We start from the raw sequence: 57,671 nt of genomic DNA, 5'->3' as shown, positions 1-57,671 counted from the left end.
AAGTACCTAGCTTTGCGCCAGCAATTACCAAAGGAGGCTCTATTGCTGCCGCAACCACAATGATCAGGCTACCATGCAATAAAAGCTGCGCCTCGGCTGGGCCAGCGCCCTCGACGATAAATTGTGGTAGGAAAGCCAGAAAGAATACGGCCACTTTGGGGTTTAGCGCTGACACCAGCATGCCTTGCCAATAAACAGAGGATAGACTCTTGGGACTCTGCTTTTCTGCTGCAATAAATTGATCGCCTCGTGACAGCAACATCTTAATACCGAGCCATATCAAATAAGCCGCCCCTACCCATTTCACAATCGAAAAAGCTAACGCAGATGTAGCTAGAATGGCCGAAAGGCCAACGACGGCCATCACCACATGTAGTGCGGCCCCCGTCCAAATGCCCAGCATCGCGGCAACACCATGTCGCCGCCCACTGCGTAATGTTTGCCCCAATATGTAGGCAATATCGGGTCCTGGCGAAAGATTCAGAAGCACCGCCGCGGAAAGAAATGTCATCCAATGTAATAGCGAGTAGTCAAACACTGTTATTTTCCTTAATTATTTAACACGTCGGCAATAAAATTCCCCTTCGCAGCCGTATAGGCTTCTCGGTCTAACGGAAATTCTGTCGCCCACAGGTGCTTCTTTTGCTCATACCGTTGCGCCAGTTTAGTATCAGCACGCAGTTTATTGCGAAAAGCCAACCGACGATGCCACTCTTCGCTGCCATACACCATAAGATGAAGATGATGCGTCCTACGCCCCTCTGCCCATCGCATTAACCAGCGTCGCCCCACCAAAGAAGCGTTGTACTCCATTGATGTGGCATATTTTGCACGGCACAACGGCTCCAATAACTCATCGGCCCGGGATATTGAGTCAACGCCTGCCAAGATATCGATGATCGGCTTGGCCGATAGATCAGGAACAGCGGTACTTCCGATATGTTCAATGGCTAGAAACTGATCTGGAAATAAAGTCAGCAGCCTGTCTCGCTCCTTTTCAAATAGCGTTGGCCAAGCCGTATCATATGGAAATAGCGCAACCTCCTCATGGATTGCTCGATTTAAAGATTCTGTTTCATCCATGACTAAGGCTTTCCTGTATCGCGAGTTGTTGCCTATGCCTCATCTGATAACAGTGGCGGCATTGGGCAATCGAGAATATCTGCCATGGCACGCAACAGCTCGGCTTCGGCAGGCAGAATACGGTCGCTGTGCTCAATACAGCGCGCCATTGCCTGCAACAGGGCAGGCTTATGCAAAGGCTTTAAGCGCCGCAAACGCTCAACTGCCAGGCTAAGCGCACGCATATCACCTATATCGTCAGTGGCAGTGAGTGCGAACGGCAGCTCACTTTCAGCGGCGCTGAGCGCTGCGTTAATCTCATCAGGGTTATCCTGACCGGCAGTGGCAAGCACCGTCAGCAATAGCTGGCACTCCCGCTGCAGGTCATTCAATTTAAGGTTGGCAGGCCTATTATCTTGCGCGCTCAGATTATTCAACAACAGCTGATATAGCGTCCACTCCCACAAGCTAACCTGGCCGTCTGAAATCATCAGCCGTTCCAGACACAGGCGAAAGTGCTGCCCCTGCTCCACCGAAAGCGACTTCAGCGCTGGCAGCGCCAACTCAACCAGTGGCAAGCGCAGTTGAATATCCAGTCTCATCAAATCCGGGGCATGCTTGCTCAATTCAGCATAAACATCCGGCAAGGCAGTTTTCTGCAACGCTGCTAGCTGATGCTCTCGCAGTGCCTGATCTTCACTGAGAAGTAGCGCATACATTAAAGCGCGCGCCGCATAAGGCTCATGGGCAGCAACTTTGATGCTATCAGGCAAGGTTTTTAGAGCTGATCGCGCTTGGGAAAGGTGGCGTTGGTCGGGCTGGCCCATGGAGTTGATAGCCGTCTGGGCAGAGGCACCGGTTAAGACAACCGCTAGCGTAGCCGACCTTAACCCTGGATTTTGGCGTGACGCATCCTCTTCTGAATTGACAGTATCGCGCTCGGCCTGCTGGGTGTGCGCAGTGGTCTCAAAGTTGCCATCCCAGCTGGGCATCACACGTTTAATACGGTCTTTTAACGGCGGATGAGTTGCCATCATCTGACTAAACCCTAGCCACACCCCCTGACCGAAGAACAAGTGGCTAAACTCCGACGCCTGGGCGGCTTGCAGGCTAGAGCCTTGCGTGTGCGCGCCGATCTTCACCAGCGCATTGCCGATCCCCTGAGGATTGCGGGTAAACTGCACCGCAGAGGCATCCGCCAGATATTCACGCTGCCGACTGACCGCCGATTTGATCAAATTGCCAAAAAAGGTACCCGCGTAGCCAATCAGCATTAGTACCGCCCCCAGCGCTAAAACAACGGCGCCTGAGTTGTCGCGCTTTCCACCGCCGACCCGCCGAAAGCGCATACTACGCAGCAGTGTTCCGCCCAATAAGCCAATGATGAGAATGCCATGGAGTATGCTGATCAGCCGCATATTCAACCGCGTGTCACCATGCAAAATGTGACTAAACTCGTGAGCTACAACACCCTGAAGTTCATCCCGCGTCAGGTGACGGATCGTGCCACGGGTAATCCCGATCACTGCATCATTGGTTTGATAACCGGCTGCGAAGGCATTGATACTCTCCTCCTCCAACACATAAACGGAGGGCACTGGCGTTCCAGAGGCAATCGCCATCTCTTCAACGACATTGAGAATGCGTCGCTCATCAGCATCGCGGGTATTCAGATTGATTTCGCGTCCACCCAGGGCTTCTGCCACTACCCGGCCACCACGCTTTAGCTGGCTTCGTTTGAATAAACCGCCCAGTACCACCACGGCCAACACCGCAATCGCAACGCCAATGACCAGTTCAATCGAGAGAGCCGACCACAACCCCGGAGTAGGAAGGTTGGTTTGTGTCGCAGATTGCTCACCCATCAGATGAAGCGCGATGGCAATCGCTAGTGTGGTAACAACAATCAGGGCAAGTACTGCCAGTACCATCAAGACAACCAGACGCCCGGTTTTACGCCGAGCGTTATCCTGCGCGGTAAAAAAATCCATGTCGCGTTTTCCCTGAGTTTAAAACGACACCTTCGGCGCCACTTGAATCTGGGCGCTGTCTTCAAACTCTAACAAAGAAGCATTCTGACCGTGGCCGAACATGCCAGCCACTGCTACCGGGGGGAAACTCTGCCGATAGGTGTTGTAGTGCATCACTGCATCATTGAATGACTGCCGTGCAAAGGCCACCTTGTTTTCAGTGCTGGTTAGCTCTTCTGACAACTGCTGCATGTTCTGCGAGGCTTTTAAATCCGGGTAGGCTTCCATGACCACATTGAGCCGCCCCATCGCCTGTGTCAGCGCACCCTCTGCGCCGCCCAGGTCTGCCATCGCTTTGGCACTGCCGGGGTTTGCCGCAGCCGCTTTTAGCCCAGCGGCGGCGGTATTACGCGCCTCGATGACCGACTGCAGCGTCTCCCGCTCATGACTGAGATAACCTTTAGCAGTTTCGACCAGGTTAGGAATCAGGTCATGCCGACGCTTAAGCTGCACCTCAATTTGTGCAAAGGCGTTCTCAAAGCGATTTTTCAACGACACAAGTCGGTTGTAGACACCGATCACGTAAAAGGCAATAACGGCGATGATCGCCACGATAATGATAAGAGTGAGCAGCATGGTTCTTCCTCATTTGCAGCTAATGTACGCGATTCCGCGTTGCCAAAAACTGCCCATTCCCAACAGGTACTATGCACGTAGCGACATCAGCATCTGCAGATACCAACGCCATAAAAGCTGCCATTTCGTCTGCATGAGACGTGGCATTATCGACCACAAGAAGACCACCTCTTCTCAATATACGCTTAATGGTGGGCCACCAGTGCACATACTCGGAGCGTTTAGAGTCTAGGAAAATCAAGTCAGCATTAGCGTCCGGCATGCTTTCAATCAAACCGCTCGCTTCCCCGCAAAGTTGAGTAATGACTTCAGAAAGACCTGAGCGTTCAAAGTTCTTGGCGGCGAGTTCAAGCTTGAACTCGGCTTGCTCAATGGTCATAACGTGCCCACCGATCTTTTGCGCCGCTTGAGCCAACCACAAGGTGGAATACCCGTTGGAGGTGCCAATCTCCAACACACGTTGCGCATTCGTTGCCTGGGTAAGCACCGCAAGGAATTCCCCGGTATCGCGGGTGATATTCAACATTCGCCGTGGGCGATCAACAATCGCAGCGTCGTTTTCCTGACCAAATTGCTCTAACTCAACTAGCAGCTCTCGTAGTGACTCGCTCAAACCCACCCCCTTTCACCAGCTCTTGAGTTATCGTCAACTAGCTTACCAGGTCTCATCCGCACCCGGCGGTCCCACATCAACCTGCATATCAGGGGCAATATCTAAAACGCCTTCGATATGTTTCAGTCGCTCAGCCGTGTCATCATCTGCCGATCCGGTAATACAGCTAATCTCCTCGAGGATCTCCTTGATGGCTAGCCCCTCCGCGCTAAGGCGCGTGGCTACATCATTGATCGGTCGATCGTCGGAAATCGTCACTATCCAAAGCACTATCTTTGGCATTGATCATCCCCTTTAGGGTGCCTGTACCAACCCGGCCCCGACTTGGGAGTCAGAAGAGGGCAGCTGTTTCGCAGAATCCAGCAGTCGTTGCCAAAGCTTCATTCCACGCAGTGAGGCGTCGGACTCTGCCCAGAGAGCCGCGCACCCTGCCACATGTGGCGCTGCCATGCTGGTGCCGCTAATCGATTTATGGCGAGTCGGCCGAGGCCAGGACGAAAAGATATCGCGCCCAGGTGCTGCAATCTCGATCTTGCCATAGTTTGAAAAGCTGGAAGGTTTCAGGTTCGGGTCGAGAGACGCCACGGACATCACGGTCGGCGAGTTAGCCGGAGCCCCGGTGTTGGCAGAGGCATTGCCTGCAGCGGCGATAATTAGGCACCCTTTACGCAGTGCCGCCGCACCCGCGTGCGTGTAGGCGGCTTGAACAGGGCTCTGGCTGCCCAGCGACATCGAGATCACCTCACAGCGATTGGCGATAGCCCAGTTCAAGCCTGCGAGTACGCCCGCGCCGGTGCTGCTGCCAGAGTTGGTCAGCACCTTGCCGACGAGTACCTGAGAAGCGAAAGCGATACCGTAGCGCGAAGTGCCTTCGGAAGGCATTTTTGGGCCACAAGCCGTGCCGATACAGTGCGTGCCGTGGCCATTGATGTCTTGAACCGGCTCCCCAACGAATGACCGGGTAATAAATTCTCGACTTACTAAATCCGGATGTCCCAGATCCATGCCCGTATCCAGCACGGCCACCTTAATGCCCGCACCGCTCCAACTGCTTTGCGGAACATTGCATTGATTCAGCCCCCAAGTCGCTTCCAGCTCATCCGCCTGACGCTCCTCATCGGCTGCATCCCTATCAAGGTCAACGCCAAGATCATGGGCTATCGTGCTCGCTGCCCGTAAAAAGCCTCGCAGGTACTCGGCGTTTCTAGCATCAGAGTTTTTACAATCAGAACTTTTAAAACCAGAACTTTTAAAACCAGAGCTTTCAGAAAACGCGAAATACTCCGGCTCAATAATTTCTATTGGGCTGTCAGCGGCAATGGTGTCGTTAATGCTCATTCCATGCAGTTGCAGAGCATCACCGCCAACCAGCGCGACACCCAGCTCTGGAAACACCATCGCCTCAGCATCCCCGGCATCTTCCAGGCTGACCGCCTGATCCGCAAAATCCCGCGCATCGGCCACCCTGAAGTCCTGAGCCTTTAGTGCTTTGATACCCTCTTCTACCCTTCCCTCACGGTAACTGATCAGAAAGCGTCCCGTTTCGAGACAGCTACCGCCACGCTTCAGTGCTGCCAATAGGAGCTTTTCGGTTCCGCAAGAAATAGAGTTAAGTGACTCGCTTGGGCCAGAAGACTTGCTACCGCTGCCATTACCTTTTGGTGTTTTAGCCATCGTAGATCCCTTTTCGTTTGGCTGTCCTGAAATACTGATCCTTTCAGCTTAACGCACCTAATGATCTTAGCCAGTGATTCAGTGAGCGCGCTTGTTGGGCCGAACGACAAACCAACTGGCCGCCACCAAGCTGCCGAATACGCTATAGACAACGACGAACACCCACTCGGGTGCACTGTAGTAAAGCAGGCTATGCAGCCAATACTGAATAAAAGAGCCCGAATAGGTGGCTGCGCCCGCCTCTGCCCGCAGCGCCATTTCCCAGATAGTCAAAGGGCACACTGCGCCCAACCACGCTTGCCCCACCACGTAACCAATGGCACACAGGTGGATAATCCGGAACACTCGGTTGCGAACCCACCGCCAGTTCAGAAAATAACCCAAGTACACCGCGAACAAACCGAGCACGACGAAAGCCACAAACAGCACGTGGATAATAAGAATGGTATCGGCGAGAAGAAGTAGCTGCGGGGAAGGCATAGTAGAGCGAACCTACTGGAACTTGATCTAGTTACGACAGCAGGTGTTGGCGGGGTGTTCGTTTCTTCCGCTTTAGCTCTGCTCCAACCCAGCGCAACGGCCACCCGTTCGTTTCAGGCTGACCAAGGCAAAGCGTTATCAGCGCTGGCGGTTCATGAGGGTGCGCTAGCCTCAACGCGGGGCCTGCGCCGTGGTCGATACCATCGACGAACTCCCCGTTTGATTAACGGGGAGATACGTTTAGATTGCTGCGCTGCACAGTGACATTCGTTAAGGTATGCAAATCGTTAAGGTATGCAAATCGTTAAGGCGTTTGCGCGTCGTCGCGTATCGCTCTGAGCGAGGTGATTTCAACAGTAAGCGCATCACGCGTTGCTTCTAAATCACTAATCTCATCACCAATCTCGGTAAGTTGGGTATTGGCTTCTTCAATCTCAGCGTTCAGCGCTTCGAGGTCTGCTTCTGCTTCGCTGCGCGCCTCATCTGCATCTTGACGAGACTGTCGAGCGGCATCGCGAGCGGCTTCGGCCTCTTGTTTATCTTTTTCTACCTCAGCATATGTCTTGTTCAGTTCGTCAAGGCGGCTCTGCTCTTCTTCTACCTGCTCGTTGAGGTCGCCCACTTCTTCTTCGCGGGTTTCACGCTCACCCCGTAAAGCGCTCAAATCTTCTTCCGTATTGGCAATGTCTGCACGCGTTGAAGCAAGCGCGGCTTCCGCCTCGGCTTGTTCCGTTTTAAGATTGCTTACTCGCTGCTGCAGTGTTGCCAAGTCAAGCTCCGCGGCTTCTACTTCGGTCATCTGCGCCTGAATCTGCTGGTGCTCACGCTCAGTTTCTGCCAGCCGGGCTTCAAGTGCTTCCACACTGTCTTGCCGCGACCCTGCAATGGTCTGCGCCACAACGGCCCAGATCACAGCGATAACTGCAATCGCCAAGACCACCTTTACGCGAATATCGCCCAGAAATGCTTTCGTTGAAGGTTTATGGGTTTCTGACATTGAGCCATCCTCTTGCTTTATTGGTAGTGCTAATTAGGGCAGCTAGCGTATTTACCCCAGCGGGTCGTCATCTGACCCATTGCTAATATGCAGGAAAGTTCCTGATTCGGCTAGAAACGATTATTCAACACATGTCCATGTAGCGCTGGAATTAATCGGCCCATCAATTGGTAAGAATAAAAATCGAGTTGGAATGAAGTCGCGTTTACAGCGCTAGGTTACTCATTCTCACTCTTCTCGAAAGGCCCTGCTGAACTGGTCGGTGATAGGCTTAACAAAATACGTCAGTGCGGTGCGCTCTTCGGTGGTGATAAAGACTTCGACTGGCATACCCGGCATCAGCGTAGTATCACCAAGCTTCTCAAGCTCTTCAGCAGAAACGTCGACATCGCCAAGGTAGTAAATCTCGCCTGTCGTGTCGTCGCGAGTAGTTGCTGCGGAGACATAGACGACCTCGCCTTTAAGCTCCGGTGTCGTTCTCTGATTAAAGGCAGTGAAACGAAGTCTGGCTGACTGTCCGACCCAGAGTTGGTCGATGGTTACCGGAGCCAGTTTCACCTCGATTTTCAGTTTGGCGTCTTCTGGCACGATGGTGACAAGCTCTTCGGCCGGTGTAATCACGCCGCCTATTGTGTGGATGTTCAGTTCATTGACGGTGCCAGAGATTGGCGCGCGAATGTCCGTTCGCGCCAGCCGATCTTCAATGGCGATGCGCCGATCACGCAGCTCTGAAAATTCCGCCTCCACGACGCTTAACTCCCGCTGCGCCTCGGTACGAGCATTCTCGTCGATCGCAATAATCTGCAGACGAATTTCACTCATGCGGGCTCTCGCCCGGGCAATGGACGCGTGGATCTCACTGCGTTCGCCTAAAAGTCGCGCTCTGTCACGCGCGATCGGTACGAGGTGGGTTCGGGCGATGACCCCTCTGCCAACCAGGCCTCTGTTTGCCTCGTACTCGGTCTCGACGAGCTGGAATTCCTCATGTTTCGATTGCTGCTGTGCTTCCAGACCCTTTATCTCCTCTTCGATTTGCTCGACGCTAAGTTCGAGCTGCTGCTGCTTGCTTTGGAGACTGGTGCGGTTGCCCTCGAAGAGCCGTGTTTCGCCGAGGAAGACATCCGGAGAGGCGCCTGCATCCAAATCAGCAGGGAACTCGATTGCCGCAAGACCGTCCCGCTCTGCGAGAAGCCGGGCTCTCCTGATGGCCAATTCCACGAGCTTAGAGCGCACGATCGAAAGCTCTGCCTTGGTCTGAGTGTCTTGGAGTTTCATTAGCACATCGCCAGCGCGAACAAAGTCCCCTTCCCTGATGTTTATTTCGCTGATGATGCCGCCGTCACTATGCTGTATCGACTTCAGGTTCTGATCCACCGTCACGGATCCCTGCGCGATAACAGCCCCGCTTAGTTGAGCGCTCGCGGCCCAGCCACCAGCACCCAACAGCAGAAGCAAGGCGAGCGCCGTGCCCACAAAGATGCGCGGGCCAAGGCGAAAGGCGTTTTCTGGATTCGGCAACGGCTTGACGGAACCGCCGGAAAGATCATAAGTGCTCATTCTTCTACTCTCCTATGCACGCTTCTCTGCATGCTCCTACGATAGCCACTCAAAACTATCGTCACGCTCGGTAGACCACGACAGCTGGTGTACTCCCTTAAGGGAGACGGCCGTTGCCCACATTGCATCGTCCGCGAAGTCGGTCTCGGTCTTGATCTCAATCATGGTCCACTCGCTTACATCGTCCCGATCGTGGCGATAGCGTATTGGTAAATCTCCATCGTCGGCGCCGTGGTAGGTTTGTTCGAAACGGTCGCCCGGCTCGTGGTCGGCCTGCCAAAAAATATCGAATTCAGATATCCGGATTCGGTCTCCGACCCCAAAGTCCATGATCACGTGCGAAACGGCGATCGGCTGATCCTCACCGGCGTTGGCGAACGCGAAGACGTCATCACCCGTACCGCCAGTGAGTGCAACTGATTCGCCGCCGAGGATGAACTGATCGGCTTCCCGACTTCCTGTCACGTTCTCGAATCCAGTGATGAAGTCTCGACCGATTTCCACGCCGCTGACGATACCGTTCATAAGATCGACCACGAGTCCTTGCGTCGCGTGGCTGTAGTCGATGGTGTCCGAGCCCTCACCGCCGTCGTATACGTCATCGTCAGCGTCGAGCGCCGCCACGATCCGATCGCTTCCCATGCCGCCGAAAACGTTGTCGCGACCCGCGCCATCCATAATCACATCGTGACCATCGCCCCCAAGCAGCAGGTCGCCGCCGTCTCCGCCGCTCAGATGATCCGCACCGGCGTTGCCGAAGAGCACGTCATCGCCATCATCGCCGAATAGCCTATCGTCGCCGGATCCGCCAAAAAGATGGTCGTTCCCCGCACCGCCGAAAATAATGTCGTTGCCGTCGCCGCCAAACACCACGTCATCACCGTCTCCAGCGACAATGTGATCGTCGCCCGCCCCGCCGTTTATAACGTCATCGCCAGCCCGACCATCAATGTTGTCATCGCCACCTGCACCGTCGATCTCATCGGCACACAGGCTGCCGAGAAGCAGGTCGTTGGCCGAGGTTCCGACGATAACGGGCTGCTCGACGACGGAGAAACGCGCGATCGCATCGGTCTTTAGCTCGCCGTCGGTGATCTGATAAGTGATCGTCACCGGCCCTAGTTGCCCGCTGTCGTTGTGAAATAGCCAACCGCCTTCCGCTTGCGTCAGCGCGCCGGAGGAGACGGCTAGGTTTTGCACCGAAAGAACGTCGCCATCAGGATCCACTGCCTTGCTCAGCAGATCGCCCAAGGCGATGGCAAGCATCGCGCAAGGCGCCACGTCCATCAGATAGACAGGACCTGACACGCGAGGAGCACGGTTACCGTCGGGACGAGTATCGACATCGTCATCACCTTCGGTTGGATCGCTATCCGAAGAGCTATCGCCATCCGTAGAACTACCGTCACCCTCAGAACTATCGCTATCGCTAGAACTACCGTCACCCTCAGAACCAGCACCATCCGTGGGATCTTTGCCTTCAACGGGAGATACGTCGTCAGGCGATGATTCGTCACCCCTGGGGCCGTTGCCACCCAGTGAGAAACGATGTCCGGCGGGGTTAGCAATGTCGATAGGCGGTGTGCTGATGCCAGCGCCCACTCGGTCGGTACTTTCAATGCCTGCATTGCCGCGTGCCGATCCGGCGGCAGCGCCTTCGTTCTCGACTGGGGAACGAACGGACATTGGTCGCGGTGCATTAGCGACCGTAGGTATTTCAGAGCCGGGAGGTTCAGCGTCGGCCACTTCTGGGGGGTTGTTTGACGAGGCTATGTCATCAACCAAGCCCTCTGGATTTTCGATCTCCGCTGCACCGACGGCGGGCTCACCCGGCTGCGATGGAGGAGCGCTCTCCTGGCCCCAGGAAAACATCGAGCCCAGGTAAGCAGCGATCCCCATCAGTAGACCGCCGACAATCAGCGGCTTGCGCGAGACTTCGTCATCGCTCTTCGCAACATAGCGCTGCGCGGCTTGAGGCTCCGGTAAGGCGTTCTTGGTACCTTTGACGTTAATCATGATCCGACCGATGCCTCCTTAGTAGGCGGCCTGGCGGAATGCACCGCGCGCACATTGGATTTACCGATAACGTCGTCCTTCGGCCCGAAGGCGGCTAACCGACCGTTCTGGATAACCCCCACAAGATCGACAGCCGCCAGCGCACTTGGCCGGTGAGCAGCCACGATGGCGATGCCGCCACGCTGCCTCACGCCTTGAATGGCCGCCGTCAAGGCGGCTTCGCCTTCGGAATCGAGGTTGGAATTGGGCTCGTCCAGTACCACGATAAAGGGATTGCCGAAAAGTGCGCGGGCGAGTCCAATTCGCTGCCGTTGACCGCCTGACAGAGACGCCCCGAGCGAGCCGAGCTGCGTTCGATAACCGTTTGGCAAGCGTACGATCATCTCGTGGACGCTGGCGGCCATTGCCGCCGCCACGATTGCCTGAGAATCCAGGGTTTCCTGAAATCGCGAAATGTTCTCTTCAATGGTGCCATTAAGCAGCGCAACCTCCTGGGGCAAATAGCCGACGAACTGACCGAGTGCTTCGTCGTGCCACTGCGAGAGCTCCGCGTCGTCGAGCCGCACGCTGCCGCGCAGCACGGGCCAGATGCCGGTCAATGCGCGAAGCAACGTGGTCTTACCACCACCGCTAGGGCCGATGATGCCAATCGCCTGACCAGCCTTGAGCTCGAAGCTCAGCTCGCTAAGCAGAATCTGCCCCGAATCAGGTGCTGCGACGGTGATATTCTCGACCTTGAGGGAGGCACTCGGGCTGGGCAGTTGCATCGGTTCGTCCGCCTCTGCCAACGCCATGACCGTTTCCTTCAGCCGGCCGAACGCGGTTCGCGCAGAGACAACGTTCTTCCAGTTTCCGATGGCAAGATCGATGGGGGCGAGCGCTCGCGCGGACGCGATGGAGGCGGCGATGATGGCGCCAGCGCTCAGGTCGCCCTGAATAGTCAGCAGTGCTCCGAGGCCAAGCACGGCCGACTGAAGGACCATCCGCAAGACCCGTGCGACCGCCCCAAGGGTGCCGCTGATATCGTTGGTTCGCGTCTGCAGCTCCAAGTGATCGTCATTGGCGCGGTTGAAGCGGGCCACCGCACGACCGGCGAAGCCCATCGCCTTGAGGATTTCAGCATTGCGGGCATTGGAATCGGCGATGGTGTTGCGGATCACAACCGCCTGCTGCATGGCGTTGCTCATTTTCGACGTCATCAGTTCCGTGGCGATCGCCAGCATGGCCAGGATGAATCCACCAAGAAAAACCAGCGCGCCAAGGTAAGGGTGCAGCAGGTAGACGAACACCAAAAACAGCGGCATCCAGGGAAGATCCAGCAGTGCGACTGGCCCCTGGCTACCCAGGAAGCCGCGCACGGTATCCACATCGCGACCGCGCTCTAGTGATTCAGCGGTCGAAAACCCAAAGCGCGGCATATCAATAGCGACCCGATGCGCCAATGGCGCGATTTTTTTGTCGAGGCGCGCGCCGACACGCACAAGGATCTGGGAACGGATGATGTCGAACATTCCCTGAAAGCAATACAGGCCGAGCGCCAGAACGGAGATGGCGATCAGCGTCGAAATGCTCCCGCTGGTCAGCGCCCGGTCATAAATCTGCAGCATGTAGAAAGCACCTGTCAGGGCGAGGATGTTGATGATCCCCGACATGCTGAACAGGAAAAGAAAGATACCTCGAAAACCTTTGGTCAGCTGTTCTGCGCCCTTGCGCTTCGCCGACGTCTTAGCGTCTTTTTTACCCATGTGAACTACCCCATGCCCCTAATGTGAACGGGCTTTCCCTGCGGGCACCCGGCCCGCAGGGAACGCTGTTGTTATTGTTGTCGTTCGTTAGAGGTTGAAGTCGCTCACTCCCAGCTCATGCCGACCCTTGATGTTGATGGAGAAATCAGCCTCATCGTCTCCGGTCGTGCTGCCTTGAACGACGGTGTAGTCCTTACCGTCGTGCGTTTGATGGGTGAACATGAGCTGCCCGGCGCCGGTGAAGGCCTCGGTCACCAACGTGAAGCTCTGGTTGCCTGCTGCACAGCCATTGGCATCAATGCCGCTGAGATCGATACGGTCGCCCGGCTGAAATCCCATGAGGGTATCGCCGTCCGCATCCGCAGCGGAGAGGAAGCGGAAGGTGTCGTTGCCCGCACCGCCGTCCATCACGTTAACCGCGTGGTTCGCCGTAATCGTATCGTGTCCCGATCCCGTGACGATGTTCTCGACACCCCACAGCCCATCATGGCCGGTCTCGGCGCTAGACACGCTGCCTCGTCCCATAAACCCGGTGCCAAGATCCGCCGTGATCGACGACATAATCGCTGACATGTCCAGGGTGTCGTTACCGCTGCCTCCCACCATGTCGTCGCCCATGTCATCACCATAATAGGTGTCGTCACCGTCACCGGCTTCAGCTACGAATAGGTCATCGCCGTCGCCACCGAAGACCGTATCGTCGCCTGCACCGGCATTGATGAAGTCGTTACCGTCTTCGCCAAGAATGCGGTCGTCGCCGTCATCGCCGTAGAGCATGTCTGCGCCGTCGCCGCCAAGGATGTCGTCGTCGTCATCATGGCCGAAGACGACGTCTCGACCGCCCAGGGCCATGATCGTATCGCCGTTTGCCGTTCCGACCAGCGCATCCGCGCCTTCGCTGCCAGCCATCGCGGCGACTGGGATGGGAGCTACCGGGCTTGGTGCGACATCGTCATCCTCGTCTTCCGTCTCGTCGACGGTTTCGTCATCTTCCTCGGTATCATCGCCACCACCGGTATCGTCATCACCGCCGCTATCGCTCTCCCCAGGCTGCTGCGCCTCAGAGGGCATCTCGAAGCTGACGGAGTTCTCGTCGTCGCCCACTCTCTGCTCGCCGGAGCCTTCGAGCCCCTCGGACATTTCAGCGAGCGTCGTGCCGTCGGCAAGTTCGACAACATCCTGCTCTCTGAGCGCGCCCACAACCGTGTCGTGCCCGCCCTTGGTCTTGAAAACCACCCGATGGGCAGAACTCAGTGCCGAGATGTCCAGGACATCGTCGTCCTCCGAGCCCATTACGTGGATAGTGCTCATCGCCAAGCTGGTGCCGCTGAAGTCGCCAGCGATCTGGAAACTATCGCCGCCGCCCTGGCCGTCGATGACGATTTCCTCGATGTTGTCGAGTTCCGCCATCACCACGCCGTTGCGTACGATGACAATCTCCGTTCCGGCGGCGAGGTCGGTAAAGCCCTGCGCCAGCGCATTGGCCCGATCGAGAACCGCGAAGGATTCGGCTTCGTTGGCGTTGCCGAGAATTTCCGTGGTGTCGACTTGGTTGCCGCCATCAAGAATGTCGCGTCCGCCATCGGCCTCGGTGATCAGCAGGTCATCGCCAGCGCTGCCGAACAGCACGTCGTCACCGGCGCCGCCATTCAGAACGTCGTTGCCACCGCCGCCGTTGAGATCGTCATTACCTGCGCCACCTTCAAGAGCGTCGTCGCCGGCTAGACCGAGTAGGATATCGTCCCCCTCTCCGCCGTCGAGGGCATCGTCTCCAGCACCACCGCGAAGTTCATCCGCACCGCCGCCGCCCAGCAACGTATCGTCGCCAGCCCCGCCGTTGAGGAAGTCATTGCCTTCGCCGCCGTCGAGAGTGTCGTTGCCGTCGTCGCCGATCAGACGATCGTCACCGGCACCGCCGAAGGCGAGGTCGTCACCGCCGCCCGCGAGCAGATTGTCGTTACCGGCAAGACCGATCAGGATGTCGATTCCGTCCGTGCCGTTGAGGCGGGTCGCACCGGTATCGTTGCCTTCGGTCCCAGTGATCACCGTGACATCGCCATCAGTGAAGCTCAGCTGCTCGATGCCGCGCAAGGTATCGCGACCATCAGAAAGCGCGTTTGGTACACCTTCGCCCTCACCCGCTTCGGCATCGTCATCATCGTCGACGGTATCATCGTCATCGCTGAAGCCGGTGTGATCCACGACCAGGCTGCCATCGGCATTGATCTCGAACTCATAGTTCGCAAAGACGTCGGTGTAGGCCGCTGTATCGATATCACCGATACCGCTCTCCTTGATCATCTCTCGGACAATGAAGAGCTGCGCGGGATTGATCGTCCGGTCGAACACCGCTTGCTGTAGCGTCCTGCCGTTGGCGAAAAGTGCCGTCTGGTCTTTAGCGGTGAGCGCTTCAGGCGAGGTGTACATCTTGCCGGTCATTCCATCGGCCGTGGCGATCTCGTTGCCCGAATCATCGCGAATACTGATGCGCACGTTGAGCCAACGGTCGCCATCGATGATGTCATCGCCTGCTTCACCCGTGATGAGGTCGCTGCCGGCACCGCCGAGAATGATGTCCCCGCCGCCGCCGGTCTCCATCACCACGTTCTCGTCGTTCGAGGTATCGTAGTCGATGTGTGCCACGATCTGATCAAAGCCATCGATTCTGGCGACGCCGCCAGCCGTCAGAGCATTCGACCAGCTGAGGAACGGGTCGTCCGGTGCTGGAATTGCGGCTCCGGCGATCTGCTCATCGCGCGCCCCCGGTACGGTCGATCTCCCACGCAGGATATCGTCGTACTTCCAGCCCGAAAGGCCTTCCACGAGGTCGAACCGGTCGCGGAGGATGAATTCCTCCTGGTTGACGAAGATCGGGATGCCAAGGTCGGAATTCGCCGCCAGGCTGTCGCCTTTGTGAATCGCCCAGTCAAACCCGGCCATGCCGTTGTTCCGCTGGATGCCCACCCCCTGCAGCATGATATCGTCCCCGGACTCGGCGTCGTAGTCGACGTCACCGCCGTTCCCATCGAGGACGTCGTGACCGATGATGGTGGAGTTGAAGAACAGCTCGGAGTTCTCACCCGAGAGGGTGTCGAATCGTCCGCCACCTTCCATCCAGTCGTCGCCAGCCTCACCCATCAGGAAGTCCATGCCGTCGCCGCCATGAATGAAGTCGTCGCCGACGCCGCCCATGGCTGTCTTGCCATCAGGACCGGCAATGATGAAGTCCTTGCCGCCGCCGCCAAAGATCAACGATAGGCCGCTTCCGCCGTGGATCGCGTCATTGCCATCGTCCCCATGAAGGAAATCCATCGCCCCGATGTCGGTGCCGGAGTTGAAGATGATGTCGTCACCATCGCCGCCGTGGACGTGATCGACTCCATAGGCGCCGTCGAGAGTGTCATCGCCAGCACCGCCCCAGATGGTATCGTCGCCTTCCCCCGCGATGATGGTGTCGTTGCCATCGGAGCCCTGGATGACCACGTGGTCCCCGCCGTTGTAACGCAGGTACTCGGCCACGCCGTCGCCAGCGAAGAGGCCGGACGGCAGCGCCAAGTTAAACGCCTCACCTACCGTCACCAGGACCGCATCGCTCGCTACGGCCGCGAAGATCGCCCGGTTTTCGAATTGTCCAAACTGAAGGTAATGCACCAGCGGATTGAGGCCGGCGGCAGCCACATCCGGATGCGCCGTCAGATAGGCATCGGTATCGAAGAGCGGCGACGGATCGCGGCCCTGCTTCCAGCCAAGCTCAGCATAGTGCAGCAGCGGATTGACACCGCTCGCCGCCACGTCTGGATTTTGCGTCAGGTAGTAAGCGATATTGAAGAACGCATTCGGATTGCGGCCCTCGGCCCACCCAAATTGCGCAAAATGCGCGTCCGGATCAACTCCCGCCGTCGCCACGTCAGGATAGGTCGCGTTGTAGAATGCGTCATCGACAAGCGCATCCATCGCCGCAGCATCGGCCGGGGTCGCTTCAGCCGCGACGATCTGGACGACATAGCTCTGGGACGGAGCATCCTCATAGGTCGCGGTGATTGTGACCTCGTAGCGTCCGGCGCCAGGCGCGCCCGAAATCGCCATCGTCTCTTCATCAAACGTCACGCCCGCCGGCAACCCGGAGGCTTCGAGCGCGATAGGTGCATCGCCGTCACGACGCTCGACCATGTTCGAGATGGCCTCGAGGGTCGGGTTGTCGTGGGTCGGATCATCTTCACCGGTCATCGCGAGCTGCTTGGCGTAATCGAGATAGAGCGTGAGATCCGGCGTTGAGAAGAAGTCGGCCGGGATTGCCGAGTTGGTCTCCCCGAGGTCGGTATTAGCCAGCGCCATTTTCGATAGCGAGTTGTTTTCGAGCTCTGTTAACAGGTTCAGGCCCTGCACCCGCGAGAGGTAATAGAAGCGATCACCATCCTGCAGGTTCTCGATCTGAAGCTCGAAGATGAAGGCGAAGGTCGATCCCAGCATGCCGCCGAAGTCCATCTTCTTCTCAGCGAGACCGCCCATCCAGAGGTCGACGCCATTCAGCCCGCCGAGATTCCCGGCGTATGCGCCGGTGCCGTTCAGGAAGTCCATACGGTCGGCCGTAGCTGGCGGCGCGATCGTCTTCTGGGTGCCGTCGATGCCATCCGTGAAGGTTTGCTCGATCCCGAAGACGATCGCCATGGCCGCCGCACGCTTGCCAGCCAGGCTATCCTCTCCAGTGATTAGGTCATGCGTGCCATAAGCCGCGATGAAGTTGACGATCGATTCCGGGTTCTTGAGATTCAGGGCGAAGTCGGTCCAGCCCGTGTAGGGGTCGAGCTGACTGTCGCCACCGGCGATCGCCTTGAACTGCTCCCGCGCCTCGTTGAGGGTGGGCATGCCGGTGTCACGGCCACGGGCAATGTTGATCGCCGCGAGGTCAAGCGGGATGCCGGTCAGTTGGTTGCGCAGGACGTTGGTGACGAACTCGTCGATCTCGTTGCCGACCTGGGCCGACATGCCGCGGAAGATCGCGCCTGCCGCTTCATCGTGGCTAACCGTTCCGCTGCCGTCGTAGCCGAGAGGATTGAGGAACGCATCGAAGAGCGTGACGTCGTCCCGCGTGCCGTCGGCGTTGATCCGATCCACCGTCTCGTTCAGCATCGAATGGCCGAAGCGATAAACCACATTGGCGAACTCGGCGAAGATCGCTGGGTTGATGTCCGGATCGGGCTCGAACAGGAAAGCATCGACATCCGGCTGCATCTTCCGCGCGAACTCTTCGAACACCAAATGCTGGTATTCCATCTCGGTGGTGAACCGTCCCGCCTGGAACAGCCGTTCGCCGTTCCAAATCAGCGCGGCAAGGTCTTCCGCTGAACTCGGCACTGCGTCTACCGGCACAAGCAACCATTCGTTCAGGAATTCCAGATCACCATAGGCGAGCACGACATCCTTCGTGTGCTCGACGATCCGGTTGTGCTCGGAATGGAAGATGTGGTGGATGGCCGACAGGCCGAAGTTTTCGTTGGCGCGTCCATCCCCGGCGATGAAGTGTGCGTCAAGGAGCTCGTTATCGTACTCGGTGTTGTTGCCGCGAACACTCGCCACCGCGTTGCCAGCGACGTCATCTCCATCCTGCACTAGAACGCCACCGGTCACTACCGGGGCAGCGCTGTGAGCGATGTCGGCAAGGAACGCATGGCCAGTGCGCGCGGCGCCGATCGCGCTCGGATCGACAGGATTAGCCGGATCTCCCTCGACCAGCGTGGTGATGAAGCCACCATTTCCGTCCGACTGGATAACGACGAGCTGGGCATATCCGTTCGGGCCAGGAATGAAATTGCCATATTCGTCCGTCGCCAGAACCGGGCCGCTGCCGACATCAAGATCGGTGAGCTTGATGCCCAGCATATCCGCCGCGTGAGCCTTCAGATCGCCCCAGGTCGACATACCGTTCTGGGCACCTTCGAGCAGATGCCCCGTCGCGACAGGCTTGCCATCCGGCCCGGTGGTGTATTCGCGCAGGAAAACCTGATGCGACGCATGAGACCCATAAGTCTGGTTCTGATCGACCCAAGGCGTCGTCGTATTCTTGGCGTCCTCGCCAATGCTGGCCCGCGTCAGCGCCATGAAGTTCGATTGACTGCCCTCGACATAAAGCGGGTCGTCTGGCTGAAGCGGCATGTAGACAGTGCCGTTGCCGCCCTTGCCGACCAAATCCAACCCATGGTCGAAGAACTGGCCGAAGAGCGTGAACAGCGAGTTATAAGGCGCTGAGTCACCGATGTCGGGCGACACGTTATCGAACTGGTAGGAAATCAGTTGCGAGCCGTCGGCGGCAAGTATCGGCGTCACACCGTCTTGTTCGAAAAGTGGCTTCGCTGAGACATTCTGGCCTTCCGACAGATAGCGTTCGTAAAGCTGCGTCGCGACCGGGTTGTTACTTGTCTGGTCGACAATCAGGTTCGAAATCAGCCGCGGGTCGGCATCGACCACGGTGCCACCATCGAGGCCCATCGACCCAGGCGTTGGAGTGCCTGACGACCCATAGTCATTATTGTCCAGCGTAACGGCGCCATTGCCGAAGCTGATGGAATCGTCGTTCTCATTGCGGAAACTTGGATTCGTGATTTGCAGAAACGGCTGATCTGACGCACCCCAGAGCTCTCGGCCGGGAGCAAGATTGTTATAGCTGCCATCCACGGTACGCAACCCGTAGGGCAACAGCGGGCTGTCCACGAGTTCCGAAAGTGGCGTTCCCGCGGCATGCGCTTCCGCAATTTTGATCTGATCAAGGATGTATTGCAGATCATGTTGGTTCAGTTTGACAGCCATGTTCCCTCCCAGGCCCCATCGGGCTCTGCGAACTATTTTTTTAAATAAAACGTTCTTTCGCGTCCCCGATGTCACCAGTGGGATGCTGTTTTCTATCTTTACAAGCCGAAAGGCATGTCCCCGGACCTCGACGGGCACACCATCTAAGGAAACTTTTTTCACACCTTTCGATTACACAAGATTACATTCAGAAATATATTTTCACCTCCTCAAAATTATCATTAGGGAACGTTGAAAAATTTAATCAATAAAGATCAAGTTGCTCATGCAAAGGAAGGGGTCTTTAGCGGGGATATAAAGTATTAGCGCCACTAGCAATTAAGGCTTTAGGATTTAGCCGAAAAACCCTACATTGCTAATGACATCGATGCCGCAGCAAACAATGAGACAGCCCCATCGTGGCGGCGGTCAGTTATTGAGCGGTATCTTGAAGAAGGTAAACTGCCTAACCACGCTGTCGTCACCCATGGGGCTCGACCTCAAGCGAACAAGCAGGCATGGTGAGTATTATTAACCACCATCAGCGAACCAACAGGAGGGTACGCCAATGCCGCACTATCTCACTAAAAACCGACTTACTCAAAACCTATGCAGGATAGGGCTATTATCGATCTTGGCATTATCTCCCAACGCCTTCAGCCAACAACAACCGGGGACGGCTTCCGGTAATGATGTCTCCACCGAGTCGTTCCAGGACTGGGAGGTCCGTTGTCAGCGTAATGCCGAAAATCCGGCCCCTTGTGCGATGTCGCAATTGATCACTCAACCCGACAGCGACCAGCCCATGATGCGGGTAATTCTCGACTACCCGCCCCAAATCGATGACCCAGCGATGAGCTTCTTCGTGCCGCTAGGGGTAAGTCTGGCTCCGGGCTTGCAATTGAGAGTGGATAACAATGAGCCAATCCAGTTCCCCTATCAGGTCTGCCAGGAGCAAGGGTGTCGTGCTGACATCCCCATTGAGCCGTCGATGTTGCAGCAACTCCGCAGTGGCAATACGGCAACCCTCAGCATGATTGGTCCACGCGGTGACCGTATGGACCTAGATATTTCGCTGATCGGCTTTACCGACGCCAGTAACCGCATCGCTCCCTGAACTCAAGGGCCTTGTGCGACAAAGCCGGCCCATAAGGGCCGGCAAGTTTACTGGGATACGCGAAGCTGGAAAGCACCGTCAAATATAATGGGATAGAGGTAGACAATACTTTGGAAATGGCAGAGTAAACGGACGTTGGATGTGCCCAAATGACGGTCTAGGTGGGACTGTTATCGGCCAGGAGCTGCCTTTTAGTCGTCTCTGATATAACGCCTGGCTTTGCGTCGTACCGGAGCGTATGCTTAGGCATGTCCGACAACAGCCATTTGTTATGGCCTTGCTTTAAGATGTGAAACACCAAATGAGGAGAATCCAGTGTAGTCTGGATAAATCGTCGCATGGGTGTAGCCGAAAAGCTTTTCTAGCCGATGTCGAATCTCTTTTTTGGCGGAAGCTTTGATTCGGAATGTGTAGAGAGCTCCGGTGGTCACACCGCCATGCTTTGGGTCAAACTTGTGGGGCCGCAATGCAAGGCAACATGCGTTGTGAGCATCCTCAATATTCCAGAACCCATTTTGATCACCTTTTGGGAATTGAAACCTTTTTCCATCCGGTTTAATCGAGCCAGCAACTCCACCGAACAAGAACCCACCATTCTGAGCAGCGATTCGGCCATCTAAGTTAGGTGGCTTCCAGGCAAATACGTTTGTAGTCCAAAAATGTTTATCAATTTCAGGGGCATAGGACTTCCCCCACGGCCTCACCAGCGAGTCCTCCCATTGCCTCCATTCGGTGTTTTCGTTAATCAACCTGTCGGTAACATCGATGGCGAACAAACGAGCATCGGACTCCTCCATCACAGGCCGCCCGTTGTCCCACTTCTTTTCTATTGCAAACCACGCTCCTATCCATGCATTAAAGGTGATATCAACGAGTCTGGTAGGTGCGCCGTAGTGTTGCAGCATCGCAAGCTGGTTAAGAATCGATAGCCGACCAGACTGGTCGGACCAATGAAGCCCCCAGCGATGCAGGTTAACCAAAATTTTATCTTCTTCAGAAGCAAACTCCTTTTCCTTCAGCGTACCCCCTTTGGTGAGAGCCATTCTTCGATATAACGAACTATGAAGAGCCCAATCTGCGCAGACCAAGCCACGCCACGCAAATTGAATCCCTCTTTTCTGAGAACGCTCTGCTAGCTTGTTAATAACCTCAACCAGCTCATCAAACGTTGAGATTTCTTTCTCAAAGGGCTGCCAGAAATCTGCTATATCCATTTAATCTCCTACGCCATAGCATAGATTATCGTGCTGGCTGCATAACACTGCTGAACCAGCATGCCGCTTTCACCGGAAGAGCCGCCTTGCGTCGCTCTCAGCCATTAGGGACCTTTCAAGTCTTTATGGTGAACGACCGCTCTAGGCTGCAATCGCACCGACATTGCGCAAACGGAGCACAGCAACATCTCACCGAATTCACACTCTCTTCAGTCAGATGCCCAGTCCCCCTTCTATTTGAACAACTTGCGTTGCATCACCAGGGTACTGTCTCCGGCGTCAGCGGTATATCAAAGTAGAGGCCGCCGTCCTGGAGTGATGTGCACAGGATGCCACCTTCAGCGACCATGTCGTCCGCAATGTCTCCTATGACCTCAAAAACACCGTGGTCTCGCCATATGCCGTACTGGGCCGCTATTGTGTTGCAGGCTTCATCCAATCTGTGGAAATACGCTTCAAACCAATGGCCATCAAGTGCTGCGTCGAAGTTCGGCCTTTTGTATAACTCTAAGCCGTGTCCGGCTAGATTTCCGAGATAATAGGCAGCGTATTTCAGCAAGTTGCCGTAGGCTCGATAAGCTTCACAGTAAACCTTTTCCACGTCGCCGTGTAAGCGGTAAGCTTTAATTGATTCGTTGGCTTCCTGACGAGCTGTGCCCATGTGTTTGATCAGCGTTTCTTCATAGCCTTCTGTAGGATCTTCGCCGAAGCCAGCGCTAAGGCGCGTTGCTGCATACTCATCCCAGCACGCTAGGATCACATCGCTGCGGGCCCTGTCTCGTATGTCCATGAAGCATTTACGCAAAAGTACGCCTGGGATGGCAGCTTCAAACTTGCCGGTAATCTCGACGTGTGCACACTCGTGGGCCACGATGTGCAGCGCTGACTGGAAGTCAGGGTGGGTGTCATCCAGAAGTGGCCAAAGGTACTGGGCATTGACGACAATATGGCTTTTCAGCATCCCATCGCGAAGCACTGATGGCGTCATCGCGACGCCAACAACAGCCCCTTCCGACGGTGTGAGGGTGTGACTGCTCTCGTAGCCACGATCTAGCTCAGCCAGTGCTTGAGCGTAATCCTCGGCAACCGTCACGCCGTCCAGCTCGGATAGATTAAACACACGGCTGAACTGGCGAACTATCTGACCAATCTGGGTTGCGAGCATGCGCGCTTCGTCTTCGCTAGGAAAAGCTCCCCGGGCGGTAATGGCAAATTGTTCAGGCACCGTGGTCGAGGCCTGGTTAGTCTCTGTATTGTCAGTCGACTCTGCCACCATGATGATTTCTCGGCTCTCAGAAGTTTGGGTGTGGGACAGGCTTGAGTCCATGGCCAGTTATAGTTGGACCTGCATCGGGACGTCATTATTGGCAGACTGCTTGCTACCGATCAGCTTCGTGGTTCCCAAAAGAGACTACCATCGACAACTTGCTGCAAAACACTCATGAACCAATGACGCTCTAACGGCAGCAATAGGTCGAAAGCGGGCTTCTAGCGCTGTGCCTCATAGCCGCACTTGTTTCCACTTACCTACATTCAATAATAGTGCAATTAGCGAAATCAGCTTAGCTTTCAAGCTAGCAGAGAATGATTGCGATCGTTAGTAAAAATTAGTCGTCATAACACCGCTTACACCATTGCTTTCATTTTGCCTACAGGACCGAGCGCGAGAAGCGATTTCTTATCCGTAGATTGGGAACTGCCACCATGCCTAAAACGCGTTGAGTTTAGGTCAGATAGTCAAGTTTCGCTGCCAGTAGCCAACGTCGTGCCACTGATCGAACTTAAACCCCACCTTTTCAAAATGAGCCACTTTTTTCATGCCCATTTTTTCATGTAGCGCCACGCTGGCTGGGTTGGGAAGCGTGATACCGCCAATCACCGTATGAATTCCGCCCTCTTTGAGCTTGGAAAAGATAGTTTCATACAGCTTGGCGCCCAAGCCCCTGCCTTGCATCTGGTTGGAAAGGTAAACGCTGATTTCGACTGAAAACCGGTAGGCGCTTCTCTCTTTCCATTTTGTGGCGTAGGCATAACCCACCACAGCATCGTCTTCCACAGCCACCAGCCAGGGTAAGCCTGCCCCCTGAACATTTTTTATCCTGCGTTGGATGTCTGACTCCGACACTGGTGCTTCTTCGAATGAAATGGCGGTATTTTCAATGTAGTAATTATAAATATGCGCTATTGCGTCCGAATCGCTCTTAACGGCATCTCTGATCATGGTTAATTCCGTTTATATTGGCTTAAATTCTTCGAAAACGTTTTGAATAGAATTCGCATAGCCTATCGGCAAATTATCTGGCAAATCATTGATTGGAAACGTCGCAATCTTACGGTGCTCGTGACTCACTACCGGGTTAAATTGCCCAATCAAGCGACAGCTATAAGTAACGACAAACACATGTTTATCCGGCATCACCTCAAACAGGTAAGTATCGACAAGGTTGACTGCCTCAACATCGATACCAAGTTCCTCCTTAAACTCTCTAGCCAAGCAACCGTTAGAACTCTCGCCGATCTCAATACGCCCACCAGGCAGTTCCCACTCATTGCGATCATTGAGCGCCAACACCACGTCATCAGTCGGTAGTATCAGAACGCCTTTTATTGACACTGGAAACATAGCGTCCTCTCACGATCCGTTTACGCAGGCCGCTTAGCCAGCAGTGCCCAGACACCCGCCGAAGAAAGTAACGTTCCGCCAACGACGTTAAAGCGACGCTGGGCACGGCGCGAAGTAAGTATTTTGCGTACCGACGACGCGAATACGGCGTAAAGGGTGGCATTGAGCGTTGCCAACGCCACGAAGGTGGTCGCTAGAATCCACAGTTGCTGCCCTGCATCAGCATTCGGGTTAACGAATTGCGGTAAGAAGGCAACGAAGAAGATAATACCCTTCGGGTTAAGCGCAGTAACGAGATAGGTGTTGGTAAAGAGCTTCCAGCGCGAACCTGATACCGCTGGTGTGACTGGCTGCACAGACGATATACCGGCACGCAGCAGCTTTATGCCCATATAGAGCAGGTATAAACCACCGATCCATTTGATCACGGTGAACCAAAAGGCCGAGGTGGCTAACACCGCCCCTAGGCCAAGCAGTGAAAAGAGCAGCGCCGTTGAATCACCCAACGCCACCGCAGCGACAAGCGGAATATTAGCGCGCCTGCCTTGAGCGATTGAGTAGCTGACCACAGTCAAAATCGTTGGCCCAGGGATGGCGAGCAGAGCCACTGAGGCAAGAGCAAAGGCAAACCAGATTTCAATAGACACGGAAAGCTACCTCGCAGGTGGTTAATGCTAAGCTAGCATAAGCTCAACGAAGGTTGGAGTGCTCTGTGAGGCACTCAGTGGCTATATCTTTGCTGCAGGCTTTTAACATCACCATATACCTAGTTGAACGGCGAACCAACGCCCCGGCGCCAAGGTACCAATAAAGGCACCGACCAGTCCCAGGTAAGCGCCAATCATCCCACTGCGATGCTGCTCTACCCTACCCTTGAGAATCGCCGATACCGCAACAACGAGAGCCACTAGCACCCATAAAGACAGCAAGTGTATCGGCCCAAAGTGACCCAAAAGCGGCAGCACGCCGCCGCCAAACCAGAAGGAGCTCAAAGCCGAGAGTGCCATGGCTAGCACCCAAGTGCTGCCCAATATGCGATGGAACATAGTCCCCTTGTTCGAGAGCAGCAGGATGGCCCCAAGCACCAGGGCCAGAAGGGACGTAAAGATGCAGATTCAAAGCCATGGAAACCTCCGAGAGCCAAACCTACCGCTGGGCAAATGCAACTTGTTGCATAAGGCTAGCCCTAGCAATATTAATATGCAACTATGTGCATAATATTCTCGCAACACACGGTTCCTTATGTCTCTACGCGCCGTTTTATTGATCACCCTGCAGCGTGAGCCCGGCACCGGTTACGATATTCTGCAACGCTTCAAAGCGGGCCTTGCCCATGTATGGCAGGCCAGTCATCAGCAGCTCTACCGCGAACTTGACCGAATGCGCAGCGATGGCCTACTAACGTGCGAGACGCTGCCGCAAACCGAACGTCCTGACCGCAAGGTTTACCGGCTGACCGAAGCAGGCCTTCAGGCACTGGACACCTGGCTCGCCGAGCCCTTGGCCGCCAGCCCTGTGCGCCAGCCGCTATTTGCCAAATTTTTCGCCTGGGAACGCTGGCCCGAGCAGGCCCGCCGCGAAGAGCTCACTGCTTTTCGCGAGCAACTCAAGGAGCGCTTGACGACCTACGCCGCCATCGAGCGGGAGTGGTTTAGTGAACCACAGGCGCTGACGCCCGCCCAGCGCGCACCCTGGCACACGCTGCGGCTTGGTCAGCGACTTACAGAAACTTGGGTGGAGTGGGTTGAGGGAGTGATGGAGGAAGAATAGATAGGATGGCTTGGGGTTACATATGGACACTGGGGGCTGAGGATTGGCCGTTTTCGGCCAAGAGCGATCTTTTAGGCGACACTGATATAATGCGGAGTGCTGCGGTGGCCGGACCCATCCGTCCAGTGCTTCCAAGGGACGTTTCATATCTACGAGGCTGAAGTAGCTGGCCCAGCCACGCAGGGCCGGAACCAGTTCTTCTAGCACTCGTCGGGTGTTGCGCACTTCCCCTTGCCGGGCGTGCAGGGGACTTTCACCCCCAGCACCACCCTCGGGAACAACACCAACGCCCCCGGAGTTCCGGGGGCGTTGGTGTTGCTAGGTCATCAATTTACCGAGAGTGTCAGTAGCTCTCATTGAGGACCGCTTCCGGGAAGTGGCGACGCAACATCCGGTTCTGGAAGTCGTCCACGAAGCGGCTGTTGATAATGATGATGAACCGCTCGAAGGGTGCCTCGCTGTCGAGCTGTTCGATCCCGTCGACACTGTGGAATAGCCGGTCATCGCGCAGGTGAAGGATATCACCCGGATTCAGGGTGATATCGACCAGGGGTTGCGTGCCAGCCTTGTCTGCGTAGAGGTGGTTTTCGGCGCCCACCACGTTTTCCCGATTGATGACCAGAATGCTTAGGGCATTGCAACCATCGGCATGAATTCCCTGTCCCTGAAGGGGGTCGATGTTGCCTTCTCCGCGAACCCCGGTGATCTGCATCAGAATGGGTTCGTGCGCACCGATACTCCACAGTCTTGCCCAGGCGCGAACGAAGGCCTTCACATCGGGGCGCACCATGAATTCCCGAGTCAGCGGATCATAGTACCGCAGGCGATCCGCCATGCTTTCCGCGTCGTTGAAGGCCCCCCCCTGAGCCATGGGGCATTGGCCCATATCCTCTACATCGCCCTGATCATTCAGGGCGAGCCATGACATCCGCTTCCATCGCTGGTTCACATAGGGATCGCGCGGCAGGTCAGCGGTAAACCCCTGCCAGGCGGTCAGATCGATTCGCTCCCGAATATCGGTTTTCGCCCAATCCTGATGCCTCAGCGCCTCGGTCACTCCCGGATTCCAATAATCGGCGAGTGGATCGGCAGGCATGGAGGTGAGGTCGAAACCGTGCTTGAGATTATCGAGTTTCATGTTGGCATTCTCCTGTTAACTGGGCGGAATTGCCCGGTGTTGCCGGTGTAAGCATCGCGGTCAACAGGAGAAAAATGAAAAGATTTGTAATGATATGTCAAAGAAAAGTACGAAAAAAGAGTGTTTTTTTTGAAAACAGGATCAGGCTGTTGATGACGTCTATGTAGGTTATCTCCTACAAATAGGTGTAGGATAATCACAACAAAGTGCCTATTGTTGCCATTATGATGGCTCTTGACAGTGTTTTTTCTTTAAGTAGATCTTATGACTGCCAGCGATTCCCGACATCACAGTGATCCGGAACGCCTGAAGGAGAACCGCAGGGAGTTTTCCGGTGCGCTCGTGTTGAAGGTGTCAAAGACACCTTCAACTGATGGCATCGATTCGCATGATGCCGGCAGGGAAGAAGTCGAGTTAGTACGCCGCCAGTATCTGGAAAGTGAGCAGCGATTCCGCGCCCTGCTGGAGAGTCTGCCGAAGGTGGCGGTTCAGGGGTATGATCGCGATCGGCGAGTGATTTACTGGAATGAGGGTAGCACTCGTCTCTATGGCTATACCGCTGAGGAAGCCCAGGGTCAGTTACTGGAAGATCTGATCATTCCTGCCTTCATGCGTAACGAGGTGATCCAGGCGCATAATGCCTGGATCAAAGAAGGGGTCGCTATACCCGCCGATGAACTCGAGCTCAAGCACAAAACCGGTGAACTTATATCGGTCTTTTCGCAGCATCTGATGCTCAATGAGCATACCGACTCACCCTTGATGTTCTGCGTGGATGTCGATCTTTCCGACCAAAAGCGCGCCCACCGTGACCTGGAATTCGCCACCCGTTTCGACAGGCTCACCCATCTCCCTAACCGCCAGACCTTCGAGGTCGACCTGGACAGTCTGTTGGATTCCTGTCGACGCCAGGGCAATGGCCTGGCAACCATCTACCTGGACATCGATCAATTCGTCGAGATCAATGATGCCCTTGGCTACGATCAGGGCGATCGCCTGCTTATTGAGCTGACTCGGCGGCTGAGAGAGTGCCAGCGAGTCACTGACCTGATGTCCCGTGTCTCTAGCGATGAATTCGTGCTGGCCTTTCCCGGCGTTCACTTGGCCCCCGATGTCAGACGGGTCGTTCGTTATGTCCAGAATGTCTTTCGGGAACCTTTCGTCCTGGATGGTCGGGAGCGTCAGGTCACGGCTAGCCTGGGCGTGGCGCTCTTTCCCGAGAATGGTGAATCGTCACGCCAATTGATCCGTAATGCCGATGTTGCCAAGAATCGTGCCAAACTGGATGGTCGGGGTGCTGTACGTTTCTTCCAACAGAAGCTCCATGATGAGCTGGTTCGCCAGCACTATCTCTCGGCGCGACTCGAGGAAGCCCTGGATAACGGTGAATTCGCCCTCCATTACCAGCCCCAAGTCTCGGCGACCAGTGGGAGAATAGAGAATCTTGAGGCCTTGATACGCTGGGAGCCTGCCGAGGGCCCGCCGATCTCGCCTGCCGAGTTTATCCCGCTGGCCGAGCGTTCCGGTTTGATCCATCGTCTGGGCGACTGGGTCATCGAAGAGGCTTGCCGCCAGCAGGTGGAATGGCGTGCCAAGGGATTTCATGAGCACCGCATCGACATCAATGTCTCGGGTCGTCAACTGGTGCGTACCGATGCCCTCAAGAGCTTCGAGGACTCGCTGCAGCGTCACGGCTTAGGTCCGCGGGATATCGGCATCGAATTGACCGAGAATGTCCTAATCGAAGCCGACGAGACCGTCCTCGAGGACCTGCGGCGCCTCTATCATCGCGGTATTCGCATTGCTATCGATGACTTCGGGACCGGTTATTCTTCCCTGAGCTATCTCAAGCACTTTCCAGTCACCGCCCTGAAGATCGATCGCTCCTTCATCCACGACGCTGCCACACAGCCGAAGGATAGAGCCATCATGGAGGGTGCCATCTTCATCGGTCATCGGCTGGGATTGGAGGTGGTGGCCGAGGGCGTCGAGAACGCCGAACAGTTGTCATTGCTGCGCGAAATGCATTGCGACCTCATCCAGGGATTCTTCTTCTACCGTCCGATGCCTGCCAAGGAAATCGACCGCCTGCTGGGCGGTTTCATGCCTAGTCACGAAGGGCTGTCGCACTGAGCCTCGTCGTGATTTGACGTACAATGCTCGGGATTGACATGATCTGGAGACTTTGTGAACGACCCCGATGCTCATTGATCGTAGGGACTGACACTGTGGGCGGGGGAACTGGATAGCCGGCACCGTTTCTAAAGGTCGTAAACCTTCTGTCCAAAATAATCTGCCAAAAATATAGGAAAGGCACTCAATACCGCTACATGATCCTTTGGCAAGCAATTCGTTAGTTGAGCCTGAGCGATAGCCAACTGTTCTAGGATAGGTGTAGCGACATACTCGCCCCTGACTAAACTATTTGCTTTTTTCACATTAGCCGCGACCAGACCTTGCCAAAGTATTTTGTCGATCTTCCTTGCATCTTGATAAATATTGCTGCCACGTTTGGCGGACAAGGGTTTATAGTTTGTCCCGTTGCAATCAACTAAATTGGCGATACGGGTAAGGTACTCGGTATGGTCGTCTATGTCTCTCAAGGCTTCGACCATAGGGTAGCTGATAAACAGCTTACCTAGCTCGGTTTCATTGCTGAATAGCCCAAGCATGTTTAGCAGGTTTTGGTCGGAATAGTGATCATCATGAGGCTCCATATCAAAAAAAAGATAGATTTGACCAATTTGATCTCGTCTCAAATTGGCCATCTCTTCTTGATGTTTTTCGATTGGATTCATCTCCTTAATAAGCTCAAACGGGTCTAGATCTTCATCTTTTGAGAGCTCTTTATATAGCTCGTAAATATCATTCTGAAAGCTGACTAAAATATGGCTTTCTTCATCTTTGAAAAAGGCACATTTAAGACTTCGGAAGTATTGCTTCTCGCGCTTCGCCCCTTCAAATACAAACAGCGTACGTTCCATTAGCTGGACATGCCTTTATAGATCTTTTCTAAATTGTGTGCTTTACGAAGCTCTTTACCAGTTAAGGCGGTAATAGGTTTAATATCTTTATCCAACACAAAGTAGCAATCTGGCCTAAGCAGATCGTTGCTCATAACCCCTGTGTTGTGAGTGGTCATAATAGTTTGGCAATCGGTTGTGGTAATCTTTTCGACAATACTCGATGCTAGGGCGTGGTGGTAGAAGGCGTCAAACTCGTCGATATAGGCAAAGGTGATTTCACTGCTTTGAAAACGCAGCCACCAGAAATAGAAAATACCTAGCGATAGGGTGCCGGTAGAAGCGGCATTGCCAAACTCGAGTTTGGTTTCACCAAAGTCAAAATGGATGCCTTTCTCGCCAATGGTGGTGGTATCAACGATAAGTGAGCATTCAATGCCCGCGCTCTTCAAAAAATTTTCAAAGTCTTGCACGGAGCCCGAATCAATTATGCTTTGCGAAAGACGTTTGACGCCAATATTCTTCCCCACATACTCACCGATACGCGTAGAACTGAGAGAGCGAAAAAAGACCATGCCTTCAATGAAGTCGAGCAACTTTTCGAACTGTCTCTTAGTGGGCGTGTCATCTAACAACGCATTATTATGAACATATTTCAGCAGCGATATGTTGGAGTCACCCACATCAGACTTTAGCGATTCAGCCCCTTGTAACTTAATGATAGCTATAGTGGATTGCCGCCGGTCTATTTCGAGCACTTTTTTGTTATCAATGGTTAAGGTTTCATATACCAACTGCATAAGAGACTTTTTGCCGTAGCGGTAGACAATATCAGTCCCGTCAATACGAAATTCAAAAGCAAACTCAGCCAGCTCGCCCCCAGTGCCGCCATTCAGGTAGTTGTTGTCAAGAGTGTTGAGGTAGCTAGGGGAATCAACTAGGTGAAGCACCGGATCAACCATGGCGAGCCCAAGGTTGGATTTACCACCACCGTTGGGGCCATAGATCATGCAATGTTCCACGACCCCGTCGCGCACTGCATTATCGTTAAACTCGTACTGCTGGCTAGCCAGATCAAATGTCAGCCAATCGGCAAAGTTTCGGAAGTTTTTTACGGAAAATTTATGCAGCATGACGCCCTTCCCAGTTAATCATGGCACAAGCTTAGCAGGCTCTGGTCTTGCCGTACAAAAACTACGGCTTTTTGGGCGCTCGGAAAACCTGCAACCCTATCTACGCTCACTTCCACCCACTCCACACGCAAAACTTTCAAAATCACCTTAGCCCGGATTTCTCATAGCGCATCAGCCAGTACCGCACTCAGGCTGTAATACCGCTAAAAACCTATGGGCACGGCTTAAATGCCCTACTTTTTAACCATTTTCCGTCGTTCAGACACACTTCCCCCTTTCCCCCATTGCGTCGGGCCGGGGGCGCCCGAGTATTCAGTTCGGCACCAACCGTCTGACGAGATCGGATAGCGCCGTTTTATAGGGGTAGCTGTCACTCATCAGTACTCGGATTCGGCGCGTATTGCGGATGATAACTGCGCCCACTTTGATGAGTTTGAGCCTCAGGCTACTTGGGCTCATGCGTGCGAAGGGCGTGTGCTTCAGGTAAGTCCGTAACCGCTCGAACAGCGTATAGGCAAAGCCTGACAAGATCAGCCGCCATTGATTAGCCCACCAGTGCGTGCTGGAAGTGCGGTCAGCAAACAAGCTCAGTTGTTGATCCTTGATCCGGTTTTCCATGTCGCCCCGAGCACAGTATTGCTCGTAGTAAAGCTTGAAGCCGTCGTCGTAACGGGAGCTGATGATAAACCGGGGGTTGGAACCCAGTTCGCCTTCTTCTAGACGGGCCACCACCCAGCGAGGGTATTTCCAAGAGAGGGCTTGATACTGGAAGCGGAACGTCTCCGCCACTTTTCCTCCCACCTGCCACTGGGTCTTGCGTACCAGCATCATGGGGACGTCCACTTCCTTGAGCAGCCGACTGTTCTTGCCAATACCCACGATGTAGTCGACGTGATGCCGATCGCACCAGTTCAGCATTCGGGGACGACAAAAATGGCTATCACCGCGTAACACGATGCGGGTATCGGGCCAGTATTGACGGATAAACCGTACCAGTAAGGCAAGGATGGCCCAGCTATGGCGGCTGTCGCTGCGGTCACTGGTGCGCAGATAGCTCACCAGTAAGTGGCGCCCACAGAAGACATACAGCGGGAAGTAGCAATGGTGATCGTAATAGCGGTTAAAGAACTTGCCGGGTTGCTCGCCGTGCACGGGAATATCAGTGCCATCAAAGTCCAGCACGATCTCCTTTGGTGGTTCGTCATGCTGTTCAATGAAGTGATGCCAGAGTAACTCATGGGCCTTCACCATTGCTTGCCGATCGGCGTTCTGCTCTATCCGGGACAGCGTTGACTTGCCTGCCAGCACCTCCTTTTCATCCAGTGCTGTCTGAAGGGCCTGGTCATAGCGCAGGGCTTCATGGTCGTTGAAATCTTCGTAGCCAGCAGCGACACCGAACACCCGTTGGCGAACCAGGGTATCGAGCTTATGACGAACCTGTTCCGGTGACCGGGGATCATGAAGTACCGCAGCCAAGCGGCGCGTCAGGCGATGCTGTTTATCGACTTCACGAAGCAGGAGCAGCCCAGCGTCCGAGGTGATGTGGCCACCGGAGAAATCGGCTTCAATTTGACGGCGGGAGAGTGGCGAGAAGGTCAGTTTTTCAGGTACCATTTTGGAAGCGGCTGTTGGTGTTGGTTTTTGGTGTAAGGCCCTGAAACTTTAACACTTTCAGCCGCTTCCTTTTATGCCTCGTGAGAAATTCGGGTTAGCTTCAAAGCTACCAGATAATGATTGCTGCCGTCACTGGAAATTAACCTTTTATACCGCCTTCATTTCTGGGCGATGAACAAGGTAAGCTTGGCGGCTACGCCGCTGCTGAGCAACGATCTTGAAGATGACGACCCACTGGATACTCGGCCCTGGTGCCATTGGCCGTCTGCTGGCCCATTCGCTTTCACCGATCGCGGTCACAACGCTCATTGGTCGACGTGCGCTGCCTGAGCAGCAAGCACTTTCCACACCTGAAGGCGAACAAAAGGTACAGCCTCTCAGTATACTCACGGTTGCCCAACTCACCTCTGAAACGCATGAACCACCCGCATTTGTTCATATCACTACCAAAGCAATGGCGGCTGAGGCGGCGCTGGCTGGCATTACGGGCAGTATTTCCCCTTCTACCCCGCTGGTGCTTTGGCAGAATGGCTTTTTGGCTCAGCCGCGGATTACTCAGGCGTGGCCGGGGCCAGTGCTATGTGCAACAACAACGGAAGGCGCTTACTTAACCGGTGATGATGGCGTGGTGCACGCCGGGCGCGGGCATACCTTTGTTGGCGATTTGAATAATCGGCACAGCGCCCTGTCGGATGAACTTGCGCAAACGTTAACTCAGGCTGGGCTTGCCGCCACCAAGGTGGATGATATTCGCCAACGCCTATGGCAAAAACTGGCGGTGAACGCGGCGATTAACCCTCTAGTGGCGCTGAATGGCGTGCGTAATGGGAAGCTTCGCGCCGACCCTTATGCGCAGCGTGTGGAAGCTGTGGTAAAGGAAGTCGCGGCGGTTATGCAGGCAGAAGGTATTCAGTCGCCGAACGGTGAGCAAGATAACGGAATGATTGGTGAGCAAGCGTGGTTGGCGTTGGTGTGGCAGGTGGTGGAAAACACCGCAAACAACAAGGCCTCGATGCTGCAGGATGTGGAAGCAAAACGCCCCACCGAGCGCGGAGCGATTTTAGGGCCTTTGATTGAGAGCGCCCAGCGCCATGGGTTGGCGTGTGAGGTGTTGCGGGGGTTGGATGATGAGTTAGCAGAGATGGAAGCGAGTTATTTAGGCACTCTTCGCCATTGAGGAAAGGTTACCCGTTTTATGTGCGGATGACCTGCTAGACTTAATGCGAGCCTGATTCATCATAGGCGCCAGCGGTAATGACTTAACCCAGGAGAAGCAAATGGGATCCAAAGAAGAGAGAGACGTAGAGAAAGGTTATCCGAAGGCCGATTTCGTGGCCAAGCTAAGGCGACTGGCTGATGCCATTGAGAACGGGGAACGTTTCGATATTCAGATTGCAGGCGAGCGCATCTACGTCCCCGTTCGCGCCGAATTCACCATCGAACACGAACGCTCAGATGATGAAGAGGAAATTGAATTTCAGATCAAATGGAAAAATGAGTAGTGTCTGAATTGAATGCGTGCCACAAGCGCGTTTACCTCATTCAGATTCAAACATCAGGTAACCGGGATCACCACCACTTTTTGGTAGGCGGGGCGTTCAGCGATCTGTTGGTACCAGCGTCCCAGGTGGCTGCGCGGCTGCCAGGTTAAGCCGATATGCCATAAATTGTAGATAAACGGCGCCACGGCGATATCGCCCAGGCCAAATTGATTGCCTGAAAAATACGCTTGCTTAGCCAGCATGTTATCCAGCATCTCAAACAGCTCTTCGCACGCCTGCATGCCCGCTTCAATAGCGGCATGATCGCGCTTCTCGGGCGGAGTTCTGACATAGCCCATCAGGATCGTGCGGTGTCTGGGTGACAGTGTGCTATTCGACCAGTCCATCCACTTTTCTGCCTGCGCCCGTTCGGCAGGGGCATCAATCCATAGCTTGTTTTGGCCGTACTGCGCCGCCAGGTAGCGGATGATCGTATTGGATTCCCACAGCACGCTATCGGTGGTGTCGTCTTTGAGTAGCGGCACCAGGCCATTGGGGTTCATGGCCAGGTAATCCGGGGTGTTATTAACCCCGTGCTCAAGGCCCGCCTGGATCTGCTCAAAAGGCAGTTCCAGTTCTTCTAGCACCCACAGCACTTTTTTGACGTTGGTGGAGTTGTTGCGGCCCCAAAGCGTGATCATGGTAGTCCTTATATTTGCGCATAGAGAGGGAGGTTGAGTTTGCCTCGCACGGGCTTGAGTGGCAAGTTGAGGCGGCTTCGCCGCCCTTTCGCGATTCCCCTCACCATTTACTCCTCACGATTCACCCTCTTTATCCTGATAAAACTTCATCAGGCTTGAGAAGTCGAGCTTGCCGTTGCCCCGTGCTTTGTGAAAGGTAAAAAGCGAGCGGGCGGCGGAGCCCATGGGCACGGGTGAGGCGCTGAGCTGGCTGACATCCATCGCGAGTCCCAGATCCTTGATCATCAAGTCGACCTGGAAGCCGCCCTGATAGTTTTTCGACGCGGGCGCATTTTCCATCACGCCTGGGTAAGGGTTATAGCCATTCAGCGCCCAGTTGCCACCGGAGCTTTGCTTCATGATTTCTGACAGCACCGCAGGATCCAGGCCGTTTTTAACGCCCATATTGATCGCTTCACAGGTGCCTGCCATTAAGATCGATAGCAGCATGTTGTTGCACACTTTAGCCACCTGCCCCGCGCCATGGTCGCCGGCGTGGAAGATGTTTTTGCCCATGGCTTCCAACACTGGCTTGGCCTGTTCGAACTGGGCTTCTGAGCCGCCGACGATAAAGGTCAAGGTGCCCGCTTGGGCGCCGCCCACTCCACCGGAAACCGGCGCATCGACAAAGCCGATACCCAGCTTTTCGCCTTCGGCAGCCACGCTACGGGCAGTGTCGGCGTCGATGGTAGAGCAGTCGATCACCAGCGCACTCTGCTTGATAACTTTAAACAGCGGCGTATCACCCTCTGCATAGAGCCCGCGTACGTGCTTGCCAGCAGGCAGCATGGAGATGACATAATCCGCTTCGGTAGCGGCTTCCTGGGCTGACAAAGCCACTTCGCAGCCGTTGGATTTGGCGGTCGCCAGCGCGTCTTCTGAAAGATCGAAGGCGCGTACGTTGAAGCCTGCTTTTGCCAGGTTGGCCGCCATTGGGCCACCCATATTGCCTAAACCGATAAATGCGACAGTCGTCATTGGTGTTGTCCTTATTATGTCTTTAAAAATTATGTGGTTACAAACGTTATTTGAGATCTGCGAGCGGGTTGTTATCCCACGGTGAAGCTAGCAGCTCATCTATAAAGCGTTGCTCGACAGAGGCTACATCCGGGTAGGTCCACGCCGGTTGGCCATCTTTATCGACCAACAGCGCGCGCACGCCTTCAGGAAACTCGCGGTGGCGGCAGCACTGTACTGAAAGCGCCATCTCGGACTGGAACACTTCGGCCAGCGACATATGTTTGGCGCGTTTTAACTGCTCATCAATCAGCTTTACCGAGACCGGGCTGCCGTGGGTCAGCGTTTTTTGCGCTTTGTTAAACCATTTATTGTCACTTTTTACCGCCGCAATAGCGGCGACGATTTGTTCTACGCTGTCGTGATCCATCAACTCGCGAATCAGCGAGGAGTGCTGATAAACAGGGGCTTCTAATTCGGCGAAATCTGACTGCGACGTTTGCTCCAGCTCCCGCATAATGCGGTTAACGACTCCATTGGCGTCGGTATTCTCGCCTTTCCCCCAGTCTGCACTGGTTAATTGCTGCACCAAGACATCCCGGTGGTGGCTAGCGATGCAGCGATCGGCCAATCCCAGATGTACCGCATCCGAAGCATTGATCTGGCAGCCGGTCATGGCTAAAAAGCGCCCTGCACCGTTGGGCAGTCGGTTCAAAAACCAGCTGGCGCCAACATCCGGATAGAGGCCGATAGTGACTTCGGGCATCGCCAGGCGCGAGGTTTCGGTTACCACGCGATGGCTGCTGGCACTCAACAGCCCCATGCCGCCACCCATGACAATGCCATTGCCCCAGCAGATCACCGGCTTAGGGTAGGTATGCAGCAAAAAGTCGAGCCGATACTCGGTCTCGAAAAAGCGCTCGGGGAAGCTGGGGTCGCCCTCACCGGTGATTGTTTTATACAGGTTGACGACATCGCCGCCAGCACAAAAAGCTTTTTCACCAGCGCTATCCAGCAGTATCGCCACGACCCGCTCGTCGTCAGCCCACGCTTTTAAGCGCGGCAGCATGAGTTCAATCATTTCAAGCGTTAACGCATTCAGCGAGCGCTCGGCATTGAGTTTAATCTCGCCGATGACGTGGCCATCATCGGTGGGGTGTTCGGTAAATAGTACGCTGCTCATTGGCTCTCCTTATCCTCCTACAGCTCGGTGGCGCCGTCTGCCAGCACCCGGCGGGAGATAATCAGGCGCATAATTTCGTTGGTGCCTTCGAGAATGCGGTGTACCCGGGTATCGCGCACGTAGCGCTCCATGGAGTACTCCTTGATATAGCCATTGCCGCCGTAAAGCTGCAGCGCTTCATCGCACACTTTAAAACCTACATCGGTAGCAAAGCGCTTGGCCATGGCACAGTAGGTAGGGGCGTCGGCGTGCCCTGCATCCAGCTTGGTGGCGGCCATACGCACTAACTGGCGCGCGGCGACCAGCTCGGTGACCATATCGGCCAAGCGGAACTGCAACGCCTGAAACTCGGCCAAGTGCTTGCCGAACTGTTTGCGCTCCCGCATATATTCCCGCGCCTTGTTGATCGCCTGCTGGGCGGTGCCGATGGAGCAGGTGGCAATATTGATCCGGCCACCGTCGAGGCCCTTCATGGCGATCTTGAAACCGTCGCCTTCGTTGCCGAGCAGGTGATTGGCGGGCACCCGCACGTCTTCAAAGGTGATCATGCGCGTGGGCTGGCTGTTCCAGCCCATCTTCTCTTCTTTGCGCCCGTAGCTGATGCCGTCACTCTTGGCATCCACGGCAAACGCCGAGACGCCACTGGCGCCTTCGCCACCGGTGCGCGCCATGACCACTAGAAAGTCAGTGCTACCAGCGCCGGAAATAAACATCTTGCTGCCGGTCAGCAGGTAGTGATCACCATCACGCTTGGCGGTGGTTTTTAACGATGCCGCGTCAGAGCCTGAATTGGGCTCGGTTAAACAATAAGAGCCCAGCAGCTCGCCCGTGGCCAGCCTTGCGCCCCACTGCTCTACGGCTTCCGGTGTGCCAAAGTCCGCCAGCATCCAGGTGACCATATTGTGGATGGTCAGATACGCAGTGGTGGACGTGCAGCCCATGGAGAGCTGCTCGAAAATGATGCTGGCATCCAGGCGCGAAAGCCCTAACCCACCCACGCTTTCTGGGGCATACAGGGAGCAAAAGCCCAGCTCGCCTGCTTTGCGAATCACATCAACGGGAAAGAACGCGGTTTGATCCCACTCGGCGGCGTGGGGCTCCAGCTCGTTTTGGGCGAACGCCCTTGCCATATCGGCAAACGCAACCTGGTCTTCATTAAGCTCAAAATTCATGGCGTATCTCCGCTAGTGCGCCTACACACTGGCTGTTGTCGTTGTAATTGACGTTTACGTTAACTTATCCATTTACTCGGCCACAAGCAACATGCCAGCGCTTGCGACCTTAGGTGTAGGCGCTAGGTGTAGGCGCTCAACTGCTAGATAGAAAAAAGGGCGCCAAACGGCGCCCAGCGTTAAGAATCAAACAGTACGGGACAGAGAAAGTGCTATTTTAAAAAAAGCGCTTACTTAAAGTTTTTGCGATACATCTTGTCCAGTTCACCGATGATGCCGCTACGGAAACTGAGCACACAGACCACAAAGATAATCCCCAGAATCACGCTCACCCAGTTACCCAGCGGCGACTGCGCCAGGATATGCTGCAGGCTGACCACGATTCCCGCGCCCATCAAAGGCCCAAGCAAGGTGCCCACACCGCCCAACAGGGTCATCAGAATCACCTCACCGGACATATGCCAGTGCGCATCGGTCAGTGAAGCCAGCTGGAAAACCACGGTTTTCGTCGAGCCTGCCAAGCCCGCCAAACCGGCGGAGATGACAAACGCAACGAGCTTATAGGCGTCGGTGTTGTAGCCCAGCGATACCGCGCGCGGTTCGTTTTCGCGAATCGCCTTGAGCACCTGCCCAAACGGCGAGTGCACCGTGCGCTGAATCAGCGCGAAGCCGAAGATAAATATCGCGAAGACAAAGTAGTACATCGCCAGATTGCTGCTCAGGCTGATTACCCCAAACAGCTCACCACGGGGCACGCCATGCAAGCCATCCTCGCCGCCGGTAAAGGGCGCCTGGATGTAAACAAAGAACATCAACTGCGCCAGCGCCAGCGTTACCATGGCGAAATAGATGCCCTGGCGGCGTATGGAGAGCACGCCAAACACTACGCCAAGCAGCGTGGCTAACAGGGTGCCAGCGATAATACCCAGCTCTGGCGTTAACCCTGGATAGCTAGACAACAGATAGCCGGTTACATAACCGCCGGACGCCAGGAACGCCGCATGGCCAAAAGAGAGCAGCCCCGCGTAGCCAAGCAGCAGATTGAAGGCGCAGGCGAACAGTGCAAAACAGAGCACTTTCATCAGGAAGACGGGATAGGCCAAAAACGGCGCGACCAAGCCCACCACAATCAACGCCAGATAGAACATATTACGGCGAAATTTAGCCCGCTTTTGACGTTCAAGTACCGCGGATGGCGCCGCCATTGGTTGAGATTCTGCCATGTTCATGCCTCCTTACCGAACAGCCCTACGGGGCGCAACATGAGCACGAGGATCATGACAAGAAAGATCACCGTATTAGAGGCTTCGGGGTAGTACACCTTGGTCAGCCCTTCGATGATCCCCATGGAGAGACCGGTAATAATGGCGCCTAGAATCGACCCCATGCCACCAATTACCACGACTGCGAACACCACGATCAGCAGGCTTGACCCCATGGTTGGCGATACCGGATAAAGCGGCGCCGCCAGTACCCCGGCAAAAGCCGCCAAAGCAACCCCAAAGCCGTAAGTTAACGTGATCAACAGCGGCACATTGACCCCAAACGCCTGCATTAACTGCGAGTTTTCAGTACCTGCGCGCAGATAAGCCCCCAGCCGCGTGCGTTCGATCATAAACCAGGTAAATAGGCACATCGCCAGCGCTGCCACCAGTACCCAGGCGCGATAAGTGGGTAGGAACATAAAGCCCAGATTCAAGCCACCCTGCAGAATTTCCGGCGTTGCGTAGCGCGCACCGGAAACACCAAAGAAGTTGACCAGCGTGCCCTCAAAAATCAGCGCCAAACCGAACGTCAGTAACAGCCCATAGAGATGATCTAAATGGGCAATACGGCGAAGCAAAAAACGCTCCAAGAGCACCCCAAAGGCACCCACGACTAACGGCACTAAAAACAGCGCCAGCCAGTAATTAATCCCCAGATAACGAAAGCCCAACAACGCGGCGAAGGCCCCCAGCATGTATTGCGCCCCATGGGCAAAGTTGACGATCTTCAACAGGCCGAAGATGACCGCCAGGCCCAGGCTAAGCAGTGCGTAAAAGGCGCCATTCACAAGGCCCAGCGTTAGCTGACCCAAGAACACGGCCATTGGCACGCCGAATATCATCGTCATAACGCGACTCTCCTCGCCGTCAAGCAGTTGGCGGCAACCTGCCGCCAACCGGTTCTATACGCCACTTTCAGTGGAACAGCCTAGTTTTGCACTAGCTTGCACTGGCTTTCAGACAGCGGGCGGTAGGCTTCTTCGGCGGGAATGGTGCTGAGGATTTCGTAAAGATCCCACTCACCGGTAGACTCTTCGGGTGTTTTTACCTGGGCCAGGTACATATCGTGAATCATGCGGCCATCTTCACGAATAGTGCCGTTGCGGGCAAAGAAGTCTTCAATGGGCATCTCGGCCATTTGCGCGCGCACGGTTTCCGGGTCGTCGGTGCCGGCCGCTTCAACGGCTTTCAGGTAGTGCATGGTGCTGGAGTAAATACCCGCTTGAACCATGGTCGGCATGCGGCCTACTTCATCGAAATAGCGCTGCGCCCACTCGCGGGACTGCTCATCCATATCCCAGTACCAGCCGGTAGTCAGCAGCAGGTTCTGAGTAGCTTCCAGGCCAAGGGCGTGAACGTCATTCAAGAAAATCAACAGACCTGCAAGCTGCTGTCCGGATTGGGTCAAGCCAAACTGGCTGGCCGTGGTGATGGCGTTAACGGTATCGGCACCGGCATTTGCCAAGCCAACAATTTTCGCACCGGAACCTTGCGCCTGAAGAATGTACGACGAGAAGTCGTTGGTGGGGAATGGGTGGCGTACGCCGCCGACAATTTCACCACCGCTCTCTTCGACTACTTTGGTTACATCGGCCTCCAGCGCATGGCCAAAAGCGTAGTCAGCGGTCAGCATAAACCACGTGTCACCGCCCTGCTCTACAACGGCCTTGGCAGTACCATTAGCCAACGGATAGGTGTCGTAGACCCAGTGAATATGGTTAGGGGTGCAGTGCTCGTTGGTAATACTCGATGCCGCAGAGCCGGAGACGATGCCCAGGCCGTTGTTCTCTTCCAGCACCTTTGTTACCGCAATGGACACAGAAGACGCTACCAGGCCGCCGACCATATCGACGTTATCCTGGTCGATCCAACCGCGTACGGTGTTCGCACCAACGTCAGCGCTGTTACGATCATCCGCACTGGAAATCACGATGGGCGTACCGTTGACGCTGCCGCCGAAGTCGGCTACCGCCATCTCCATAGCGGTTAAGCCGCCCGGGCCGGCCAGATCCCGATAGGTACCGGACATATCAGCCAAGTAGCCAATACGGATTTCACCGTCGCTCATTTCAGCCTGCGCGGTGGAAATGGCAAAGCTGGAAGCGGCCGCAACGGCAATGCTGGCAGTGAGCGTTTTTTTCATAAAGGTCATGTTCGACTCCTGGCCCTGAGGGCCTCTTTGTTTTTGTGCAGTTTTTTTGAACAGCTATTGTTTAGTTATTAAGCTGTTGTGATGCGACTTACTGTTTTCAACTTACTGTTTGCGATTTACTGTTAATAGCAGAGCGAAAAGTACGTTTGGAGCAAAAGTACGTTTGGAGCAAAAAAGTCGCTAACGTGCTTTATGGTGCGTTATACCCCCAGCATTGAGTTGAGATGTTCCCGCCGCGAGGGTAGCTGCGCGGCACTGATTTCTTCGACAATCTGACCGTGATCCATCACAAAGTGGCGATCTGCCAACGGTGCTGCAAAGCGGAAGTTCTGCTCCACCAGCACAATGGTCATGCCAAGATCCTTAAGTTGAACCAACACTTCTGCCAATTTCTGAACGATAACCGGCGCAAGCCCTTCGGTAATTTCATCGAGTAACAGCATGCGCGCGCCGGTACGCAAAATACGCGCCATGGCCAGCATTTGCTGTTCACCGCCGGAGAGCCGTGTACCTTGGCTTCGACGCCGTTCATAGAGGTTAGGAAACATGGCGTAGATTTCATCTAAGCTCATGCCACCGGAAGAAACCGTGGGGGGTAGCAGTAGATTTTCATGCACATCTAAACTAGCAAAAATACCGCGCTCTTCGGGGCAGTAGCCAATACCCAAACGAGGTATATGGTGCGGCTTCATCTGCAGTGTTTCGTTGCCATTAATCACAATAGAGCCGGTACGCCGTCCTACCATGTTCATAATTGATTTTAAGGTAGTGCTACGGCCAGCGCCGTTGCGCCCTAACAGCGTGACAAGTTCGCCGCGTTTTACATCGAAATTCACGCCGTGCAGGATGTGCGATTCTCCGTAATAAGCATGCAAATCCTTTACGCGCAACATTTCCCGGCTTAGAGAATTCTGCACGGGCGCTTGAGCTTCAGCCGTATTCATATGTGAGCTCCCTCTTCTTCCGTAGCGTCGCTGCCCATATAAGCTTCACGCACCAGCGGGTCACGAGAAACTGTCTCGTAATCGCCTTCCGCGAGCACGGCGCCTCGCGCCAATACGGTGATCCGATCACATAAGCGACTAACAACGCTTAAATTATGTTCGACCATCAATACGGTACGCCCCTGGGAGACACGCTTAATCAGCGCCACGATGCGATCTACATCTTCCGCCCCCATGCCCTGGGTCGGTTCATCGAGCAGCATCATGGTGGGATCAAGTGCTAGCGTGGTGGCTAGCTCCAGCGCGCGCTTACGACCGTAGGGCATTTCAACCGTTAGGGTATCGGCATACTCGCGCAGTCCCACTTCTTCAAGCAGCTCAAGTGCACGCTCGTTTAAGTGATCGAGGGATTTCTCGGATTTCCAGAAATGAAACGAGGTACCCAGTTTGCGCTGCAACGCTACACGCACGTTTTCCAGCGCGGTCATGTGGGCAAATACCGCTGAAATCTGGAATGAGCGCACTAATCCTAGCTGAGCTATTTCGTTGGATTTTTTACTGGTGATTGATTTGCCACGGTACAAAATATCGCCATGGGTAGGCGGCAAAAATTTGGTCAACAAGTTAAAGACAGTGGTCTTTCCAGCACCGTTGGGGCCAATCAACGCGTGAATATGCCCTTCTTGCACCTGCAGATTGACATCATCCACGGCGGTAAAGCCGCGAAACTCTTTGGTCAGCCCTCGGGTTTCGAGGACAGGTCCTTGGAGGACATCGTTTACACTCATAGAGTGGCAAGCCTCTTATTGTTGTTGTACTGATTATTATTGTGCTGAACGCTTTTTAGCTAAGGCGGTACAAGCATAAATGCCTGCCACTGCCTTACCTGAACGTAAGGTGTACGTGCAAACTAGCAACTCTCGCCATGGCAATACAATTACAACTTTGGTCTATCAACGATATTTTCTTGAATTAACAACCCTCTTCAAAATATAAATATCAGTGAGTTACACGGTTTCAACGCTTTTCAACTGCTCGCAACTATAGCTTTACGTTAACGTAAACTTGTTTTAGCCTCAGTGGCAGTGTTCCATAGAAGGCAAACCTTAGGAATGATTCTTAGAAATAGCTCTTAAAACTAGCTCTTAGGAACAGCTATTAAGAATGGTTCTTAATCACGATGCCTTTTTTGAGAGAATGTCACCATGAGCAGAACATACTCGATTAGCGAACTGGCCAGCGAGTTTGATTTAACTACCCGCAGTATCCGTTTTTACGAAGACCAGGAGTTACTTCACCCTACTCGTCGCGGGCAAACACGGGTTTACAGCAGTAAAGACCGGGTGCGCCTAAAACTGACTATTCGCGGCAAGCGGCTGGGGTTTTCACTGGCTGAAATTCGCGAGCTGTTTGAGCTTTGGGATGAAACCCGCAGCGGCAGTAAAAAGCAGTTGCACTTAATGCTTAGCAAGATCGCCGAGCGCAGGGCGGCGCTCGACCAGCAGATGAAAGACATCACCATGGTCCAGCTTGAGCTCGAAAGCGCAGAAATTCGCTGCCGCCAAGCACTGGAAGAACTGAATCAAAAACAACGCGAAGAAGAGCAGACGGAAACCGATACAGCACCGCCATCTTCATCCGCGACCACGCATTGAACAGATAACGGCACTGAATACCGCCAGCGCGCTTACCAACACAATTATCATCACAATGAACACAGGTGATTGACCATGTTTTCACACTACTCAGAACTGAACTTCGGCCTTGATGACGAACTGAACATGCTGCGTGAGCAGGTCAACGCCTTTGCCGCCAGCGAGATCGCCCCCCGCGCAGCCGAGATCGATCGCAACAACGAGTTCCCCAACGATTTGTGGAAGAAGTTCGGCGATATGGGCCTGCTGGGCATCACCGTGCCTGAAGAGGATGGCGGCAGCGGGATGGGCTATCTCGCTCACTGTATTGCCATGGAGGAGATCTCGCGGGCCAGCGCATCGGTGGCGCTCTCCTACGGCGCCCACTCCAACCTGTGCGTCAACCAGATCAAGATCAACGCCTCCGCCGAGCAGAAAGCCAAGTACCTGCCCAAGCTGATCAGCGGCGACCACGTAGGCGCCCTGGCCATGTCGGAACCCGGTGCGGGCTCCGATGTGGTCTCCATGCAGCTGCGCGCCAAAAAAGACGGCGACCACTACATTCTTAACGGCAACAAGATGTGGATCACCAACGGCCCGGATGCGGATGTGCTGGTGGTCTACGCCAAGACCGATCCAGAGGCCGGTTCTAAAGGCATCACGGCGTTTATTATCGAAAAAGGTATGCCCGGTTTCTCGACGGCGCAGAAGCTCGACAAGCTGGGCATGCGCGGCTCCAACACCTGCGAGCTGGTGTTTCAGGACTGCGCTGTGCCTGCTGAAAATATTCTTGGGGACGAAGGCAAAGGCGTTCGTGTGCTGATGAGCGGCCTGGATTACGAGCGCACCGTACTGGCTGCAGGCCCCATTGGCATTATGCAAGCCGCTATGGATGTGGTGATGCCTTACATTCATGAGCGCAAACAGTTCAATCAATCCATTGGCGAGTTCCAACTGGTTCAGGGCAAGGTAGCGGATATGTATACCACCTTGAATGCCTGTCGCGCTTACTTATACGCGGTGGCCGGTGCCTGTGATCGCGGCCAAACCTCGCGCAAGGACGCCGCAGGGGTGATTCTTTACTGCGCTGAAAAAGCCACTCAAGTGGCGCTGGACTCCATTCAGTTGCTCGGCGGCAATGGCTATATCAACGAGTACCCCACCGGGCGCCTGCTGCGTGACGCCAAGCTGTATGAGATTGGCGCGGGCACCAGCGAGATTCGGCGGATGCTGATCGGTCGCGAACTGTTCACTGAAACCAAATAAAAGGCCGCGCCATGAGCACTGTGAATAGCCAGATCAATCCGCGCAGCGATGTATTTCAAGCCAATGAAGCGTCGATGCTGGGTGAAGTCAATAAACTACGCGAGCTGACCGCCGCCATTGCCGAGGGCGGCGGTGCCAAAGCCCGCGAGCGCCACGAAAGCCGCGGCAAGCTGTTTGTGCGTGACCGTATCGATCACCTGATCGACGAAGGCTCGCCGTTTTTAGAGTTTTCCGCCCTCGCCGCTCACAATATTTACGATAGCGAGATTCCTGCGGCGGGCGTGGTGACCGGCATTGGCCGGGTGTCCGGCGTCGAGTGCGTGATTGTGGCTAACGACGCCACGGTAAAAGGCGGCACCTACTTTCCGCTGACGGTGAAAAAGCATATTCGCGCCCAGGAGATTGCTCGTAAGCATCGCCTGCCGTGCATCTATCTGGTTGATTCCGGCGGCGCCTTTCTGCCTCGCCAGGATGAAGTCTTCCCTGATCGCGACCACTTTGGGCGCATTTTCTATAACCAAGCCACCATGTCCGCCGAGGGCATTCCACAAATTGCGGTGGTGATGGGGTCCTGTACCGCGGGTGGCGCTTATGTGCCCGCCATGGCGGACGAATCCATCATCGTTAAGGAACAGGGCACAATTTTCCTAGGTGGCCCGCCATTAGTAAAAGCCGCCACGGGCGAAAGCATCAGCGCAGAAGACCTGGGCGGCGCCGACGTTCACGCTAAAGTGAGCGGCGTGGCCGACCACTATGCGGAAAACGATGCCCACGCGCTGCAGCTGGCCCGCGCCTGTGTGTCGCGGCTGAACTGGCAAAAGCGTGGCCAGCTCGCCATGCAGGCGCCCAAGCCACCCAGGCTCGACCCTTCCGAGCTATATGGCATTGTGGGTACCGACCTCAAAAAGCCCTACGACGTGCGTGAAGTGATTGGTCGCATCGTCGATGACTCCGACTTCGACGAGTTCAAGCGTTACTACGGCGACACCCTGGTCACCGGCTTTGCCCATATTCACGGCTACCCGGTGGGGATCGTGGCTAACAACGGCGTGCTGTTTTCCGAAAGTGCCGTAAAAGGCGCGCACTTTATCGAGCTGTGCGCCCAGCGCAAGATTCCGCTGATCTTCCTGCAGAACATTACCGGCTTTATGGTCGGCTCCAAGTACGAGCACGAAGGCATCGCCAAGCATGGCGCCAAATTGGTCACGGCGGTTGCCTGTGCAAAAGTACCCAAGTACACCGTGCTGATTGGCGGTAGCTTCGGCGCCGGCAACTACGGTATGTGCGGCCGCGCCTATGACCCCAACCTGCTGTTTATGTGGCCCAACGCGCGCATCTCCGTGATGGGCGGTGAACAAGCAGCAGGTGTACTGGCCCAGGTCAAGCGTGAGCAGCACGAGCGCGAAGGCCGCGAGTGGAGCAAAGAGGAAGAAGAAGCCTTCAAGCAGCCCACCCGCGAGCAGTATGAGCACCAAGGCCACCCCTATTACGCCAGCGCCCGCTTATGGGACGACGGTGTGATTGATCCGCTGCAAACCCGCGATGTGCTGGGGCTTTCACTAGCGGCAGCGATGAACGCCGAGATTGAAGAGACACGCTTCGGCGTGTTCCGGATGTAAGGGGGCAACCACCATGGCTTACTCAACACTGATTATAGAAGAGGGCGTGGCGCGTCTGACCTTAAACCGCCCCGAAGTGCATAACGCCTTTGACGATAGCTTAATCGCCGAGCTGAATGAACACTTCAGCCAGCTCCACGCCCTTGCTGAAGCGGGTGATGTTCGCGTGGTGGTGCTGGGCTCCGAAGGCAAGAGCTTTTCAGCCGGTGCGGATCTTAACTGGATGAAGCGCATGGTCGATTACGACCTGGAGGATAACCTCGCGGATTCCCGCAAGCTTGCCGCGCTAATGCATGGGCTCGATACACTGCCCTGCCCCACACTTTGCCGCGTTCAAGGTGCAGCCTTTGGCGGCGCGGTGGGTCTTGCCGCCTGCTGCGATGTGGTGATCGCCTCTGATAAAGCTAAATTCTGCCTCTCGGAAGTCAAGATTGGCCTATCGCCTGCGGTCATCAGTCCCTACGTGCAGCGCGCGCTAGGCGAGCGGCAAATGCGCCGCTATGCGTTAACCGCCGAAGTGATGGACGCCGAAACCGCCCTTAAGCTCGGTTTAGCCCACCAGGTAGTTGAACATGAAGCGTTAGACAGCGCCGTCGACGCCATGCTGACGACGCTCTTGGCAGGCTCTCCCCAGGCCCAGCGCGTTACCAAAGCGCTGATGGCCACGGTGGCTCAAGCGCCCGACAATGACGCCACCCGCGAGCATACCTGCCAGGTCATCGCCAAGCTGCGGGTTAGCCAAGAAGGCCAGGAGGGTTTATCCAGCTTTTTTGAGAAGCGCCGCCCGGATTGGACGTCACCTGAAGAACACAATAACGCTGCGGAGCCACGCTCATGACGTTTATCCCAACCAAATTCGACACATTGCTGGTCGCCAACCGCGGCGAAATTGCCTGCCGGGTGATGCGCACCGCGCGCCGTATGGGCCTGAAAACCGTCGCGGTCTACTCTGATGCCGATGCCAGCGCGCGCCACGTACGTGAAGCCGATGAAGCCGTGCGTTTAGGCCCTGCCGCTGCTCGCGAAAGCTACCTTAATATTGATGCCGTCATCGACGCTGCCAAGCGCACCGGCACTGGCGCGATTCATCCCGGCTACGGCTTTTTGTCTGAAAACGGCAGCTTCGTTAAAGCCCTTGAAGAAGCGGGCATTACCTTTGTCGGCCCGCCCGCCTCGGCCATTGCCGCCATGGGCGATAAATCTGCTGCCAAAGCCCGCATGGCCAATGCCGGCGTGCCGCTGGTACCGGGCTACCATGGCGATGATCAAAACGACGCGCTGCTGCGCTCCGAGGCTGACAAAATCGGCTACCCGGTGATGCTTAAAGCCAGTGCGGGTGGCGGCGGCAAAGGGATGCGCGTTGTCGAATCGGGTGATGGCTTTCAGGCCGCGCTAGACGGCTGTCGACGCGAGTCCAAAGCCGCTTTCGGCGATGACCGTATGCTGATCGAGAAGTACCTGGTACAGCCACGCCATGTGGAAGTCCAGGTGTTCTGCGACCGCGACGGCAACGGCGTGTACCTATTCGAGCGCGACTGCAGCGTTCAGCGCCGCCACCAAAAAGTCATCGAAGAAGCCCCCGCCCCTGGCATGACGGCGGAGCTACGCAGCGCCATGGGCGATGCTGCCGTGCGCGCCGCCCAAGAGATCGGCTACGTGGGCGCGGGCACCGTGGAATTTCTATTAGATGCGGACGGTTCGTTCTACTTTATGGAGATGAACACCCGTCTTCAGGTTGAACACCCGGTCACCGAAATGATTACCGGCCAGGATCTGGTCGAGTGGCAGTTGCGCGTGGCCATGGGCGAACCGCTCCCCTGCCGACAGGATGAACTGACCATCACCGGCCACAGCTTTGAGGCGCGTATTTACGCCGAAGACCCAGACCAGGATTTCCTACCCGCCACCGGCCTGCTCAACCGCTTTGCACTGGATTTAGAAGGTGCGGGCTTGAGCGCTGACCAAGTACGCCTGGACAGCGGCGTAGAGAGCGGCGATGCGGTGTCGATGCACTACGACCCGATGCTTGCCAAGCTGATTGTGCACGGTGCTGACCGCGATGCGGCGCTGGCTACCCTTAACCGTGCGTTGGCAGCCTTGGACGTACAGGGTGTCGTCACCAACCGCGCCTTTTTAATGCGTCTGGCGACCCACCCCGGTTTCAAGAACGTGGAGCTGGACACCCGCTTTATTGAACGCAATGAAGCCACACTGTTTGCTCCGCGCACCTACAGCATGGAAGCCTACGCCAATGCGGCGCTGATTGGCCTGAATCAACTCGCCCAGGAGTGCGAAAGCGACTCCCCCTGGGATCGCCACGACGGCTTCCGCCTGAATGCGCCCCACACCATTCGCATCGCCCTGTGTGACCCGGCTAGTGCCCAAGCGCCGGATAGCGATGAGGCGGTAGTGATCGTCGAAGGTAAACGCAGCGCGGGTGAATCACTGTGGAAACTTACTATCGGCGATGAGCCCCTTACCGCTAGTCTACAGCCGCTGACCGGTGATGCAGTCGCCGTTACCCTGAACGGCCACCGCCGCCGCCTGCAGGCGCGCCGCGACGGGCATGTGGTGGTCATGGCGGACCCGAGCGGTGAAACCCGTCTGTTCTGGCGGCGTATCGATGCCATCGACCACGGTCACCATGAGGCGGAATCCACCCTCACGGCACCGATGAACGGGACGGTAGTCGCTCTGCTGGTGGAACCCGGCGTGGCGGTTGAAAAAGGCATGCCGCTAATGGTGATGGAAGCGATGAAGATGGAGCACACCATGACCGCCCCTGCCGATGGCAGCGTGGACACCTTCCACTTCCAGGCAGGCGATACTGTCAGCCAAGGCGCCGTGTTACTCGACTTTGCAGCCAACGACTCTGCGGCTAACAAATAGGAGCTTACCCCTTATGCCACTGCCTACCTCCGTTAAGCTGTTTGAAATGGCCCCCCGTGACGGCCTGCAAAACGAGCCGGGGGACATCGTGCCCACAGCGACTAAAATTGCCCTGATCGAGCGGCTGGCCAAGGCGGGTATGACGCATATTGAAGCCGCCAGTTTTGTATCCCCCAAGTGGGTGCCGCAAATGGGCGACGCCGTCGAGGTGATGGCGGGCATTCAGCGCCAGCCCGGCGTGGTCTATTCGGCGCTAACGCCCAATCTAAAAGGGCTTGAAAACGCCCTCACCGTGGGTGTTGAAGAAGTCGCGGTGTTTGGTGCCGCGTCTGAAGCCTTCTCACAGAAAAACATAAACTGCTCGATTGCCGAGTCGCTGGCACGCTTTGAGCCGGTGCTCAAGCGTGCTGGCGATGCGGGCGTTCGCGTGCGTGGCTACGTCTCCTGTGTATTGGGCTGCCCCTATGAAGGCGATATCGATCCCAGCAAAGTGGCCGAGGTGGCCAAGGCGCTTTATGAGATGGGCTGCTACGAGGTGTCACTGGGGGATACCATCGGCGTCGGTACACCGATGGCAGCCAAACGAATGATTGAGGCGACTCGCCAGCAGGTGCCTGTTGAATTTCTGGCGGCGCACTTCCACGACACCTATGGCATGGCGCTGGCCAACCTGTACGCGGTAATGGAAGAAGGCGTCAGCGTGATTGATGCGGCCACGGCAGGGCTCGGTGGCTGCCCTTACGCCAAGGGCGCCTCCGGTAATGTGGCCACCGAAGACGTGCTCTATCTGTTGGAAGGGCTGGGGATTGAAACGGGTATCAATCTACAGGCCGTGATCGATACCGGCTTTTGGATCACTCGCGAGCTAGGCCGCAAGCCGAGCTCCAAAGTCGCCCTGGCAAAAGGCCCTAGCCATTAAAATTCGAAATAAAATAATAAAAGCAGCCAACTATCCTCTGCCTTCCCGCTCGGACAAGAAAAATATCGGAGAGTCTTAACATGGCATCATCTGCTCTTACCCAACCCAGCTACTCCAGCAGCATGGCGGACAAGCCACTGCTGGGCATGACCATTGGCGATAAATTCGACCAGATCGCGTCACAGTATGCTGATAACGATGCGCTGATCGTTGTGCACCAGAACATTCACTGGAGCTATCGCCAGCTTCAGGAAGAGGTGAACCGCTGTGCCCGTGCACTGCTCTCCATTGGTGTTAACAAAGGCGACCGCGTTGCCATTTGGGCGCCCAACTGCAGCGAGTGGACGCTCACCCAGTTTGCCACCGCCAAAATTGGCGCCATTCTGGTCAACATTAATCCTTCTTACCGTACCCACGAATTGGAGTACGCGCTGAACCAATCCGGTGCACGTTTTTTGGTGACCGCCAACAATTTCAAAAGCTCCGACTACAGCGGCATGCTGTATGAACTGGCGCCCGAATTAAAAGCGGGCAAAGAAGGCGAACTAAAAGCCCAAAAGCTGCCTGACCTTGAGTGCATTATTAATTTAAGCGATGACAAACTCAGCGGCATGTGGCGCTGGTCTGATTTAATGGACGAGGCTAACAAAATTAGTCAAACCGATGTGGACGACCTGCAAGCCACACTCCAGTTCGACGACGCGATCAATATTCAGTACACCTCCGGCACCACCGGTTTTCCCAAGGGCGCCACACTCTCCCACCATAACATTCTCAACAACGGTTTCTTTGTGGCGGAAAGCATGGGCTTTACCAGCGAAGACCGTTTGGTTATTCCGGTGCCGCTTTATCACTGCTTTGGCATGGTCATGGGCAACTTGGGCTGCATGACCCACGGCGCTACGATGATCTACCCGGACGAGGGCTTTGACCCGGGCAAAGTACTCAAGGCAGTACACGAACAGAAAGCCACCGCGCTGTACGGCGTGCCGACCATGTTTATCGCCGAGCTGGATCACCCTGACTTTCCCAACACCGACCTATCAACGTTGCGTACCGGTATCATGGCGGGCTCGATCTGCCCCGCTGAGATCATGAAGCAGGTCATCAGTAAGATGAACATGAAGGGTGTGCAGATCGCCTACGGAATGACCGAAACCAGCCCGGTCTCCACTCAAACCGGCGCCGATGACAGCATTGATAAGCGCGTTTCAACCGTCGGTCGTACCCAGCCGCACCTGGAAACTAAAATCGTTGATCCCGGCAACGGCGGTATTCTGCCCCGTGGCGAAATCGGTGAGCTGTGTACCCGCGGCTACAGCGTGATGCTGAAATACTGGAACAATGATAAAGCTACGGAGGAAGCCATCGACGAAGCAGGCTGGATGCATACCGGCGACCTGGCCACTATGGATGAAGAGGGTTATATCCAGATCGTGGGCCGCATCAAAGATATGGTGATTCGCGGCGGTGAGAACGTCTATCCCAAAGAGATTGAAGAGTTTCTCTACACCCACCCGGCCATTTCAGAAGTACAGGTCACCGGCGTGCCGGATAAAAAGTACGGCGAAGAGCTGATTGCCTGGGTAAAGCTTAACAGCACCGCAGGTGACGTGACCGGTGAAGAGCTGCGCGAGTTCTGCAAAGGCAAGATCACCCACTTCAAGATTCCCCGCTACTTCAAATTCGTCGATGAATTTCCGATGACCGTTACCGGCAAAGTTCAGAAATTCAAAATGCGCGAAATTTCGATTCAAGAGCTAGGTTTAGAGCAAGAGTCAGGCTTGGATCAAGAGTCGTAAGCGACAATGGACTTCCCATCCCAACGTTTAGCGGATCATTATCAGCGCGCCCTGCGCGCTGATAATGTGCTGGCGCAAATAGATGCCCACTACCCCGCTGGCCCTTCGCTGCATCAACTAGCCCCTTTGGATCAACTGCATATTGGTGGCGTGGCTGCATCCACTCGGCTGCTTGAGAGACTAGACCCTACAACGCATGGGAAAGTATTGGATATCGGCGCTGGACTTGGCGGATTAATGCGCCAGGGCGCTGCACTGGGCTTTCAGTTAACTGGGTTAGATATTACGCATGGTTTCAGTGCATTAAACAAAGCTCTGAGCTCGCGGGTGAATCAGCCTGCCGCGCCACTGCTCACCTGGGTAACCGGTAATGCAAGCGCCCTGCCGTTTGCCGATAACAGCTTTGACGCCGTGCTATTTCAGCATAGCCTGATGAATATGGCCGATGCCGCCAAGGCCATTACTGAAACCCGCCGCGTGCTCCGCCCTGGTGGGCAGGTAGTGATGCATGAAGTGGTCAGCGGGCCTAATGTGGCACAGCTTCGCTACCCGGTGCCCTGGGCAACCTCCACTGAGCACTCTCATTTGATCACGCTGGTCGAGCTGACCCGTTTGCTTGAAGCCGGTGGTTTTACAGTTGAACACGCTGAAGATTGGAGCCAAATAGCACTGGAGTGGCGCCAGCGCCAACGCCAAAAAGAGCAGGCGCCACGGCAAGCCGTGCTCTCCCCCCAGTGGGTATTTGGTGAGCGCTTTCTCATCATGGGCAAAAATTTAGTCGATAATCTGGCTGAGGGCGCAATTAAAGTGGTGGAAATCCAAGCCAGTTGCTAATCTGAATGGCAATAGCTTTTTCCTCCCTACCCGTGGGTATTCGGCAATATTTGGGTATGAAACGATAGGTGTACGAGAAATGCCAATCAAACGCTTGGCAAGCACCCTGCTCTGCTGCTCTGTTCCCTGGTTTAGCAGCTACGCCGACGACGCCCCGCCGGTGATGGCGTATACCGCTCCCAATAGCGAACTTATGCAGTTGGATAACGGCGTTATCTTGGAAGGTAGCGACCTGCAAAGCCTTGATAACTATACCAGCGGTTTTCGCGTAACCGCAGGCTTCAGCCCGTGGCGGCTCCCCCAACTCGATATCGGCGCCGAAATTGCCTACCGGGAAAGTGAAGAAATCGCCACTTCCTCCAGTGTTAATCCGCTGATTATGGATACGCTGAGTTTGGGTGGTGCCATTGTTGCCGGTGTTCGCATGGGCGCTTTCAGTGTCTATGCGAAGTCCGGCATTACCGAATGGCGCGGCGAAAGCGATGTCGAAGGGGCCGACGAAGGCGGTACAGCAATGCTGCAAGGCTTTGGTGCTACCGTGACGATTAATCGTCTTGTCAGCCGCCTAGAGTACGAGCGCATCGATGCTCCCACCCTAGACCACCTCAATATGCTTAGCGCCTCGCTGCACCTGCCGTTTTAAGGCTTTTCGTGATGTTCTCGAGACTGTTCTCGAGACTGTTCTCGAGACTGTTCTTGAAACTACTCTTGATATTATTCTGGAGTCTGTTCAGGCGGTGTCCAGGTCGGCACATCTTCGCGCTGCGGTTCACGCCATTCCTGCTGCATAACACTATTTAGCGACTCTTCCAGCTTCATAAATAGTTCACCGTAACGCGGGCTAAAGCTAATGCCCTCTTCGATCTCTTTCCACGCTTTAAACAGTTCATCTTCGTGCGCCTCTTCGTTTTGCACAAACGCCCAGGTCATTTGCTTGGCGCGCATAGGGTGCACCCCCATTCCAGTAAGTGCGTGCCCCCCCAACTCCAGCGCAGAGTGATAGGTTTCACTGACCACATCATCAGCCCCCGCTTCACGCAGTTGATAGCCATGGCCACGGTCAAACGCGCGGGCCAGCACCCAGACATGGGGATAGTACTGTTTAACGTGTTTGACCATCTGCACGGCGCGGTCTCGGTCGTCCAACGCAATCACCAGTAACCGAGCGTGGTCAATACCAGCAGTTTCAAGTAAGTCCGAGCGGCTGGCGTCGCCAAAGTAACTTTTAATATTAATTTTACGCAGATTCTCGATCTGCGCTATCTCAAGGTCCAGGGCAACAATGGGGATACTATTTGCGCGCAGCAAACGGCAGATAATTTGCCCAAACCGCCCCACTCCCGCAACGATGACTGGCGCCTGCTCTTCAATCTTATCGGCTTCGCGGTCATCATTTTGAGCACTGCGGTAACGTGGCAATACCAGCCGGTCGTAGACAATAAATAACAGCGGCGTTAAGAACATTGACAGCGCCACGACCAGCGAAAGCACCTGAAAAATATCGGCAGGAATCACACTGTTTTGTACGCTATAGGTCAGTAGCACAAAACCAAATTCACCGGCCTGGGCAAGACTTAAGGTGAACAGCCAGCCGTTACTGCCGCGCACCCGAAACAGAAACGCCAAAGCCAACAGAATGACACCCTTTACGACGATAACCGCCACACCTAATGAGATTACCGTTTGCCACTCTGCCGCCAGCACCGCAAAATTGATGCCCGCCCCCACAGTTATAAAGAACAACCCCAGCAGTAGCCCTTTAAATGGCTCGATATTGGCTTCGAGCTCATGCTTAAACTCACTATTGGCAAGCACCACTCCGGCCAGAAAAGCGCCAAGGGCGGGAGATAGATTGACCAGGCTCATCAACGCGGCGATACCAATGACCAGCATTAGTGCCGTGGCGGTAAACACTTCACGCAGACCAGAGCCAATCACATAGCGAAACAGCAGCGGTACTAAATAGTAGCCACCCACAATGACGCTCCCAATAGCCGTCACGACCACCAAAGCGTGCGCCCAGCCGGGTAAGCTTGCCACTAGGCTTACGTTAGCGTGGCTATCGCCGCCGCCAGCGCTCATTAGTTCCGGCAGCGCCAGCAGCGGGATCAGCGCCAGCATGGGAATGACCGCAATATCTTGAAACAGCAGTACCGAAAACGCGCTGCGCCCGCCTTCTGTTTTAGCGAGCCCCTTTTCATTGAGTGTTTGCAGCACAATCGCCGTTGAAGAGAGCGCAAAAATGAGTCCCACCGCTAGAGCGGTTTGCCATACTAACCCCAACCACCAGCCAATCGCGGAGCCGGCGGCTGCCGTGAGCACTACCTGTAGCCCGCCCAGGCCAATCAGCCGGACACGCATCGCCCACAGCCCTTTGGGATCAAGCTCCATACCGACCAAAAACAGCATCATCACCACGCCAAACTCGGCGAAATGCTGGATGGTGGTGGTCTCTTGGCCCACCAGCCCCAGTATCGGACCAATCACCACCCCGGCAACCAGATAACCCAGCACGGACCCCAGGCCAAAGCGCTTGGCGAGCGGAACCGCAATCACTGCGGCGACAAGGTAGATAAAAGCTTGAATAAAGTAGCCGGTCATCGCATTCCCTTAATGTAAATCAACACGCATTGCTTGACTTTTCCGGCTAACAGCATACCGTACTAGTACGATAGTACACGCTTATTAACCGGCCTTGACCATGCCCTCAAACGAACACTACCAAGCTGAGCTAATCGACCACCTACTCGCCATTGATTCACCTGAAGCCATGGACGAAGCGCTGGCTAGCCTGCTAACGCCTGCAGAGTACCAAGAAATCAGTAAACGCCTACAGATTTTTAGACTGCTGCGTGAAGGCGTGCCACACCGCAAAATTGCCGAAACCCTGGGCGTGGGTATCGCCACGGTTTCACGGGGCTCCCGTGCCTTGGCCACATTACCCTCTTCAACTTTGCCCTCTTCAACTTTGCCACCTTCTACACGACCTTCTTCACGGAATGATTGTTCATGACCACTGCTGACACGCACGCACCTAAAGGCCCTGAGCCGTTTACGCTGTCGCGCAAGCCGCACTATGTGACGCTAGCGGCGGACTGCGATTTCTTTGCTCTGTTTCAAAAAATCGAGCGGCAGTTTACTAACTGCTACATGCTGGAGTCGCTGGGCGAAGATAGCCACATGGCGCGCCACTCGATCATCGGCTTCGACCCAGAATACACGCTCTATGCCAACGGCAAGACGCTGACGATCGAAGACCGCGATGGCAATGCCAGTCACTACCCAAGCGATAACCCTTATGAGCTGCTGCGCAGCCTGATCCCACAGAATATTATTTCGCGCAAATACGCTGGCGGGTTAAGCGGTTATCTCGGCTACGACGCCATGCAGTACTTCGAACCGTCGTTGACGTTAAAAGCCAGCGATGATTTCGATACCTTCCGCTTTGGGCTCTACAAAGATGGGCTGATCCTCGACAAGATGACCGGTGAGGTTATCTATTTTTACTACGATAACAGCCGTTACGAATTTCTGCAGACACTGATCAATTCAAACGATGAGCCAGCAGGCTCGCTGCAAATCACCGCACTTGGCGACACCATGAGCCAGGCAGAGCACGCCGAGGCCGTGGCCAAGGTGAAACAGGATATTATTGACGGCAAGGTATTCCAGTGCGAAGTCGGCTTTAAAAAGCGCTTTCGGGTTCAGG

49 protein-coding genes and 1 pseudogene (2 of these 50 cut by a window edge) are annotated in these 57,671 nt (G+C 55.2%); 16 read left to right on the top strand and 34 right to left on the bottom strand.

The annotated features are described in order from the left end of the window. From QT230_RS03110 to QT230_RS03050, 13 genes are all read right to left on the bottom strand, one after another. Positions 1–538, bottom strand: the 5' portion of a protein-coding gene (locus QT230_RS03110; protein WP_308320019.1) for a LysE family translocator. 98 nt of this gene lie to the left of the window's left edge; only the first 538 of its 636 coding nucleotides appear in the window; the start codon lies at positions 536–538; its stop codon lies beyond the left edge, outside the window. A gap of 11 nt (positions 539–549) precedes the next feature. Continuing rightward, a complete protein-coding gene (locus QT230_RS03105; protein WP_308320018.1) occupies positions 550–1,083 on the bottom strand; it encodes a GrpB family protein in 534 nt (177 codons plus the stop codon). Between the two features lie 32 nt (positions 1,084–1,115). After that, complete coding sequence (locus tag QT230_RS03100; RefSeq protein WP_308320017.1) at positions 1,116–3,053, bottom strand: M48 family metallopeptidase; 1,938 nt, start codon at positions 3,051–3,053, stop codon at positions 1,116–1,118. An 18-nt stretch (positions 3,054–3,071) separates the two neighbouring features. Then, a complete protein-coding gene (locus QT230_RS03095) occupies positions 3,072–3,668 on the bottom strand; it encodes a LemA family protein (RefSeq protein ID WP_308320016.1) in 597 nt (198 codons plus the stop codon). A gap of 19 nt (positions 3,669–3,687) precedes the next feature. Continuing rightward, positions 3,688–4,281 carry a class I SAM-dependent methyltransferase gene (locus tag QT230_RS03090; RefSeq protein ID WP_308320015.1) on the bottom strand — a complete coding sequence of 198 codons (594 nt, stop codon included), beginning with the start codon at positions 4,279–4,281 and terminating at the stop codon, positions 3,688–3,690. Between the two features lie 42 nt (positions 4,282–4,323). Then, positions 4,324–4,563: a hypothetical protein gene (locus QT230_RS03085; RefSeq protein ID WP_308320014.1), complete on the bottom strand. Its 240-nt coding sequence runs from the start codon at positions 4,561–4,563 to the stop codon at positions 4,324–4,326. Positions 4,564–4,575: 12 nt separating this feature from the next. Beyond that, on the bottom strand, positions 4,576–5,955 hold the full coding sequence (locus tag QT230_RS03080; protein WP_308320013.1) for a S8 family serine peptidase: 1,380 nt from the start codon (positions 5,953–5,955) through the stop codon (positions 4,576–4,578). Positions 5,956–6,033: 78 nt separating this feature from the next. Next, complete coding sequence (locus QT230_RS03075) at positions 6,034–6,435, bottom strand: DUF2784 domain-containing protein (protein WP_308320012.1); 402 nt, start codon at positions 6,433–6,435, stop codon at positions 6,034–6,036. 304 nt (positions 6,436–6,739) lie between these two features. After that, entirely contained in the window at positions 6,740–7,432 is a 693-nt protein-coding gene (locus QT230_RS03070; protein ID WP_308320011.1) for a hypothetical protein, read from the bottom strand. Between the two features lie 228 nt (positions 7,433–7,660). After that, on the bottom strand, positions 7,661–8,989 hold the full coding sequence (locus QT230_RS03065) for an HlyD family type I secretion periplasmic adaptor subunit (RefSeq protein ID WP_308320010.1): 1,329 nt from the start codon (positions 8,987–8,989) through the stop codon (positions 7,661–7,663). 36 nt (positions 8,990–9,025) lie between these two features. Beyond that, positions 9,026–11,005, bottom strand: coding sequence for a cadherin-like domain-containing protein (locus QT230_RS03060; RefSeq protein ID WP_308320009.1), 1,980 nt, complete (start codon positions 11,003–11,005; stop codon positions 9,026–9,028). Further along, entirely contained in the window at positions 11,002–12,750 is a 1,749-nt protein-coding gene (locus tag QT230_RS03055) for a type I secretion system permease/ATPase (protein ID WP_308320008.1), read from the bottom strand. The genes QT230_RS03060 and QT230_RS03055 overlap by 4 nt, the downstream gene beginning before the upstream one ends. A gap of 87 nt (positions 12,751–12,837) precedes the next feature. Continuing rightward, the gene (locus QT230_RS03050; protein ID WP_308320007.1) at positions 12,838–19,554 is read right to left on the bottom strand and encodes a peroxidase family protein; all 6,717 of its coding nucleotides are present in this window, start codon (positions 19,552–19,554) and stop codon (positions 12,838–12,840) included. A gap of 547 nt (positions 19,555–20,101) precedes the next feature. Here QT230_RS03050 and QT230_RS03045 point away from each other — a divergent pair. Then, on the top strand, positions 20,102–20,650 hold the full coding sequence (locus tag QT230_RS03045) for an invasion associated locus B family protein (protein ID WP_308320006.1): 549 nt from the start codon (positions 20,102–20,104) through the stop codon (positions 20,648–20,650). A gap of 269 nt (positions 20,651–20,919) precedes the next feature. On the opposite strand, the gene QT230_RS03040 is transcribed toward QT230_RS03045, so the two are convergent. From QT230_RS03040 to QT230_RS03015, 6 genes are all read right to left on the bottom strand, one after another. After that, on the bottom strand, positions 20,920–21,864 hold the full coding sequence (locus QT230_RS03040) for an FRG domain-containing protein (RefSeq protein ID WP_308320005.1): 945 nt from the start codon (positions 21,862–21,864) through the stop codon (positions 20,920–20,922). A gap of 256 nt (positions 21,865–22,120) precedes the next feature. Then, positions 22,121–23,140, bottom strand: coding sequence for a hypothetical protein (locus tag QT230_RS03035; protein WP_308320004.1), 1,020 nt, complete (start codon positions 23,138–23,140; stop codon positions 22,121–22,123). 453 nt (positions 23,141–23,593) lie between these two features. Then, on the bottom strand, positions 23,594–24,085 hold the full coding sequence (locus QT230_RS03030) for an arsinothricin resistance N-acetyltransferase ArsN1 family B (protein WP_308320003.1): 492 nt from the start codon (positions 24,083–24,085) through the stop codon (positions 23,594–23,596). Positions 24,086–24,097: 12 nt separating this feature from the next. Beyond that, positions 24,098–24,487 carry an NUDIX hydrolase gene (locus tag QT230_RS03025; protein ID WP_308320002.1) on the bottom strand — a complete coding sequence of 130 codons (390 nt, stop codon included), beginning with the start codon at positions 24,485–24,487 and terminating at the stop codon, positions 24,098–24,100. A 20-nt stretch (positions 24,488–24,507) separates the two neighbouring features. Continuing rightward, the gene (locus tag QT230_RS03020) at positions 24,508–25,134 is read right to left on the bottom strand and encodes a LysE family translocator (protein WP_308320001.1); all 627 of its coding nucleotides are present in this window, start codon (positions 25,132–25,134) and stop codon (positions 24,508–24,510) included. A gap of 108 nt (positions 25,135–25,242) precedes the next feature. Then, entirely contained in the window at positions 25,243–25,572 is a 330-nt protein-coding gene (locus tag QT230_RS03015; protein WP_308320000.1) for a DUF2306 domain-containing protein, read from the bottom strand. A 157-nt stretch (positions 25,573–25,729) separates the two neighbouring features. Between QT230_RS03015 and QT230_RS03010 the strand changes: the two genes are divergently transcribed. Continuing rightward, the gene (locus QT230_RS03010; protein ID WP_308319999.1) at positions 25,730–26,257 is read left to right on the top strand and encodes a PadR family transcriptional regulator; all 528 of its coding nucleotides are present in this window, start codon (positions 25,730–25,732) and stop codon (positions 26,255–26,257) included. A gap of 120 nt (positions 26,258–26,377) precedes the next feature. Here QT230_RS03010 and QT230_RS03005 read toward each other — a convergent pair. Together QT230_RS03005 and QT230_RS03000 are read right to left on the bottom strand one after the other, a co-directional pair. After that, positions 26,378–26,482: pseudogene (locus QT230_RS03005) on the bottom strand (group II intron maturase-specific domain-containing protein); the annotation flags it as partial. Positions 26,483–26,600: 118 nt separating this feature from the next. Beyond that, positions 26,601–27,395, bottom strand: coding sequence for a 2OG-Fe dioxygenase family protein (locus tag QT230_RS03000; protein ID WP_308319998.1), 795 nt, complete (start codon positions 27,393–27,395; stop codon positions 26,601–26,603). A 264-nt stretch (positions 27,396–27,659) separates the two neighbouring features. Between QT230_RS03000 and QT230_RS02995 the strand changes: the two genes are divergently transcribed. Then, positions 27,660–29,528 carry an EAL domain-containing protein gene (locus QT230_RS02995; RefSeq protein WP_308319997.1) on the top strand — a complete coding sequence of 623 codons (1,869 nt, stop codon included), beginning with the start codon at positions 27,660–27,662 and terminating at the stop codon, positions 29,526–29,528. Between the two features lie 128 nt (positions 29,529–29,656). Here the strand turns inward: QT230_RS02995 and QT230_RS02990 are convergent, their stop codons facing one another. The 3 genes from QT230_RS02990 to QT230_RS02980 form a co-directional block, all read right to left on the bottom strand. Beyond that, positions 29,657–30,379 (bottom strand): hypothetical protein, encoded by a 723-nt coding sequence (locus QT230_RS02990; RefSeq protein ID WP_308319996.1) that lies wholly within the window; start codon positions 30,377–30,379, stop codon positions 29,657–29,659. Continuing rightward, the gene (locus QT230_RS02985; protein WP_308319995.1) at positions 30,379–31,491 is read right to left on the bottom strand and encodes an AAA family ATPase; all 1,113 of its coding nucleotides are present in this window, start codon (positions 31,489–31,491) and stop codon (positions 30,379–30,381) included. The genes QT230_RS02990 and QT230_RS02985 overlap by 1 nt, the downstream gene beginning before the upstream one ends. A 312-nt stretch (positions 31,492–31,803) precedes the next feature. After that, the gene (locus QT230_RS02980) at positions 31,804–33,105 is read right to left on the bottom strand and encodes an IS1380 family transposase (RefSeq protein WP_308319994.1); all 1,302 of its coding nucleotides are present in this window, start codon (positions 33,103–33,105) and stop codon (positions 31,804–31,806) included. A gap of 223 nt (positions 33,106–33,328) precedes the next feature. Between QT230_RS02980 and QT230_RS02975 the strand changes: the two genes are divergently transcribed. Together QT230_RS02975 and QT230_RS02970 are read left to right on the top strand one after the other, a co-directional pair. Continuing rightward, positions 33,329–34,282 carry a 2-dehydropantoate 2-reductase gene (locus tag QT230_RS02975; protein WP_308319993.1) on the top strand — a complete coding sequence of 318 codons (954 nt, stop codon included), beginning with the start codon at positions 33,329–33,331 and terminating at the stop codon, positions 34,280–34,282. A 100-nt stretch (positions 34,283–34,382) separates the two neighbouring features. Then, positions 34,383–34,607, top strand: coding sequence for an amphi-Trp domain-containing protein (locus QT230_RS02970; RefSeq protein WP_064233106.1), 225 nt, complete (start codon positions 34,383–34,385; stop codon positions 34,605–34,607). Positions 34,608–34,660: 53 nt separating this feature from the next. Here QT230_RS02970 and QT230_RS02965 read toward each other — a convergent pair whose 3' ends face one another. The 9 genes from QT230_RS02965 to QT230_RS02925 form a co-directional block, all read right to left on the bottom strand. After that, entirely contained in the window at positions 34,661–35,287 is a 627-nt protein-coding gene (locus QT230_RS02965) for a glutathione S-transferase family protein (protein ID WP_308319992.1), read from the bottom strand. A 114-nt stretch (positions 35,288–35,401) separates the two neighbouring features. Beyond that, positions 35,402–36,304, bottom strand: a complete 903-nt coding sequence (gene mmsB, locus QT230_RS02960; RefSeq protein WP_308319991.1) for a 3-hydroxyisobutyrate dehydrogenase — start codon at positions 36,302–36,304, stop codon at positions 35,402–35,404. 46 nt (positions 36,305–36,350) lie between these two features. Then, positions 36,351–37,466 (bottom strand): enoyl-CoA hydratase/isomerase family protein, encoded by a 1,116-nt coding sequence (locus QT230_RS02955; protein WP_308319990.1) that lies wholly within the window; start codon positions 37,464–37,466, stop codon positions 36,351–36,353. A 17-nt stretch (positions 37,467–37,483) separates the two neighbouring features. Beyond that, positions 37,484–38,638, bottom strand: coding sequence for an acyl-CoA dehydrogenase family protein (locus tag QT230_RS02950; RefSeq protein ID WP_308319989.1), 1,155 nt, complete (start codon positions 38,636–38,638; stop codon positions 37,484–37,486). 230 nt (positions 38,639–38,868) lie between these two features. Continuing rightward, the gene (locus tag QT230_RS02945) at positions 38,869–39,861 is read right to left on the bottom strand and encodes a branched-chain amino acid ABC transporter permease (RefSeq protein WP_308319988.1); all 993 of its coding nucleotides are present in this window, start codon (positions 39,859–39,861) and stop codon (positions 38,869–38,871) included. 2 nt (positions 39,862–39,863) lie between these two features. Continuing rightward, positions 39,864–40,751, bottom strand: coding sequence for a branched-chain amino acid ABC transporter permease (locus tag QT230_RS02940; protein WP_308319987.1), 888 nt, complete (start codon positions 40,749–40,751; stop codon positions 39,864–39,866). An 80-nt stretch (positions 40,752–40,831) separates the two neighbouring features. Beyond that, positions 40,832–42,055, bottom strand: coding sequence for an ABC transporter substrate-binding protein (locus tag QT230_RS02935; protein WP_308319986.1), 1,224 nt, complete (start codon positions 42,053–42,055; stop codon positions 40,832–40,834). Between the two features lie 200 nt (positions 42,056–42,255). Beyond that, complete coding sequence (locus QT230_RS02930) at positions 42,256–42,999, bottom strand: ABC transporter ATP-binding protein (protein WP_308319985.1); 744 nt, start codon at positions 42,997–42,999, stop codon at positions 42,256–42,258. Beyond that, on the bottom strand, positions 42,996–43,787 hold the full coding sequence (locus QT230_RS02925; RefSeq protein WP_308319984.1) for an ABC transporter ATP-binding protein: 792 nt from the start codon (positions 43,785–43,787) through the stop codon (positions 42,996–42,998). Before QT230_RS02925 ends, QT230_RS02930 begins: the two co-directional genes overlap by 4 nt. Positions 43,788–44,204: 417 nt before the next feature. Here QT230_RS02925 and QT230_RS02920 point away from each other — a divergent pair, with 417 nt between their 5' ends. The 9 genes from QT230_RS02920 (at position 44,205) to QT230_RS02880 (ending at position 54,605) form a co-directional block, all read left to right on the top strand. After that, positions 44,205–44,654 (top strand): MerR family DNA-binding transcriptional regulator, encoded by a 450-nt coding sequence (locus QT230_RS02920; protein WP_308319983.1) that lies wholly within the window; start codon positions 44,205–44,207, stop codon positions 44,652–44,654. Positions 44,655–44,729: 75 nt separating this feature from the next. Further along, the gene (locus QT230_RS02915) at positions 44,730–45,899 is read left to right on the top strand and encodes an isovaleryl-CoA dehydrogenase (protein WP_308319982.1); all 1,170 of its coding nucleotides are present in this window, start codon (positions 44,730–44,732) and stop codon (positions 45,897–45,899) included. Between the two features lie 11 nt (positions 45,900–45,910). Further along, a complete protein-coding gene (locus QT230_RS02910; RefSeq protein ID WP_308319981.1) occupies positions 45,911–47,518 on the top strand; it encodes a carboxyl transferase domain-containing protein in 1,608 nt (535 codons plus the stop codon). Between the two features lie 13 nt (positions 47,519–47,531). Continuing rightward, positions 47,532–48,356, top strand: a complete 825-nt coding sequence (locus tag QT230_RS02905) for an enoyl-CoA hydratase/isomerase family protein (RefSeq protein ID WP_308319980.1) — start codon at positions 47,532–47,534, stop codon at positions 48,354–48,356. Further along, complete coding sequence (locus QT230_RS02900; protein WP_308319979.1) at positions 48,353–50,407, top strand: acetyl/propionyl/methylcrotonyl-CoA carboxylase subunit alpha; 2,055 nt, start codon at positions 48,353–48,355, stop codon at positions 50,405–50,407. Before QT230_RS02905 ends, QT230_RS02900 begins: the two co-directional genes overlap by 4 nt. A gap of 13 nt (positions 50,408–50,420) precedes the next feature. Beyond that, on the top strand, positions 50,421–51,326 hold the full coding sequence (locus QT230_RS02895) for a hydroxymethylglutaryl-CoA lyase (RefSeq protein ID WP_308319978.1): 906 nt from the start codon (positions 50,421–50,423) through the stop codon (positions 51,324–51,326). 80 nt (positions 51,327–51,406) lie between these two features. Then, positions 51,407–53,128, top strand: coding sequence for an AMP-binding protein (locus tag QT230_RS02890; protein ID WP_308319977.1), 1,722 nt, complete (start codon positions 51,407–51,409; stop codon positions 53,126–53,128). Between the two features lie 6 nt (positions 53,129–53,134). Then, positions 53,135–53,962 (top strand): methyltransferase domain-containing protein, encoded by an 828-nt coding sequence (locus QT230_RS02885; protein ID WP_308319976.1) that lies wholly within the window; start codon positions 53,135–53,137, stop codon positions 53,960–53,962. Positions 53,963–54,041: 79 nt separating this feature from the next. Continuing rightward, on the top strand, positions 54,042–54,605 hold the full coding sequence (locus tag QT230_RS02880; RefSeq protein WP_308319975.1) for a hypothetical protein: 564 nt from the start codon (positions 54,042–54,044) through the stop codon (positions 54,603–54,605). A gap of 71 nt (positions 54,606–54,676) precedes the next feature. Here the strand turns inward: QT230_RS02880 and QT230_RS02875 are convergent, their stop codons facing one another. Further along, on the bottom strand, positions 54,677–56,563 hold the full coding sequence (locus QT230_RS02875; RefSeq protein ID WP_308319974.1) for a monovalent cation:proton antiporter-2 (CPA2) family protein: 1,887 nt from the start codon (positions 56,561–56,563) through the stop codon (positions 54,677–54,679). 100 nt (positions 56,564–56,663) lie between these two features. Here QT230_RS02875 and QT230_RS02870 point away from each other — a divergent pair, with 100 nt between their 5' ends. Beyond that, the gene (locus tag QT230_RS02870) at positions 56,664–56,975 is read left to right on the top strand and encodes a Trp family transcriptional regulator (RefSeq protein WP_308319972.1); all 312 of its coding nucleotides are present in this window, start codon (positions 56,664–56,666) and stop codon (positions 56,973–56,975) included. Then, positions 56,972–57,671, top strand: the 5' portion of a protein-coding gene (locus QT230_RS02865) for an anthranilate synthase component I family protein (protein ID WP_308319971.1). The gene runs 734 nt beyond the window's last position; the window shows 700 of its 1,434 coding nt (coding positions 1–700); it begins with the start codon at positions 56,972–56,974; its stop codon lies off the right edge, out of view. Before QT230_RS02870 ends, QT230_RS02865 begins: the two co-directional genes overlap by 4 nt.

This window comes from Halomonas sp. SpR8 (assembly GCF_031010195.1).
Lineage (GTDB): Bacteria > Pseudomonadota > Gammaproteobacteria > Pseudomonadales > Halomonadaceae > Vreelandella.
This window is presented reverse-complemented; position numbering and strand designations above follow the sequence as displayed.

Coding starts and splice junctions, on each gene's coding strand:
- QT230_RS03045 (WP_308320006.1), top strand. CDS start 20,102: ATGCCGCACTATCTCACTAAAAACCGACTTACTCAAAACCTATGCAGG.
- QT230_RS03010 (WP_308319999.1), top strand. CDS start 25,730: ATGTCTCTACGCGCCGTTTTATTGATCACCCTGCAGCGTGAGCCCGGC.
- QT230_RS03055 (WP_308320008.1), bottom strand. CDS start 12,750: ATGGGTAAAAAAGACGCTAAGACGTCGGCGAAGCGCAAGGGCGCAGAA.
- QT230_RS03050 (WP_308320007.1), bottom strand. CDS start 19,554: ATGGCTGTCAAACTGAACCAACATGATCTGCAATACATCCTTGATCAG.
- mmsB (WP_308319991.1), bottom strand. CDS start 36,304: ATGACGACTGTCGCATTTATCGGTTTAGGCAATATGGGTGGCCCAATG.
- QT230_RS03065 (WP_308320010.1), bottom strand. CDS start 8,989: ATGAGCACTTATGATCTTTCCGGCGGTTCCGTCAAGCCGTTGCCGAAT.
- QT230_RS02870 (WP_308319972.1), top strand. CDS start 56,664: ATGCCCTCAAACGAACACTACCAAGCTGAGCTAATCGACCACCTACTC.
- QT230_RS02945 (WP_308319988.1), bottom strand. CDS start 39,861: ATGGCAGAATCTCAACCAATGGCGGCGCCATCCGCGGTACTTGAACGT.
- QT230_RS02970 (WP_064233106.1), top strand. CDS start 34,383: ATGGGATCCAAAGAAGAGAGAGACGTAGAGAAAGGTTATCCGAAGGCC.
- QT230_RS02965 (WP_308319992.1), bottom strand. CDS start 35,287: ATGATCACGCTTTGGGGCCGCAACAACTCCACCAACGTCAAAAAAGTG.
- QT230_RS02990 (WP_308319996.1), bottom strand. CDS start 30,379: ATGGAACGTACGCTGTTTGTATTTGAAGGGGCGAAGCGCGAGAAGCAA.
- QT230_RS03105 (WP_308320018.1), bottom strand. CDS start 1,083: ATGGATGAAACAGAATCTTTAAATCGAGCAATCCATGAGGAGGTTGCG.
- QT230_RS02975 (WP_308319993.1), top strand. CDS start 33,329: ATGACGACCCACTGGATACTCGGCCCTGGTGCCATTGGCCGTCTGCTG.
- QT230_RS02875 (WP_308319974.1), bottom strand. CDS start 56,563: ATGACCGGCTACTTTATTCAAGCTTTTATCTACCTTGTCGCCGCAGTG.
- QT230_RS03030 (WP_308320003.1), bottom strand. CDS start 24,085: ATGATCAGAGATGCCGTTAAGAGCGATTCGGACGCAATAGCGCATATT.
- QT230_RS03025 (WP_308320002.1), bottom strand. CDS start 24,487: ATGTTTCCAGTGTCAATAAAAGGCGTTCTGATACTACCGACTGATGAC.
- QT230_RS03060 (WP_308320009.1), bottom strand. CDS start 11,005: ATGATTAACGTCAAAGGTACCAAGAACGCCTTACCGGAGCCTCAAGCC.
- QT230_RS02940 (WP_308319987.1), bottom strand. CDS start 40,751: ATGACGATGATATTCGGCGTGCCAATGGCCGTGTTCTTGGGTCAGCTA.
- QT230_RS03040 (WP_308320005.1), bottom strand. CDS start 21,864: ATGGATATAGCAGATTTCTGGCAGCCCTTTGAGAAAGAAATCTCAACG.
- QT230_RS03100 (WP_308320017.1), bottom strand. CDS start 3,053: ATGGATTTTTTTACCGCGCAGGATAACGCTCGGCGTAAAACCGGGCGT.
- QT230_RS03035 (WP_308320004.1), bottom strand. CDS start 23,140: ATGGTGGCAGAGTCGACTGACAATACAGAGACTAACCAGGCCTCGACC.
- QT230_RS02955 (WP_308319990.1), bottom strand. CDS start 37,466: ATGAGCAGCGTACTATTTACCGAACACCCCACCGATGATGGCCACGTC.
- QT230_RS03080 (WP_308320013.1), bottom strand. CDS start 5,955: ATGGCTAAAACACCAAAAGGTAATGGCAGCGGTAGCAAGTCTTCTGGC.
- QT230_RS03095 (WP_308320016.1), bottom strand. CDS start 3,668: ATGCTGCTCACTCTTATCATTATCGTGGCGATCATCGCCGTTATTGCC.
- QT230_RS03070 (WP_308320011.1), bottom strand. CDS start 7,432: ATGTCAGAAACCCATAAACCTTCAACGAAAGCATTTCTGGGCGATATT.
- QT230_RS02900 (WP_308319979.1), top strand. CDS start 48,353: ATGACGTTTATCCCAACCAAATTCGACACATTGCTGGTCGCCAACCGC.
- QT230_RS03085 (WP_308320014.1), bottom strand. CDS start 4,563: ATGCCAAAGATAGTGCTTTGGATAGTGACGATTTCCGACGATCGACCG.
- QT230_RS02895 (WP_308319978.1), top strand. CDS start 50,421: ATGCCACTGCCTACCTCCGTTAAGCTGTTTGAAATGGCCCCCCGTGAC.
- QT230_RS02905 (WP_308319980.1), top strand. CDS start 47,532: ATGGCTTACTCAACACTGATTATAGAAGAGGGCGTGGCGCGTCTGACC.
- QT230_RS02995 (WP_308319997.1), top strand. CDS start 27,660: ATGACTGCCAGCGATTCCCGACATCACAGTGATCCGGAACGCCTGAAG.
- QT230_RS02885 (WP_308319976.1), top strand. CDS start 53,135: ATGGACTTCCCATCCCAACGTTTAGCGGATCATTATCAGCGCGCCCTG.
- QT230_RS02890 (WP_308319977.1), top strand. CDS start 51,407: ATGGCATCATCTGCTCTTACCCAACCCAGCTACTCCAGCAGCATGGCG.
- QT230_RS02920 (WP_308319983.1), top strand. CDS start 44,205: ATGAGCAGAACATACTCGATTAGCGAACTGGCCAGCGAGTTTGATTTA.
- QT230_RS02950 (WP_308319989.1), bottom strand. CDS start 38,638: ATGAATTTTGAGCTTAATGAAGACCAGGTTGCGTTTGCCGATATGGCA.
- QT230_RS02910 (WP_308319981.1), top strand. CDS start 45,911: ATGAGCACTGTGAATAGCCAGATCAATCCGCGCAGCGATGTATTTCAA.
- QT230_RS02985 (WP_308319995.1), bottom strand. CDS start 31,491: ATGCTGCATAAATTTTCCGTAAAAAACTTCCGAAACTTTGCCGATTGG.
- QT230_RS03075 (WP_308320012.1), bottom strand. CDS start 6,435: ATGCCTTCCCCGCAGCTACTTCTTCTCGCCGATACCATTCTTATTATC.
- QT230_RS02880 (WP_308319975.1), top strand. CDS start 54,042: ATGCCAATCAAACGCTTGGCAAGCACCCTGCTCTGCTGCTCTGTTCCC.
- QT230_RS02925 (WP_308319984.1), bottom strand. CDS start 43,787: ATGAGTGTAAACGATGTCCTCCAAGGACCTGTCCTCGAAACCCGAGGG.
- QT230_RS02980 (WP_308319994.1), bottom strand. CDS start 33,105: ATGGTACCTGAAAAACTGACCTTCTCGCCACTCTCCCGCCGTCAAATT.
- QT230_RS02930 (WP_308319985.1), bottom strand. CDS start 42,999: ATGAATACGGCTGAAGCTCAAGCGCCCGTGCAGAATTCTCTAAGCCGG.
- QT230_RS02935 (WP_308319986.1), bottom strand. CDS start 42,055: ATGACCTTTATGAAAAAAACGCTCACTGCCAGCATTGCCGTTGCGGCC.
- QT230_RS02915 (WP_308319982.1), top strand. CDS start 44,730: ATGTTTTCACACTACTCAGAACTGAACTTCGGCCTTGATGACGAACTG.
- QT230_RS03000 (WP_308319998.1), bottom strand. CDS start 27,395: ATGAAACTCGATAATCTCAAGCACGGTTTCGACCTCACCTCCATGCCT.